The organism is Nocardia kruczakiae NBRC 101016 (assembly GCF_001612965.1).
Lineage (GTDB): Bacteria > Actinomycetota > Actinomycetes > Mycobacteriales > Mycobacteriaceae > Nocardia > Nocardia kruczakiae.
In genome coordinates this window covers 115343-172272 of the sequence record NZ_BDBL01000016.1, presented here as the reverse complement: position 1 = coordinate 172272, position 56930 = coordinate 115343, and the positions used below count along the sequence as shown (strand labels likewise).

The following is a 56930-nucleotide window of genomic DNA, read 5'->3' as shown; positions in this document are numbered from 1 at the left end:
GGTCAGCCGAATCCGGCCGGCGGCCCACCGCGACGCTCCGGAAATTCCGCGAACCCGGCACCGCGTCCCGGTGAGCAGAAACCTCAGGCCACCCAGAAGATCGCGGCCGGCACCCTCGGTGAGGCGATGGCGCAGCGCGGCCCGCGCTCGACCGCGGCCAACCGGTCGGCTCCCGGTGGCACCGGCACCCGCCCCGGATCGGGTCCGGGCACCGGCGGACGCCGCGCGGTCGGCGCGGGTGCTCCCCCGCCGGGTCCGCCGCCGCGCAAGGGCAACGGCGGCGGTGACGGGCCGGGCGGGTCGGCGGGCAGGGGCCCGAAGACGAAGAAGAAATCGCCGTGGCGCATCGTGCGGCGGGTGATCTATGTCCTGGTGGCATTGGCGATCGTCGTGCCGAGCGCGGTCTTCCTGATCGCGTACACGACCGTCTCGATACCCCAGCCGGGCGATCTCAAAACCCCTCAGGTCGCCACGATCCTGGCCTCCGACGGCACCACGCAGATCAGCAGAATCGTTCCGCCGGAAGGCAACCGGACCGACGTCACCATCGACCAGATCCCGCCGCACGTGCGCAACGCGGTGATCGCGGCCGAGGACCGGGACTTCTACTCCAACCCCGGCTTCTCCATCAGCGGTTTCGCCCGCGCCGCGCGCGACAACCTGATGGGCAAGGACACCGCCGGTGGTGGTTCGACGATCACCCAGCAGTACGTCAAGAACGCCATGGTCGGCAATCAGCATTCGCTGAGCCGCAAGATGCGCGAGCTGGTGATCTCGGCGAAGATGGCGCGGCAGTGGAGTAAGGACGACATCCTCACCGCGTATCTGAACACCATTCCGTTCGGTCGCGGCACCTTCGGTATCGACGCCGCGGCCAAGGCCTACTTCGGCAAGTCGGTCGAACAGCTGACCGTCGAAGAGGGCGCGATGCTGGCCGCCACCATCAACCAGCCGTACGGCCTGGACCCGGAGAACAACCCGAAGGGCGCCGAACAGCGCTGGAACTACGTCCTCGACGGCATGGTCAAGGCCGGTTCCGTCCCGGCGGCCGAACGCGCCAAGATGGTGTACCCGAAGGTTCTGCCGTCCAGCGCCAACAGCGACGACAGCGAGAACAAGACCGCGGGCCCCAACGGCTTGATCAAGCGGCAGGTGCTCAGCGAGCTGTCCGAGGCCGGCATCAGCGATACCCAGCTGAACACCGAGGGTCTGCAGATCACCACGACCATCGATCAGAAGGCCCAGCAGGCGGCGATCGATTCGGTGCACAAGAACATGCAGGGTGAACGCGACGAGGTGCGGACCGCGGTCGTCTCGGTCGATCCGAAAACCGGTGCGGTGCGCGCCTATTACGGCGGCGACAACGCGACCGGCTGGGACTTCGCCAATGCCGGTCTGCAGTCGGGCTCGACGTTCAAGGTCTTCGGCCTGGCCGAGAACCTCGAACTCGGTAAGCCGCTGTCGACGATGTACGACAGTTCGGATCTGACGGTCAACGGCATCAAGATCACCAACGCCGAGGGTGAGACCTGCGGTACCTGCACCATCGCCGAGGCGCTCAAGCGGTCGCTGAACACCAGCTTCTACCGCATGGAACTCGATATGCCGGACGGTCCCGCGAAGATCGCCGCGATGGCGCACCGCATGGGCATTCCCGACACGATTCCGGGCGTGGGCCAGACCCTGACCGAGCCCGACGGCTCCGGCCCCAACAACGGCATCATCCTGGGTCAGTACCAGGTGCGACCGCTGGATATGGCCTCCGCGTACGCGACCATCGCGGCCTCGGGTGTCTATCACAAGCCGCATTTCGTACAGAAGGTCGTGACGGCCGACGGTCAGGTCCTGCTCGACCGCGGACAGGTCGCGGGCGAGCAGCGGATCTCCGCCGCCGTCGCGGACAACCTGTCGGCGGCGATGCAGCCGATCGCCGCCTCGTCCCGCAACCACGGCCTGGCCGGCGGCCGGCTGTCCGGTTCCAAGACCGGTACCACCCAGCTCGGCGACACCGGTCAGAACAAGGACGCGTGGATGATCGGCTTCACCCCGTCGCTGTCGACAGCGGTCTGGGTCGGTACCGCGGACGGTGTCGCGCTGAAGACACCCGGCGGGTCGATCATGTACGGCTCCGGCCTGCCGTCGGATATCTGGAAGGACACCATGGACGGCGCGCTCGAGGGCACGCCGAAGGAGAACTTCCCGAAGCCGGCCGCGATCGGCGGCCAGGCCGGTGTGCCGTCCTATTCGGCGCCGTACACCGCGCCGAGCACCACGCAGCAGGAGTACCAGCCGCCGGTCGTGGTGAAGCCGTCGCAGGTCGAGATCCTGCCGGGCATCACCATTCCGGTACCGGGCATCCAGCCGAATCCGCGCTCGCAGCCGCAGCAGAACCAGCCGCAGTCGCAAGACACCGGACCACTGCCGGGGCAACCGGTGGCACCCGCTGACGGATCCTCACCGACCACATCGAATTCCGGTGACACCAACGGCAATTCACGGTCCCAGCGTCCGGGCGCCGGCGCCGCCAACAGTACCGACGGGACAGGAGACGGGTACTCCAACAGTCACCGGTAGCCTCGGGTGGCGTGAGTGAACAACAGCCGGTGGCGGCCTCGACGTTCGGTGACGAAGGTGTCGAGACCGCCACCGGTTTCGTTTCCGCCGCTCCCCTGGCGGCGGATCGGCGATCGGCGGCGCGCCGGGACAAACCCAGCCGCACCGATTCGATGACCGCTCAGTTGAGCAGCACGATCGGCGGCCCGGTCGGCGACCACGCCCTGATCGGCCGCGCTCGCTTCTGGACTCCGCTGCGCATTCTGCTGGCCTTCGCGGTGGTGTTCCTCGCCCTCGGCTGGGCCGGTAAAGCCGGTTGCATTCAGCAGACGACCACCTCGGAGGGCCATCTCACCCTCGACTGGAACAACGGCCGCCAATACGTGGCTATGTGCTACTCGGATACGGTGCCGCTCTACGGCGCCGAACATCTCGACGAGGGCGCGTTCCCCTACAAGAAGAAGTGGACCGAGGTCGGCCCCGACGGCAAACTGCAGACCCGGTACATGGAGTATCCGGTGCTGTCGGGCCTCTATCAGTACCTGGCGATGGAGGTCGCCAATATCTGGATGTCGCTGCCGTTGCCGAAGGCGCTGTCGGTGGTGGTGTATTTCAACGTCGTCGCCGTGGGACTGGCGCTGGCCTGGCTGGTGACGGTGTGGGCGTCGGCGATGCTGGCGGGCCGCCGGATCTGGGATGCGGCGCTGGTGGCACTCTCGCCGCTGGTGCTCGTGCACATCTTCACCAATTTCGACGCGTTGGCAACGGCTTTCGCGGCCACGGGCCTGCTGGCCTGGGCCAAGCGGCGGCCGGTCCTGGCCGGAATCCTGCTCGGTTTGGGCGGTGCGGCCAAGCTGTATCCGCTGTTGCTGCTGGGCCCCATCGTGGTGCTCTGCCTGCGTGTCGACGGCCGTGACCGATTGCCGGGCCTGCGAGAACAGCTGCGGCGCAACGGCAACAACGCGGTGCGGGCCGTGCGCGACTACCTGGCCGGCGCGCGGATCAGCCCGCTGCGGGCGGCGCTGGTGACGGTGTTGTCGGCAATGTCGGCCTGGCTGGCGGTGAACCTGCCCATCGCGGTGCCGTTCACCGAGGGCTGGTGGGAATTCTTCCGGCTCAACAGTGAACGCCATGCCGATCCGGATTCGCTCTACAACGTGATCACCTCCTTCACCGGCTGGCAGGGTTTCGACGGTCCACTCGCCTCCTCCGATACGCCGACAGCGTTGAATTCGGTGTCACTGGCGCTGTTCGCGGTCGCCTGCGCGGTGATCGCATACATCGCGCTGACCGCCGCCCGCCGACCCCGCGTGGCACAGCTCGCCTTCCTGGTGGTGGCGGCGTTCCTGCTGACCAACAAGGTGTGGAGTCCGCAGTATTCGCTGTGGCTGGTGCCGCTGGCGGTGCTGGTCCTGCCGCACCGGCGAATCCTGTTGGCGTGGATGACGATCGACGCGCTGGTGTGGTTCCCGCGCATGTACTACTATCTCGGCACCGACGACAAGGGCGTCCCCGAACAGTGGTTCACCAGCGCGGTCCTGATCCGCGACTTCGCGGTCGTGGGCCTGTGCGCGTTGGTGGTCCGCCAGATCTACCGGCCCGATCAGGACCTCGTCCGAGCCGACGGCGCGGACGACCCGGTAGGTGGAATTCTGGACCGCGCGCAGGATCCGGCGCTGCCGTGGTTGCCGTCCGCCCTGCAACCCAGGCCGCCGTATCCGGCCGCTGGCGCGAACACCCGATCATGGGCGAGGATCGACACATGACCGCATTGAGCGAGCAGGCGACCACCTTCCTCGAGCTGCACCGCCCCGGCGATCCGGCGATTCTGCCGACCGTCTGGGACGCGTGGTCGGCGAATCTGGTGCAGGCGGCCGGGTTCGCCGCGCTGACCGTCGGCAGCCATCCGCTGGCGGATTCGCTGGGCAAATCCGATCAGGAGGGGATGACCTATCCCGAATCGATGGCCCGGGTCCGCGAGATCACCGCGGCGGTCGACATTCCTGTCTCGGTCGATATCGAATCCGGCTACGGCCTGAAACCCGCCCAGCTGATCGACGGACTGCTGGAGGCCGGCGCGGTCGGCCTCAACATCGAGGATTCGGTGCACAGCGAGGGCGGCCGCCTGCGCGAGCCGAGCGAACACGCCGACTTCGTCGCCGGACTGCGGCAGGCGGCCGATGCCACCGGTGTGCACGTGGTGGTCAACGCCCGCACCGACCTGTTCCTGCGCGAGGACCAGAACACCCCGGACCGGGTCGAGCGGGTGCTCGAGCGGATGCGGCTGGCGGCCGAAGCGGGCGCCGACGTGCTGTACCCGGTGGGTCAGCGCGATCCGGAGATCCTGCGCCGGCTCTGTGCCGAACTTCCGTTGCCGGTCAACGCCATCGGGCTGCCGGACCAGGGTGATCGCGCCTGGTTCGCCGAAGTGGGCGTTGCCCGAGTCAGTTTCGGGCCGTTCCTGCAGCGCGCGCTGAGCACCGAGGCGAACCGGCTGCTGCAGCGCTGGCAGTAATTCCGGAACCCCGGCACCGAATCGGGTCGGGTTCTGTGACAATGGAAACCGCCGATGCCCGCCGCAACGCCTGCCACGAAGCCCGAGATGAGCGAGCCGACGGTAGGCAACCGGGGCGGTCATCGGCGCTGTGATTCCGGTCAGGCCACCTGCTCGTCGCGGTCGATCCACACCGGGTAGTCGGTATAGCCATGCGGTCCCCGGCCGTAGAGACCGTCCTCACGCACCGGCGCCAGCGCTCGATCGTGCCGGATCCGCGACACCAGATCGGGATTGGCGATGAAGGCCCGCCCGAAGGACACCAGATCGGCCCGGCCGTCGGCGAGCAGCCGCTCGGCCGCCGCGGGTGCGGTCGGCGCGCGGTTCTCACCGATATTGGCGATCAGCGTGCCGTTCCAGCGCGGGCGCAGATCGGCGAGTGCCGGATAGTCGTCGTTGTCGGTGAGGTGCAGGTAGGCGAGATCTCGTCCGGCGAGTTCACCGACCAGGGCGCGGTAGAGCGGCGCCGGATCGGCCTCGTACATGCCGAACTGCGGATTGCCCGGCGACAACCGGATCCCGACCCGATGCGAACCCGCCACGGCGGCCACGGCATCGGTGACCTCGAGTGCGAATCGCATGCGGTTGACGATCGTGCCGCCGTATTCGTCGGTGCGCAGATTGGTGTTGTCGGCCAGGAACTGATGGACGAGATAGCTGTTCGCACCGTGGATCTCGACACCGTCGAATCCCGCCGCGAGCGCGTTGGCGGCGGCGGCCGCGTAATGTTCGACGGCCCTCGCGATCTCGGCGCGGGTCATGGCCCGAGGTTGTGGCGCCGGGGCCTTCCCGCCGTCGATCAGGTGGACCGGATCGTCGGCCGGTACCGCCGAGGGGCCGGCCGGCAGGGTGCCGTCGATCCGGGCCAGCGGATGTCCCCACCGCCCGCCGTGCATGAGCTGGGCGAAGATCCGCCCGCCCGCGCCGTGGACGGCTTCGGTGACCCGCCGCCACCCGGAGACGTGCGCATCAGTGGCCAGGCCCGGCACCCATGCCTCGCTCTGGCCGGTGGAATGCGGCCAGATCCCCTCGGTGACAATGAGTCCCGCGTCGGCACGCTGGGCGTAGTAGGTCGCCACATCGTCGGTGGGCGAGCCGTCGGGGTGGGAGCGCAGCCGAGTCATCGGCGCCATCACGACGCGATTGGGCAGGTGCAGGTGGCTTGCGTGATAGTCGGTCAGCAACAGCATGCGCGTACCGTAGAACCTGACATCAATGTTAGGTGCAAGGGAGAAACCGGTGCGCATCGGCGAACTGGCACGACGCACGGGCGTCAGCGTGCGGTCGTTGCGGTACTACGAGAGTCAGGGCCTGCTGGCTTCGTCCAGGACCTCGGGCGGTCAGCGCGAATACCGTGAGCAGGCCGTGGACCGCGTGGTTCGCATTCAGGAGATGTTCGCCGCGGGACTGCACAGCCGCACCATCGCCGAACTGCTGCCGTGCATCAACGACACCGACGGTACGCCCGCGCGGACCGCGACCCCGTGGCTCTCGGAAACCCTTGCCGCCGAACGCAAACGCATCGACGCGTGCATCAAGGATCTGGTCCGCACCCGCGAGGTGCTCGACGGCGTGATCAGCGCGGCACACGGCGAGCCGCAGTAGCGCCGGAGGCAGGCGCAACGCGCACCTCAGGCGGCCAGTCCCGGCCGGCGCTCCAGGATGGCGCCGGGCGCCGGCGATGTCGGCTCCCCGGCCACCGCGGCATCCGGGCGCTTTCCGGATCGGAGCGAGGCCAGCACCATCCCGAGCAGCCCGACGCCCAGTCCGGCAATCGTCAAGGGCCGCAATGGTTGTGCGATCAGCAACCAGGCCAGTCCCGCCGTGACCAACGGGGTGACGAAGAACAACTTGCCGACGCGAGTGGCGTCCCAGCGGCGCAGCATCGCATTCAGGAGCAGGAAGCACGCGACGGCGTTGATCGCCACCATCCACACCAGCGAGCCGGCGAATCGCAGCGGATCGGCGATGTGCGTATCCCCGCTCCCGAGCATGAAGATTCCCGCCACGGGCGCGCTGATCAGCACGTGCACAGCGGTATTCGTGCGGGTGTCGACCTGCGGCACGAAACGCTTCTGATAGACCGTGCCGAGGCTGAGCCCCAGAAGACCGGCCACGCACAGCACCAATCCCGTTGCGGAGAAATGCGATTGGTCGACAACCGCCAGTCCGACGCCGAGCCCGCCGATACCGAATCCGATCCACTGCCGCACGGTGACCGACTCCCCGAGCACGGTCCCGGCGAACAGTGCGATCACGACCGGATTCAATCCCTGCACCAGTGAGATCACCGCCGCGGACACATGGTCGGCCATGGCGCTGTAGAAGGCGCCGAACTGCACCATCTGCATGAGCAATCCGGCGACGGCCACATGCGCCAGTTGCCGGCCGCGCGGCCACCGCGCCCCGACGACGACGGCATACCCCGCCAAGACCAGTCCGGCGCAGGCGAAGCGGGCGAACAGCACCACCATCGGCGGCGCCGCGCCGACGCCGATGATGCCGGCGATGAACGCACTGCTCCACATCACGACGAAAGCCGCGGGTGCGGCCGTCTCCATCAGTCGCTTCCGCACGACGCCTCCCGAATAACCGCTTCAACTGGTTACCAACCCTGACATCGGTGCGACTAACCTGTCAAGGGGGTTACGATGACGAGGTGTTCACCTTCGTCAGCGGCAACGTGGCCCTGGATTTCGCCGGTACGGTCCAGGAGCGCAATGGCGGTTTCGTCGATCTCCTGACGGCTCCCGCCGCCCTCGACGAATGGCTGATCGCGGCCGGGTTACTGGATTCCGCGCCGCGGTGCGACGCGGCCGACCTGGCCCGGGCGGTCGAACTGCGCGAAGCGGTGTACCGCCTGGCCCTGGCCACCACCACCGGTGCGCCGTGGCGCGATGCCGACCGGGTGCTGGTCAACCGGATCGCCGACGGTCCGAAGCCCTCGATCGCCCTGCGCGCCGATGCCGGCGTGACCCGCCGCGGCGACTGCGATCACGCCCTCGCGCGCATCGCGACCGAGGCGATCGAACTCCTCGGCGGACCCGATCGCGATCGGATCAAGCAATGCGGCCGCGATACGTGCACACGCCTCTACCTCGACACCTCCCGCGCGGGTTCGCGGCGCTGGTGCGATATGACGCTGTGCGGCAATCGCGCCAAGAGCGCGTCGTTCCGCGCTCGCCGCGGCAAGCCGTAATTCAGCGGGTGGAAACGAGTTCGCGCGCGACCGGCGACACCATCGGCCGGTATCCGCGCGGGCGGGCGCGGACGAACGCGAAGAAGAAGAACACCAGCAGGATCGCGCGTCCCCACACCCCGAACTGCACGAGCTTCTCGTAGAAGTCCGCGCCCGTTCCGCTCCCCAGGGCGTGGAAGTAGCGGAAGACCCCGATGCCGAGCGCCAGATCGGCCAGCAGGTAGGCGCCGACCGCCGCCCACGGCACGTCGAGCAGGACGAAGAACGGCAGCACCCACAGCGTGTACTGCGGTGAGTGCACCTTGTGGAACAACAGGAATCCACACAGCATCGCCGCGCTCACGCCCACCCAAGGGTAGTAGCCGAGTGCGGGAAAACGCTTCCACCCCAACCAGATTGCGAGCGCGAACGAGACGACGACCAGGACCGGCGAGGCCGTCGCCACGACGTTCTGGAACGATGCCTCCCCGCTCTGTCCCTGCCCGAACATCGGCCGCAGACCCCAGTACCAGATGGAGTTGGTGGTGATGTCGGCCTGGCGCATCTGCTGGAAGGTGAACGAGGCCCGCCAGCCGTCGTAGCCGAGCAGAGCGAAGGGCAGGTTGATCGCCACCACCGTCACGATCGCCGCACCGGCGGCCGCGAACGCACCGGCCGAGTCGTAGCCGTGACGGGAAACATCCGGACGCTCGCCGAGGTCCGGCTCGCCGAGAAATATGTAGAGCATCAGCGGCAGGACGAAGATTCCCGGATACAACTTCAGGCAGAATCCGATGCCCAGCAGCACCGCCGCGACAATTCCCCTGGTGCGCAACGAATATCGAGTCAGCGTGGTCATCACGTAGACCGCGCCGACGGCCGTGCACACCACCGGAAGTTCCCAATTGTGGAACGCGTAGAGCACCAGCGGCGGCCCCACCGACCACAGCAGCGCGACCGCACCCGACATCCGTCCCAGCATCCAGGCGGTCAGCAGGGCGAACGGCGCCAGCAGCAGTGCCGAATGCAGCAGAAAGCCGGCGTCGTCGTGCACCCCGGCCGCACCGAGCCACATCAGCAGTCCGCTGAGCACCGGATATTCCACGGCGCCACCGGTCAGCGTGCCGTCCGGGGTGATACCGCCGCCGACGTACGGAAACAGATGTTCGTCGATGCCGCGGCCGATCCAGAGGAATTGGATATCGGAATAGCAGACCTCGGCATCCTTGATGCGATCGAAGATCAGACTGCGCCCGTCGCCGTCGAACGGCGCGCCCGCGCAGCGAGCCTTGTTGAGATAGGCGAAGATCAACGTGACGGCGCAGGCCAGCACCGCGGCCGCGGCCGCGACCCGGCCGGTTGCGCGCGCCCGGACTATCGCATCGGCCACGCGGCCACCTCCGCAGCCACCCCGTCGCCACCGCCGGAGTTCCCACGATCGGCGGATCGAATCGGCATGTCCACCACGATAGGTGGGCTACCCCACCGACGGCGATATTCATCGGGAAGGAGACCCATTTCGCACCCGGTGCCCCGGATTCGGGTCCGGACCGGCCGTTCATGTAGCCTTGTCGGGTTGCTGACGCAACGACCCCTCCTGCCACGGAAAGTCCGTGGCCGTTCACAGTCCACAGGAGGTGATGGGTTCCCGTGCGTCATTACGAAGTGATGGTCATCCTCGATCCGAACCTGGACGAGCGCACTGTCGGTCCGAACTTGGACAAGATGCTCAGTGTGGTCTCGCAACAGGGCGGCAAGATCGACAAGGTCGACCTCTGGGGCCGCCGCCGGCTGGCCTACGAAATCGAGAAGCGCGCCGAGGGCATCTACGCCGTCGTCGACCTGACCGCCGAACCGGCCACGGTCAGCGAGCTCGACCGTCAGCTGGGCCTGAACGAGTCGGTGTTGCGCACCAAGGTGCTGCGGCAGGACAAGAAGTAAGACCCCTGGCATACCTGCCGGAAAGCAAACCGCACTTGTCGTTGCCTGGCCTTAGGCTCTAGCGCAACAGGCGAGTGCACAGCTGATCGCACCGGAGACCAGGAGGAACCATGGCAGGCGACACCGTAATCACCGTCATCGGCAATTTGACGGCAGATCCGGAACTTCGATTCACGCCCGCGGGCGCGGCGGTGGCCAATTTCACCGTCGCCTCGACTCCCCGGGTGTTCGACCGTAACGCCAACGAATGGAAAGACGGCGAGGCACTGTTCCTGCGCTGCAACATTTGGCGTGAGGCCGCGGAGAATGTCGCCGAAAGCCTGACCCGAGGCGCTCGCGTCATCGTGAGCGGACGGCTGAAGCAGCGCTCCTACGAAACCCGCGAGGGTGAGAAGCGCACGGTCGTCGAACTCGAGGTCGACGAGGTCGGTCCCTCCCTGCGCTACGCGACCGCGAAGGTCAACAAGACCTCGCGCGGCGGTGGCGGTGGTGGTTTCGGCGGCAATTCCGGCGGCAGTGGTGGGGGCTTCGGCGGCTCCAACGGTGGCAGTCGCGGCGGACAGAGTTCCGCCGGCGACGATCCGTGGGGCAGCGCTCCCGCGGCCGGCTCCTTCGGAGGCGGCCAGATGGACGACGAACCGCCGTTCTGAACGGCTCACATATCGGGGCCCGCGGTACGCGGCTCCCAGGCAAACGGAGTGAAGACCCATGGCCAAAGCACCGGCACGCGAAAAGGTGCTGAAGAAGAAGGCTTGCGCGTTCTGCAAGGACGACAAGAAGGCGAAGAAGGACGGCTCGGGCACCGGCGCCGTCATCGACTACAAGGACACGGCGTTGCTGCGCAAGTTCGTCAGCGACCGCGGCAAGATCCGCGCCCGCCGCGTCACCGGAAACTGCGTGCAGCACCAGCGGGACATCGCCGTCGCGGTGAAGAACTCTCGCGAGGTCGCGCTGCTGCCGTACGTGTCCACGGCTCGCTGAGAACGGGAGGCAGACGATGAAGCTGATTCTGACTGCTGATGTGGACAACCTCGGTGCGCCCGGCGACACCGTGGAGGTCAAGGACGGCTACGGCCGTAACTACCTGCTGCCCCGCGGCCTGGCGATCGTCGCCACCCGCGGCGCCGAGAAGCAGGTCGAGGGCATTCGCCGGGCGCAGGACGCCCGTCGCGTGCGCGACCTGGACCACGCCAAGGAGCTCAAGGCCGCGATCGAGGGCCTGGAGGGTGTGTCCCTGTCGGTGAAGACCGCCGGCACCGGCAAGCTGTTCGGTTCGGTCACCACCGCCGATGTCGCCGGCGCGGTCAAGGCCGCGGGTGGTCCGGTGCTCGACAAGCGCAGCATCGAGCTGCCGAAGTCGCACATCAAGAGCACCGGCAAGCACAACGTCACCGTGCACCTACACCCCGACGTGATCGCCAAGTTCGACCTGCAGGTTGCTGCCGCGGAGTGACCTCCGCCCCGCTGTCCGCAACGGCACTCATCGGTTCGCCGATATGCCCGATCCGGCCGACGGGTCACAGTTCATCGAAGACCATCCCCGTGGTTACCGCGGGGATGGTCTTCGCCTGCGCGGATTCTCCGGCCGACAGGCCCGTATACGCCTCTTGTCGCGTTTCGGACCGGAATCGGATCCGACACGATAGAGTTGCGAAAGATTTGCTAGTTGGTGACGGTGGGCATCGGATCCCGCCGGCGACAGCTTCTGCGCACTTTTTACCCAGCTCCTGGGGATTTGTGGACAAGTAGCCAAACCGACCATCTCGAATGTGATCTACGCCATAGCTTCGGAGAGCGGTGTTAACCCAACACGCCCGGCTGTTCATCTCGGGTGACACGCCGACGCTATTTCAATCCACATGTGGGAAATCGAAAAAACGCGTGTCCACCTGGTCACAGCTGCTACGCATACCGGGTTATCCCCAGTTGATGCACAAGGCCTACACAACGGTGGGTGAACTGTGCCCAGTTTATCCACAGCTGTTTCCACAGGACGGTTTGGCGATCCCCAACTCGGTCCCTTAGGTTCTTCCAGGCGCCGTCGTCACGCGCCGGTAGCACCGCGATTCTCGCTGTGGCGAATTCGTTAGCTACGGGCAGGTTCTCGATCATGTGGCGGCCGCCGCGACGGCCGGTGTGACATGTTCCGACGTGTCGGTACCCGGGCGTACAACAAGTCATCAATAGGGTCGAAGCCGGGTGGGATCAGGCCGGGTGCGATGAGAGAGGACGGTCGAGTGGCAGTCGTCGACGATCGCGGGCACTCGGATTACAACGATCAGCCCGGCGAGGATTTCGGTCGGCAGCCGCCGCACGATATGGCCGCCGAACAGTCGGTGCTCGGCGGCATGTTGCTCAGCAAGGACGCCATCGCCGACGTCGTCGAGGTCATCCGCCCCGGCGATTTCTACCGTCCCGCGCACCAGGCCGTCTACGACGCGATCCTCGACCTCTACGGCCGCGGCGAACCCGCGGACCCGGTCACCGTCGCCGCCACCCTGGACCGCCGCGGCGAACTCAAACGCATCGGCGGCCCGCCCTATCTGGTCACCCTGACCCAAACCGTGCCGACGGCGGCAAACGCCTCCTACTACGCCGAAATCGTCGCGGAAAAAGCGATTCTGCGGCGCCTGGTCGAGGCCGGCACGCGCATCGTCCAATTCGGCTACGCGGGCTCCGAGGGCCAGGACGTCGCCGAGGTCGTGGACCGCGCCCAGGCCGAGATCTACGAGGTCACCGAACGCCGGTCCACCGAGGACTTCCTGCCCCTGGAGGAACTGCTCCAGCCGACGATGGACGAGATCGACTCCATCGCCAGCCGCGGCGGCATCTCCCTCGGCGTACCGACCGGCTTCACCGAACTCGACGAGGTCACCAACGGCCTGCACCCCGGCCAGATGATCATCGTCGCGGCCCGTCCCGGCGTCGGCAAGTCGACCCTGGGAATGGATTTCATGCGGAGTTGTTCGATCAAGCACGGCTTGGCGAGCGTCATTTTTTCGCTGGAAATGAGTAAGACCGAGATCGTGATGCGTCTGCTGTCGGCGGAGGCGAAGATCAAGCTCGGGGATATGCGGGCCGGGCGGATGAGCGACGACGACTGGACCAAACTCGCGCGCCGGATGAGCGAGATCAGTGAGGCGCCGCTGTTCGTCGACGATTCGCCGAACCTGACCATGATGGAGATCCGGGCCAAGGCGCGGCGGCTCAAGCAGCGCCACGATCTGCGGCTCGTCGTGGTGGACTACCTGCAGCTGATGACATCCGGTAAGAAGGTCGAATCCCGCCAGCAGGAAGTCTCGGAATTCTCCCGAAGCCTGAAACTACTGGCCAAGGAACTGGAAGTTCCGGTGGTCGCCATCAGTCAGCTGAACCGTGGTCCCGAACAGCGAACGGACAAGCGCCCCATGGTCTCCGACCTCCGCGAGTCGGGGTGCATGCCGGCATCGACGCGCATCCTGCGAGCAGATACGGGTGGAGAGACCACGCTGGGAGAATTGCTGGCGAGCGATGAGCAACCGCTGGTCTGGTCGCTCGACGAACGCATGCGGATGGTCCCCCGGCCGATGGTGAAGGTTTTCCCCAGCGGCCGGAAAGAGGTGTTTCGACTTCGGCTCGCCTCCGGGCGCGAGGTCTCTGCCACGGGAAATCACCCGTTCCTCACCGTCGACGGATGGATTCCGCTCGAAAAGCTCAGCATCGGCGATCGGTTGGCGACACCGCGAATCGTCCCTGAACCGTTGCATACGGAGCGCCTTGCCGACGCGGAGGTTGTACTGCTCGCTCACATGATCGGTGACGGATCGTGCGTGCGGCGACAGCCGATCCGATATGCGAGCGTCGACGAGGAGAACCTCGCAGCGGTAACTACTGCGGCACAGCACTTCGGCGTGACAGCGGTTCGCGACGAGTACGCCGCTGCCAAGGTGACGACCTTGCGGCTACCCGCGCCGTACCGATTGGCACGCGGCAAGCGCAATCCGATCGCCGCATGGCTCGACGAACTCGGAATATTCGGGCTGCGCAGCTACGAAAAGTTCGTTCCCGAGCGAGTTTTCGCCCTACCGAACGATCAGATCGCACTTTTCCTGCGGCACCTCTGGGCGACCGACGGGTCCGTGCGCTGGGACGCGAGAGGGAAACAAGCGCGCGTTTACTATGCGTCGACCAGTCGGCGGCTTGTCGACGATGTCGTTCAACTGCTCCTGCGCCTCGGCGTACACGGACGCGTCAAGCGAGTGCGCAAGCCTGGCTATCGCGACTGCTGGCATCTGACCGTAGACGGCTCCGAGAATCAGACTGTCTTTCTCCGCGATATCGGTGTTCACGGTGGTCGTGGAGTTGCCGCGAAAGCAGCACTTCTCGAACTCGAGCCGATGGTCCGCAATACGAACGTGGACACCGTGCCGAAGGAGATCTGGTCTCAGGTCCGAACGCTCCTGGCTACGAAGAACATGACCCACCGCGAGTTTTCGGCAGCGATGGGCTCACGCTTCTGTGGATCCACCATGTGGAAACACTCACCCAGCCGGTCTCGGCTGGCTCGCGTGGCGGAGGTACTCGAGGACGTCGATATCGAGATGTTCGCGACCAATGACGTGTTCTGGGATCGAGTTGTCGAAATCACCAGCCTGGGCGAGCAGGACGTCTACGACGGCACCGTGCCCGGCACACACAACTTCGTGGCGCAGGGTATTTCGGCTCACAACAGTCTGGAACAGGACGCCGATATGGTGATCCTGCTGCACCGCCCCGACGCGTTCGAACGCGACGACCCGCGCGGCGGCGAAGCCGACCTGATCCTCGGCAAACACCGAAACGGCCCCACCGCGACGATCACCGTCGCCCACCAACTCCACCTCAGCCGCTTCGTGGATATGGCGCGCGGGTAGCGGGGAGCCGTCGCGGCCAGGCGATGTGGTCGACCGAGAGCCATGGGGCGGTGGCGACGGCCGAGGTGGTCATTCCCGCGAAGTCGGCGATGTCGCGATGGAGATGGGACTGGTCGACGAAACCGGTTTCGGCGGCGACCCGGGCGGGGCGGTGGCCGGCGGCGAGTCGATGGGCCACGTGGTCGAACCGCACCAGCCGGGCGCTCTGTTTGGGCGTGATCCCGATCTGGGCGCGGAAGCGCGACCACAGCCGCTGACGGCTCCAGCCGACCTCGGCCGCCAGTGGTTCGATCCGGGCGCGGCCGCGGCTGTGCGTCAGTCGGCGCCAGACGAATTCGACCTCCGGATCCACCTCCGGGCCGGTGGCCAGGCGCCGAGCGAGTGCGGCGTGCGCGATCGCGAAGCGCGAATCCCACGACCGCGCGGCACGCAGTTGCTCCTGGACGCGCGCAGCATCGCCACCCCAGAGTTCGCCGAGCCCGACCACCATCCCGTTCAGTTCCGCACCCGCACCGAGCACCGTGTGGGCGACCACGGGAGAGAGCCGGATCTGCAGGAGGTCGACGGCGCGACCCGAGCCCCGCAGCGCGCCCCGGGGCAGGCCGACCACGAGGGGGCCGCCCGTGCGCGCACCGCTCACACCGTCGACGACCAGCGCGTCACCGAAATCGACGAAAACCGTCAGCGCCGGATACGGGATCATCTGCAAGGCGACCGTTTCGCCGGCCCTTCCCCGGAACCCGGCCATGCTCACGCCCGGCATGCCGCGCCCGGCCGGGACCGCGAGGTCCATCACGGCACCGGCCAGCACCACCGGCTGCACAGGCATGCCGCCATGGTACGAGCGATTCGCACGAGCGGCCCGGTGTGGCGAATTCAGTTCGGGCGGTACCGCGCTCGCAAGTGGAAACGTTCGCCCTGGGGGCCGAGGATGCTGAGGAATTCGACCGCGCGGGCGTCGGCGTTGCCGAACCAGTGCGGGAGGTGGGTGTCGAATTCGGCGACCTCACCGGTACCGAGAACCAGGTCCTGATCACCGAGCAGCACGCGCAGCCGGCCGTCGAGCACATACAACCAGTGGTAGCCCTCGTGCGAGCGCGGCGCCGGCTCACGGTGGCTGCCGCCGGCGGGCAGGATCTGGCGGAATACCTGCAGACCACCGGGATTGCGGGTCAGCGGGATGACGGTCATGCCGTCGCGTGGGAACGGTTGTGGATACACCCGGGGGTCACCGCTCGCCGGGGCGCCGACCAGTTCGTCCAGCGGAATCCGGTAGGCCCGGGCCAGTGCCAGCAGTTGTTCGAGGCCGGGTTTGCGCTGCCCCGACTCGAGCCGCGAGAGGGTGCTGACCGGAATCGCTGTCCCGGCGGAGAGCTCGGTCAACGTCCGGCCGCTGCGGCGGCGCAACTCGCGCAGCCGTGGTCCCAGCGCCGCCATTACCGGTTCGAACCCGTCGTCCACGCGTTCACCGTGCCCAGAGCACAACCCTCGGCGCAAAGAAATTTGCCGGATCGTCAAAGCGGCGGTTCTCGCGATGGGGCGGAAAACCGCCTTATCGCCGCGGCCGGCCTCCGCGTTTACATGCCGCGGTTCAGATCACAGAACTGTTCCGGCTGGTAACGCTCGCCATGCGGTTCCCGACACCTCTCGTGACACACACGGCCCGTCGGGGGGCCTGTCCCGCTTTCTTGTCGGACCGAATTGGGGATCAGGACATGGCTCTTCGCGAGTTCATCAAACGGCACCGCATAGCCTCCGCGGCCGCCGGACCAGCAGTTTTGGGGGTGGCGGCCATCGTCGCGGCCTCGTGGGGGCTGATGGCGACGCCCGAGACCCGCGATACGCGGCTCACCTCGTCGGTCACCGAATGTCATGACATGGTGACCATCTCGGTGGCCGGTCGCAACGACAGCCCGGACCCGAACAAGACGGCCATGCTGGTCGACGCGAACGGCAACGCGCTGCCGGCGGCGCTGTCGGGTGACTACAGCAGCCACTGGGTCGATCCGGTGGTGAACGCACCCGCCGACAAGGTGGATCCGGGTTCCTACGCCGCGGTGTACATCGCGTATCCGGCCAACATGAGCACCTACGAGCAGGCCGTCGACACCGGTGTGGCCAATGCCGAGAAGGTCATGCACGACATCGCGCAGGCCTGCCCCGACACCAAGTTCTCCATCGTCGGTTACAGCGAAGGCGCCGACGTCGCGCGCCGCGTGGCCATGGGAATCGGCCACGACGAGCCCGGCGCCGACGGCAAATACGATGTCGTCGACCCGAAAAACGTTCTGGGCGTGGTGATTCTGGCCGATGCCGGCCGCACCGCGGGTGACGGCCCATTCCCCGGCGCCCAGGACCCGAACCATCCCGACGGCTTCGGTCAGAACTACCAGAACGGCAACAAGCCGATCTCCGGACAGGGCGCTCTGCCGGACCAGGCCGGCGACTTCGGCGCGCTGAACGGCAAGGTTGCCTCGTTCTGCTCCGAGGGCGACCTCACTTGCGCTGCGCCGCAGAACATTTCGCTGCTGCAGCTGGCCGCCAACGTGGGCCGGCAATTGAACGTCGACAACTTGCAGAACGAGGGACTGACGCCCGCGACGGGTCAGGATGTGGCGGTCACACTCGGCCGGATCGCGATGAACGCCTTCTCCTACATCGCGTCGCAGCCGAATTGGATGGCCAGTAACGAGACCTTCCTGCAGGTGCTGCTGAAGGTCTCGGAACCGGGCTACAAGCCGGGCGACAATCCGCCCGCACCCGCTCCGGCACAGTCGATTTCGACCGAGCAGATGGCGCCGCTGGCGTATCTGCCGCAGAAGGTTCTCAACGAGATCATCGGCCTGATCGTGACCAACCAGAACACCATCCCGGTGATCATGAGTGATCCGTACCAGCTGACCCTGGGGCCCAACGGCACCGGCCACCACTTCGACTACTGGCGCGACTCCGATGCCGCGAACGGCAAGCCGATGACCTCGGCCGAATACGCGGCGGCGTGGCTCACCCACCTGGCGCAGCAGGCGCAGGCGGGCCAGCAGGTCGACACCAAGTCGCAGCCGACCCAGGCCGACGTCCAGGCGGCGTACAAGACCGTCCAGGACAGCAAGGCGGCCGACGCCAAGGCGGCCACCACGACGAGCCCCGCGGCCACCACCACCCCGCCGGCCACCACCACCCCGCCGGCGACGACGACCGAGACACCGACGACCACCGGCACGGCGCCGACCACCACGACGCCGGCCCCGGCCACCACGACCACGACCGTCGCACCGGCAGAACCGCCGGCTCGCACCCAGGTCGCGGCCCCGGTCGAGACCACGGCACCGACGACCACCCAGCCGACGACCACCCAGCCGACGACGACGCAGCCGACCACCACGTCGGCGGCACCGACCACGACGGCCACGAAGTAGGCGAGCGCGGCGGTAGTCACCGCAGGTGAGCCGGCAGCGGCCGGGCCCGTAGCGACGGGCCCGGCCGTTTCAGTTGGCCGCTCGCTCGGCGCGCATCGCGGCCGCGGTCAGTTCGACGGATCGGACCCGGTCGGCGATATCGGTGGCGTGGTGGACGAGGATCAGCTCGTCGGCGCCGATCGAGGTGGCGAATTCGTCGAGGTGGTCGCGTACTTCGTCCGGAGTGCCGGCGGCGGTGTAGCGCGTCATCGAGGCCAGCTGGGCACCGTTGGGCGAGGCGAGGAAGGCGTCGATCTCCTCGTCGGTGAAGGTCGCCGTGCCGGCGCCGCGGGAGATCATCATGCGGGCGCGGGCACGGTAGGAGACGGTCTTCTGCTCGATCGCCTCGTCGTGCGTCTCGGCGGCGAAGACGTTGATGCCGGCCATCACATACGGTTCGGCGAGCTGCTCGGAGGCCTGGAACTTCTCGCGGTAGACCTCGACCGCCTGGTGGAACGCATCCGGCGCGAAGTGCGAGGCGAAGGCGTACGGCAGGCCGAGATGCGCCGCGAGCTGTGCGCCGAACAGCGAGGAACCCAGAATGTAGAGCGGCACAACGCCTTCCGCGCGCGGCACCGCCTGTACACCGGGGATGCGCGACTGCCCGCTCAGATATCCCTGTAGTTCGAGGACGTCCTGCGGGAACGAGTCGGCCGAGTGCGGATCGCGGCGCAGGGCGAGCATCGTCTTCTGATCGCTGCCGGGCGCGCGGCCGAGGCCGAGATCGATGCGGCCGGGGAACAGCGTTTCCAGGGTGCCGAACTGTTCGGCGATGACCAGCGGGGAATGGTTGGGCAGCATGATGCCGCCCGCGCCGAGCCGGATGGTCTCGGTGTGTTCGGCGACGTGGCCGATGAGCACACTGGTGGCGCTCGACGCGATGGAGCGCATGTTGTGGTGTTCGGCGTACCAGACACGCCGATATCCGCTGCGCTCGGCGGCCTGGGCGAGGGCGACGCTGTTGGCGAAGCTCTCGCGGGCGGTCGCGCCGGGGGCCACCGACGCCAGGTCGAGGATGGACAGGGCGGTGGGCACAGTCGCGGTAGGCATGGTCGCTGCCTTTCGTATTCGGAGTGCGCGGATCAGAGCACGCGGTGTAGTCGGTCGGTGAAGTGCCGGATGCGGGCCTCGTCGCGGCGGTAGTAGGTCCACTGCCCGCGCCGGGTGGCGATGAGGAATCCCGCGCGCTGCAGTACCGCCAGATGGGCCGAGATGGTCGAGGCCGACGTTCCGGCCCGCCGCTGGATCAGTCCGACACAGACGCCGAGTTCGGCCGAATCCGGTTCCAGCTCAGCGAAATTCGCGTGCGGCTCCTTGAGCCAGTGCAGGATCTGCAGCCTGGTCCGGTTGGCCAGGGCCTTGCATTCCTCGAGCATCTCGCATTCGGCCTCGTTCAGCTCGGCGAGGTCTTCCACGCGAACCGATCCGCTGTCGCGCACATCCACCATCCTTCGGCATTTCGCTAATTAACGAATTTAGGCGCCGACGGGCGGCACGGCACTGTGTCGCTGGTCACTCGGGTCGCTGATCACCCCTGTCGCAGTGGCTCCGGTGCCGCCGGCGACTGCGACGGTTCCGCCGCCCTGTCCACGTCGGTGTATCCGCCTCGGAACAGCAACAGAGGCGTGGCCAGCAACAACACGCCCGCCACGGCGAGTGCGGTGCGCGGGCCCGCGAGTTGGGCCAGCACACCCCAGAGCGCGGTGAGTATCGCGGTGGTGGCCTTACCGGTGATCGACCACGCGGTCAGCACGCGTGCGACCGATCCGGATTCGGTGTGCCGCAGGCGGGAGGTGGCCATCACCGGATTGAAGATCCCGATGCTCGCGATGAGGCCGGCCTCGACGACGATCACCAGTATCAGGCCCCCGAGACCCGCGGTGATACCCGCCAATCCGATCGGCCAGCAGGCCCGCAGACTGCCCGCGACCAGGATGATCCGGCGTTGCCCGTACCGCCGCACCAGCCGGGACGACAGCCGGGAGCCCAGCAGGCCCGCCAGGCAGGGGATTCCGAACGCCAACCCGTACTGCCAGGCTGGAAAGCCGAGGCGGCCGAGCATCAGCACGGCCACGACCGGCGCGGTCGCCATGATCAACCCGTTCACCGCGACCGAGTTGAGAAACAGCGGTCGCAGCACCGGATGTGTGAGCAGACAGCGCCAGCCCGCGAACAGATCGGCGGCGCGGGTGCGCGCGACCCTCCCGCGATCCGGCTGTGGTTCGCCGGCGCGGATCGAGCCGAGCGCCGCGGCGGACAGCAGATAACTGCACGCATCCGCGAGGACGGTCGTGACCGGGCCGAACAGACCGATCGCGGTGCCGCCCAGCGGCGGTCCCAATGCGGTCGCGGTCCAGGTGGTCGATTCGAATCTGCCGTTGGCGACGAGCAGATCCTTCTGCGGGACAATACTTTTCAGGTAGGCGCCACTCGCCGCGCGGAAGGCGATATCGGCCGCGGCCATCACGACCGAGACGATCAGCAGTTGCGCGTAGCCGAGCACACCGCAGGCGAAGGCGAGCGGAATACTCAGCATGGCAGCGAACCGCAGCAGATCCGTCGCGACCATCACCGGACGCTTCGGGCGGTACTCGACCCAGGGACCGAGCGGGACGGCGAGCACGACGCCGACCGCCAATCCGGCGGCGGCCAAGGCGGAGACCGCACCCGGTTCGGCGTGCAGCACGCGGATCGCGATCAGCGGTAAGGCATCCAGGGCCAGGCAGGTGCCGAAGGTGCTCACCGCGTAGGCGGTCCAGAGCCGGGTGAACGAGGTGCCCAGCGAACGATTCGTCATCGAGGTGATCGAAGCAATCGGTGCGGGCGCCGCGCAAACAACCGACACGCACTCCGCCACAACCGCCGGTTGTATCGCGGTGGCACGGATCGGCGGCTGTGACCACGACGTTCCTGCCCATCGGGATCTTCGGTGACGCGTGGGCGCCGAACGCTTACCGTGAGCACAGACGAGTGCTGGGAGTGTGCGGTGACGGACTGGAACGAAGAAGTCGATGTACTGGTCGCGGGTTCGGGTGGCGGCTTGGCCGGCGCCTATACCGCGGCGCGGGAGGGACTTTCGGTGGCCGTGGTGGAGGCGACCGAGAAATTCGGCGGCACCACCTCGTATTCCGGCGGCGGCGGAGTGTGGTTTCCGTGCAATCCGGTGCTGCAACGGGCCGGGGTGGACGACACCTTCGAGGACGCGCTCACCTATTTCCGCGCGGTCGTAGGCGATCGGACGCCCGCCGACCTGCAGGAGACCTATATCCACAACGGCGCCCGGGTGATCGAATACCTGGAGAGCGACGACAGTTTCGAATTCCAGATGTTCCCGTGGCCGGATTATTTCGGGGCGGCGCCCAAGGCTCGCACCGACGGTAAGCGGCATATCGTTCCCGCACCGTTGCCCGCCGCGACTCTCGGGGACCTGGCCACCGCCGTACGCGGACCGCTGGGCACCGACCGGCTGGGCGAGCCGCAGCCGAAATATCTGATCGGCGGCCGCGCCCTGGTCGGGCGGTTCCTGCTCGCGCTGTCGAAATTTCCCGACGTCTCGTTGCAGCTGAACACCCCGCTCGTCGAACTGGTCACCGAGGACGGCGCGGTGGTCGGCGCGATCGTGGAACGTGCGGGCACGCGGGTCGCGATCCGGGCCCGCAAGGGAGTTCTGCTGGCGGCCGGCGGTTTCGAAGGCAACGACGAGCTGCGCCGGCGCTTCGGCGTGCCCGGCGAGGCTCGCGACACCATGGGGCCGTGGGGGAATCAGGGCAAGGCGCACGAGGCCGGGATGGCGGTCGGCGCCGATACCGATCTGATGGATCAGGCGTGGTGGTCGCCGGGAATGATCCATCCCGACGGCCGTGCGGCCTTCGCGCTGTGGTTCACCGGAGGCATCTTCGTCGACCGGGCGGGGCAGCGTTTCGTCAACGAATCCGCCCCCTACGACCGGCTGGGCCGCGACATCATCACGCGCCTGGACGAGGGGGCGATGACACTGCCGTTCTGGATGATCTACGACGACAGTGCCGGCCCGGTGCCACCGGTGCAGGCCAGCAACGTCCCGATGGTCGACCACGAGGAGTACGTGTGCGCGGGGCTGCGGCACAGTGCGGCGACGCTGGACGAACTCGCCGAGAAGATCGGTATTCCGGCGCAGGCGCTGGTGGAGACCGTGGGCCGGTTCAACAACTTCGCCGACCGCGGCGTCGACGAGGATTTCGGCCGTGGCGACGAGGCCTACGACCGCGCCTTCTCCGAGGGCAAGTCGCCGCTGGTGCCGCTTCGGAAGGGACCTTTCCACGCCGCGGCCTTCGGCATCTCCGATCTGGGCACCAAGGGCGGGTTGCGCACCGATACGGCCGCGCGGGTGCTGAACGAATCCGGCACACCGATTCCCGGGTTGTACGCCGCGGGCAACACCATGGCCGCGGTGAGCGGGACCGTCTATCCCGGCGGCGGCAATCCGATCGGAGCGTCGGTGCTGTTCAGCCATCTGGCCGCGCTGGATATGGCCGGACGCTGACCGTCAGTTCCCGCTGGTTCCGGGGCGGGCCCGCACATGGGCGCGCTCGCCCTGTTTGCCGAACAGACTGAGGAATTCGACGGACCGTTCGTCGGCCGGGCCGAACCAGTGCGGGACCCGGGTATCGAATTCGGCCGCCTCACCGGGAGACAGCACCAGGTCGTGTTCACCGAGGATCAGGCGGAGGCGGCCGTTGAGGACGTACAGCCACTCGTAGCCCTCGTGGGTCTGCGGATCGGGTTCACCGCGGCGGTTCTCGGGGTGGATCACCATCTTGTAGGCCTGAATGCCGCCCGCGCGCCGGGTCAGCGGCAGCATGGTCATACCGTGGCGGGTGATCGGCCGCAGATGGATACGCGGATCGCCGGTGGGCGGGGCGTCGACGAGTTCGTCGAGGGTGACGCCGTGCGCTCGGGCCAGGGGTAGCAGCAGTTCGAGGGTCGGTTTGCGGGCGCCCGATTCCAGCCGGGACAGGGTGCTCACCGAGATACCGGTCGTCGCGGACAGGTCGGCGAGCGTGGTCCGGCGTTGTTGTCGCAGCGCGCGCAGCCGTGGGCCCACGGCGTCGAGCGCGCGGTCCAGGTGGTCGTCCATGACCCCAGTTTGCCATTTCAGCAAAGATGTTTGCCAGTTTTGAGGTCTGTCGGGCACGGTGGTCGCCAGGAGGTGGTCATGATGACCGATGAGCTGAACAGCAATTACGACGTGGTGATCGTCGGCGGTGGGGCGGCCGGGTTGAACGGCGCGTTGATGCTGGCGCGGGCCCGCCGATCGGTGGCGGTGGTCGACGCCGGCGCGCCCCGCAACGCCCCGGCCGACGGGGTGCACGGACTGCTCGGCCGGGAGGGGATGCCACCGGCGGAACTGCTCGCCCGCGGCCGCACCGAGGTGCGCGGCTACGGCGGGCACATCGTGTCGGGTGAGATCACCGGCGCGATCCGCGAGAACGGCGAATTCCAGCTCGAACTCGCCGACGGGCGGAGCGTGCGAGCGCGCCGGCTACTGGTGACCACCGGATTGATCGACGAGCTCCCGGATGTCGCGGGCCTGCGGGAACGCTGGGGTCGCGATGTCGTGCACTGCCCCTACTGCCACGGCTGGGAGGTGCGCGACCGCAGGATCGGCGTGATCGCCAACGGTCCGATGTCCGTTCACGGTGCGTTGCTGTTCCGGCAGTGGACCGACGATCTCGTCCTGTTCACCCACACCACGGACGCACCCGGCGCCGAAGCGGCGGAGAAACTGGCCGCGCGCGGCATCGCGGTCGTCACGGGGGAGGTGGCGGCATTGGAGATCGCCGGCGGCCACATCACCGGCGTGCGGCTCGCCGATGGGACGGTGGTGGCGCGCGAGGTGATCACCGTCGGCCCGCGCATGGTCGCGCGGAGCGAAACCCTTCGCAAACTCGGACTCGAACCCGTCGAACATCCTTCGGGCGCAGGCGAATACATTCCGACGGACGCGATGGGCCGCACCGACGTTCCGGGCGTATGGGCAGCGGGCAATGTCACCGACCTGAGCGCGCAGGTGGGTGCGGCGGCCGCCGCGGGCGCCTTCGCGGCCGCACAGATCAATGCCGACCTGGTGGAGGAGGAGACCCGCCGGGCCGTGGAGCGCCACCGGCGCGGATTCTCCGCCGACGATGAGAGCGCCCTGACCGAGCGCGTCCTCGGCGATCGGCGGCACGGCCTGTGAACTCGCACCCCGGCGAAGGAGTCGACATGAACGGCAGTGATACGACGGGCGGGCACGCACATCACGAGCACAGCTCCGGCGGACGTGAATTCGACCGGCACTATTGGGAACAGCGCTATCACGGTGCCGGTTCGGCCTCCGCGAGCGAACCCAATCCCCACCTCACCGGCGAACTCGCCGGCCTGCCGCCCGGCACGGCCCTGGACGCCGGCTGCGGCGAGGGGGCGGAGGCGATCTGGCTGGCCGAACGCGGCTGGCACGTCACCGCCGTCGACATCGCGGCGGCGGCCGTCGCGCGCGGGCGGGAGAAGGCCGATCGGGCCGGTCACGACGTCGCCGACCGGATCGTCTGGCACGCAGCGGATCTGACGGAGTGGGACGCGGGCGTCGACCGTTTCGACCTGGTCTGCGCCTGCTACGTGCATCCGGTCGATTCGAACGACGCCCTGTTCGAGCGCCTGGCCGCCGCAGTGGCACCGGGCGGCACGCTGTTCATCGTCGGCCACGCCCCCGGCGACCACGAGTCGGCCGCGCACACCTCCGCTGCCCATGTGCACGTCACGGCCGAACAGATCGCCGCCGGATTGGCGCCGGATCGCTGGGATATCCGGTTGGCCGAGAGCCGGACGCGGTCCGTCGTTCGTCCGAGCGGCGAATCGATCACCATGCAGGACAGTGTGTTCCGCGCCCGGAGACGTTGAGTGCTGCCGAATCAGCGGCGCTCGTGGAGCAGGAGCAGGCCGTAGGCGGCGATGGTCTGCGAGTCGGTGATTTCGCCGGTGCGGATCATCCGTTCGACGGTGCCGCGGTCGAACCACCGCGAGCGCATGTCCTGTTCCTCGGGTTCACGGTCGGGTTCGCCCGCGGTGAGGCCGGTCGCCAGATAGGCGTGGCCGCGCTGGGCGAGTGTGGCCGGGGCGGCGTCGAGGATGCCGAGGTGGGTCAGGTCGGCGGCGCGCAGGCCGGTCTCCTCGCGCAGTTCCCGGCGGGCGATCTCCACCGGGTCGCCGGACTCGCCGCCCGGCAGCGCACCCGCCGGGAACTCCCAACACCGTTGTCCCAGTGGATATCTGAACTGTTCCACCAAATGCAGCCGATCGCCCTCCAGCGGCACCACCACGGCGAATTCGGCGCGGTGCACCACGCCGTAGATGCCGGTGGAGCCGTCGGCGCGGCGAATACTGTCCTCGCGGACCTCGATCCAGGGATTGCGATACACGATGCGGGAGGTGAGCGTCCTCATCCGTCCGCCTCCCGGTGCTGCGTCGAGGTGGCCATGCCGCGACCCTACGCGCCGAAACCGTGCGGCGGCCGGGGATCGGCGTCGGTAGGCTGCCGGAGTGAGTGCGAATTCCGAGGCGGTGGCGGCGGCGTACGACGAGGTGGCGGAGCTCTATACCGGCCTCTTCCGGGATGCGATGGTGAACGCACCGGTCGATCGGGCGATGCTGGGATTGTTCGCGGAGTTGGTGCTGGCCGAGGACCGCGGGCCGGTGGCGGATCTGGGATGCGGACCGGGCCGGATCACCGGACATCTGAATGCGTTGGGACTGAACACCTTCGGCCTCGACGCGTCGGCGGAAATGATCCGGATGGCCCGCGAGGTTCATCCGAACCTGCGATTCGAGCATCGGTCGATGGAGCAGCTGGATGTCGCCGACGGCGGTCTCGGCGCAATCGTGGCCTGGTACAGCATCATTCATATGGCGCCGGAGCAATTGCCGGATCTGTTCGCGGAATTCGCGCGGGCATTGGCAGCGGACGGCTATCTGATGCTGGCGTTTCAGGCCGCCGACGACGGCGCGGACCGGCAACCCTACGACCACAAGGTGGCGCCGGTGGTGCGGTGGTCACCCGAGGGGCTGGCGGAGATGCTGTGCCCGCACGGGTTCGTCCCGGTGGTCCGGATGGTGCGCGCGCCGGAGCCCGACGAGCGGTGTCCGCACGGATATCTGCTGGTTCGCAAGTCCGCGACACCTGCCGGATCGGACGCGGGTCGCGCGGATTCGTGATATCCAGGGCTGATGCGCGACTCCTATGACGTCGTCATCGTCGGCGGCGGGCACAACGGGCTGGTGGCCGCGGCGTATCTGGCGCGCACCGGACTGTCGGTGCTGGTGCTCGAGCGGCAGGACCACACCGGCGGCGCGGCGGTTTCGGAACGGGTGTTCGCCGGGATCGATGCGCGCCTGTCGCGCTATTCGTATCTGGTGAGCCTGCTTCCCGACCGGATCGTCCGGGATCTGGAACTGCGGTTCCGGACCCGCGAGCGGCGGATCTCGTCGTACACGCCGGTCGGCGACACCGGACTGCTCGTCGATACCGCCGATGCCGGACGAACTCGCGAGAGCTTCCGCCGGGTCACCGGATCCGATGCGGATTTCCGAGCGTGGCAACAGTTCTACGCGACGACCACGCGGGCCGCGCAGCGGATCTTCCCCACGATGCTGCGGCCGCTGCCCACCCGTGCCGGACTGCAGCGGGCGCTCGATGATCCGGATACCTGGGAGATGCTGTTCGAGCGGCCGCTGGGTGAAACCGTCGAGGCGCGATTCCGTGACGACACGGTGCGCGGGGTGGTCTTCACCGATGCGCTGATCGGCACGTTCACGCACGCGCACGATCCGGAGCTGCGGCAGAATCGCTGCTTCCTCTACCACGTGATCGGCAACGGGACCGGCGAGTGGAACGTTCCGGTCGGCGGGATGGGAGCGCTTACCGATGCCCTCGCCGATGCGGCCCGGCGGGCAGGCGCGCACCTGCGCACCTCGTGCACGGTGACCGGTATCGACACCGACGGCGACACAGCACAGGTGCGGTTCGAGACGCCGGACGAATCCGGTCTGGCCGACGCCCGCCACGTCCTGGTCAACGCGGCGCCGGCAACCCTCGCACGGCTGATGGGTGAGCCGGGCGACGCGATGCCCGAGGGCAGTCAGTTCAAGGTGAATATGCTGCTGCGCCGGCTTCCCCGCCTGCGCACCGATATCGATCCGCGCGAGGCGTTTGCAGGCACATTCCATATCGCGGAGGGATACGGCCATCTCGAACAGGCATATCGCGAGGCGGCCGCCGGGCGCTTCCCGAGCGCCCCGCCGTCGGAAATCTACTGCCATACGTTGACGGACCCGTCGATTCTGAGTTCCGACGCCGCCGAACGCGGCATGCATACGCTGACCCTGTTCGGCTTGCACACTCCGGCAACGCTTTTCGAGCACGGCTCCCGCGACGAGCTGCTCGAGTCGACACTGCGTGAGCTGGATTCCGTACTGGCCGAGCCGATTTCCGGCTGTCTCGCCGCGGATGCGAACGGCGAGCCGTGTATCGAAGCCCGAACGCCGCTGGAGCTGGAAGCCGAACTGGGCCTGCCGCGCGGCCATATCTTCCACGGCGACTTGGATTTCCCGTATCGCACCGACGACGATGCCTCACCCGCGGCTCGCTGGGGCGTCCGCACGGGCCATCGCAACATTTTCCTGTGCGGCGCCGGCGCGGTCCGCGGCGGTGGAGTGAGCGGAATCGGCGGCCACAACGCGGCCATGGCGGTCCTGGAGATCACGGGCCGCGCCACCCCGACATCGGACTAGCATCACCACCCGGCGGACAGGAGGACCGCATGCGCACCCATCGCGTCATCACCAATCTTCGAGTGGCCGATATCGAGGCCGCCCGCGGCTTCTACACCGATTTCCTCGGTCTGAGCACCGAGGAGTTCAACATGGGCTGGGTCGCCCGATACACCTCGCCGGACAGCGGCGCCGACATCCAGCTCGTCACCCAGGACGCGGCCGCGCCCGCCGACTCCGTCGCATCGGTGCTGGTGGACGACGTCGACGCCGCCTATGCGGAGGCGCGGCGGCTCGGCTACGAGATCGTCCATCCGCTGACCACCGAACCGTGGGGAGTTCGCCGGTTCCTGGTTCGCGCTCCGGACGGCAACGTGCTGAATATCGTCCGCCACCGCGAGTGAATCGCGGACCGGTCAGCCGAAGCTCGGTCGCACCACCGAAGCGGTGGTGACCCGGTAGGTGCTCAGGACGACGCCGTTGTCGAGCACCTCGGAGTCGGCGAGGGCGAGAGTGGCTTCGGGCTCCACGGCCTCGAACAGTCGCAGCCCGCTGCCCAGCAGGACAGGGTAGACGACCAGGCGGTACTCATCGACCAGTTCGTGTTCGCGCAGGTACTTCACCAGCGAGGCGCTGCCGAAGACGAGCAGATTCTGCTCGGTCCGCAGCTTCGCGATGCCGGCGGCGAGATCGCCCTCGATTCGCTGAGCGTTCCACTCCAGATCGCGCAGCGAATCGGTCGCCACATACTTGGGCATGCTGTTCATCTTGTCCTTGTACGCACCCTCCTCCGGGTGGTCCGGCCAGGACGCGGCGAACATCTGATACGTGGTGCGACCCAGCAGCAAGGCGTCGGCAGCCTCCAGCTCACCGGATTTGTAGTTCGCGATGCCGTCGCACCAGAACGGCGCGGTCCACAGCGGATCCTGGATGAATCCGTCCAGCGAAACGAATTCGGCGACAACGATCTTCCCCATGATTGACCTGCTCCTCTTCCCAACCTGTCACCGGTCCGGTCGGCCGATGCGTTCGAACCATGAAGACGGAACGAACAACGCTAATTGATCGGTGCGGACAAACCGCGAATCAGCTCACCGTCGGCAGGCGAGTGCGTGGTTCGGTCAGCCATTGCAGCCAGTGCGGGCCGATCATCGCGGCCAGCTGCTCGTAGCCCGGCGCGCCGGGATGGTAGCCGTCACCGTCGCGCAGTTCGCGCATCCAGATGTCGTTGTGGCGCAGCGGTTGGTGAACGCGAAGGTACTGAACGTGTTCGCGGGCGCACATGTCGGTGAAACGATCATCCAATTCGATGGTGCGCGTGTTCTGTTCGTCGTCGATACAGGGCGGCGGCGCGACCACCAGGACAGTCCAGTCGAGTTCGGCACAGCGGCGCAGCATGCGGCGGAGATTGGCCGCGGACTCCTCGGCCGGCACCCGGATCGCCTCGTTCTCCCAGAGCGTGTCGTTGACGCCGAAGGAGAAGACGACTCGCGCGTCGACCTCGCCGGATAATCGCTGCCCGCATTCGGCTTCCCAGCGGGCGGCGATATCGGAGGAGGTCTGGCGGCGCACCCCGAGGTTGTAATAGGTCAGCGGTATTCCGGCCGCTGTCGCACGGCCGGCGAGGCGGCCGGCCCAGCCGAGGCACTGCGGATCTCCCAGTCCCGCAACCAGAGAATCCCCCACGAAACAGACCCGAACGTCACGCACCACCGGGAGATGGTTGCACAAACCGGGACGAACTCGGCGCTGTACCGGGAAGGCAATAAGATCGGCGGGGTAGTCCGGGAGGGAGCTTGTATGTTGTCCGAGGCGCCGTTGCCGCGCTGGTTCATCGATCTGCTGGCACATCGGCGATGGATTCGCCGCACCCGCCCCTTCCCCCACGTCTACGTTCGTGACGTCTTCGTCGCCGAGTTCTATCAGCGGCTCGCGACCGAATTCGACCGGGTGCGCACCGAGCGCCCGGAGCTGTTCGGTCCGGTCGCCGCGGGATACGGCGCCTCCGGCGCGAGCCTGACCCGGATGCGCAACGGCCCGCTCGAGGTCTTCCTGTCGCGCGCCTGGCACGACCTGATCGAACGGGTCGCGGGCGTCTCGGCCAGCGGAGATGTGGAGGGCTCCCTGCACCATCATCCGCCGGGGAGTTCGCGCGGCTGGCCGCACCACGACCTCACCCCGGCCTGGTTCCCGGGTGCGGAACCGGGCCCGGAGGCGGTCGGTCTGCCGGCCGACGATATCGATCTGAAGTCCGGCGCCCGGCCCGCCGGGGTGCCGGCCCGCGAGATGGTGCGCGCCGTCGCGGTGCTGTTCTACCTCGGCAACGGCCAATGGCAGCCGGGCGACGGCGGCGAGACGGGACTGTTCGCCGATATCGGCACCGCGGACCCGGCGCCGACGGTGGTGGTTCCGCCACTGGACAATTCGATGGTCGTATTCGAATGCACGCCGCGCTCCTGGCACACCTTCCTCGGCGCGAACACCGCGGCCCGCAACAGCGTGGTGATGTGGTTGCATCGGCCGAAGGAGCAGGCGGCGAGCCGCTGGGGAGGGGATCGCATTGTCCACTGGTGACGCCCGTCGAGTGTGCCTGCTCACCGGGGCGGGTGGGCGATTGGGCGATGCGTTCTGCCGCGCGTACTACCGGAACTACGACATCGTGGCGGTCTGCCGCAATCGGGTTCCGGCCGCGCCCTCGCAGGAGGAATGGTTCATCGATCCGCTGGAGCCGTGGCAGCCGGTTCCGGAGAACGACTCCCGCATCTTCGTCGTGCGCGCCGATCTGACCCGTGAGGGCGAGGCCGAACGCGTGGTGGATCTGGCACTGGCGAAGTTCGGCGCGGTCGACCTGCTGGTCAACAACGCGGCGCATCTGGACCTACAGCCGAACGGGCTGGTCGACGGCGACACCGCCCTGAACGCGCTCGCACCGCAGTTCGCGATGAACGTCGAGGTGCCGCTGCGACTGGCGACGCGGCTCGCGCAACGCTGCTGGTTGCATCGCGGGGACGAGAATCGGGCGCGTAATCGCAATATCGTCAACGTCTCGAGCTTGTCCGGTTCCCGGGTCTATTCCGGGGGACAGGCCGTCTACTCCGCGACCAAGGCCGCGCTCGACCATTTGACCAGGCATATCGCCGAGGAATTCGCCGAATTCGGGGTCCGCGCGAATGCCGTCGCCCCCAACTCCTTTCCCGCGCTGGTGCCGACCGAACTGGTCGCGGCCGCGATCACCGAACTCGATACCGGCACCATGACCGGCGGCGTCTTCAGCGTCGGCGACACCGACGCACCCGAACCCGTCACGGTCAGTCCGGGACCGCCGGGGTGACGCTGCGCCCTGCCGGTCCGCGAAGACCCGGGCGCTCGCGCGGTGGTCCCGGCGCGAGCGAGCGGAGATCCGGACGCGGAGCATTCGCCCGAGTCCGATCGGCTCGTGTGGAGTACGCGCACGCCCACCTGCGCGAACCCGGGGAACGGCGTGTTGCCGACGGGCGCTCGGAGGGCCTCCTGCATACTCACACCCGAGCCGACCCTGGGACCGACGCAGCTCCCTCGATCCGAAAGTTTCGATACGACATGCGAGTAGACGGGCGGGAGATCCCCGTCTCCGGCAGTCTGCTGCAGCCGCGGATCAGGCGGACCAGCGACATCATTCGCGTGGTGCTGTCCGCCCTGCTGGTGGCGGTGGTGGTCGCCGGATCGCTCGTCACCCGGCCGCGCTGGGAGGCCCTGGAGCGATCGGTCTCCGATATCGTCGGTTTCCTCACGCCCGAACAGTCCAATCTGGTCTATCTGCTCTACGGCATCGCGATCCTGGCGTTGCCCTTCGCGATCCTGGTCCGCCTGGTCTTCCGGATGCAGTGGAAACTGCTCAGCGGTTACGTGGCGGCGGGTCTGATCGCGGTGCTGGCGCTGTCGATCACCGAATCCGGGATCTCGGCGCCGCAGTGGCACCTTGCGGTGCCACGGCAGCTCGACACCTTCCTGTCGCAGTTTCTCGACGATCCGCGCTGGATCGCGATGCTGGCCGCCGGCTTGACCGTGGCCAGCCCGTGGCTGCCGGTCTCGTGGCGGCGCTGGTGGTGGGCGTTGCTGATCGCGTTCGTGCCGCTGCATCTGTTCGTCAGTCTGGTGGTGCCCTCGCGGGCGATGTTCGGGCTGGCCGTGGGCTGGTTCGTCGGCGCGGTGATCGTGCTGGTCGTCGGCACTCCCGCGTTGGAGGTGCCGCTCGAGGCCGCCGTGCGGGTACTGGCCGGACGCGGATACACCGTCACCGGCTTCACCGTGCTGCGTCCGGCCGGGCCGGGGCCCCTGTTGTTGAGCGCCGACACCGGGCCGCATCGCCAGCTGATCATGGAGATGTACGGACAGAATCAGCGCAGCTGGGGCATGTTGCGGCAGATGCGGCGCTGGCTGACCTTCCGCAGCAGTGAGCGCACCCCCGCCTTCGCCTCGATGCGGCGCGCGGTCGAACACCGCGCACTGATGGGTATCGCGCTCGGCGACCTGGGCCTGGCCAGCAACAAACCGCTGACGGTGGCCGCCCTGAGCCGCGGCTGGACCCTGTACGCGCACACCGCGCCCCGGGGCCGGCAGCTGGCCGCCACCGACAGCGAGGTGGTGCTGACCAATGTCTGGCGGTCGCTGCAGAACATGCATCGGGCCCAGATCACCCATGGCGATCTGCGGGTCGAGGAAATCCGCATCGCCGAGGGGCGGGTGCTGTTCGGCGGCTTCATGGCCGCGGAATTCGGCGCCTTCGACTCCCGCTTCTCCGCCGATATCGCGCAGTTGCTGCTCACCACGAGCTCGCTGTTCGGGGCGCAGACCGTGGTGGCGACCGCCATTCACGTGCTCGGGGAACAGGCGGTGCTCGACGCGTCCCGGCGGCTCACCAAGAACGGGATCGGCGCGCAGGTCCGCAAATCGGTGCCCGACAGCGGCGGACTGATGAAAACCGTCCGCGCTCAAGTACTTCAGCAGACCGGTAAGGATCGGATCGAGGCCGCGCGGATCACCCGGTACTCGCGCAACCAGATCGTGCAGCTGGTGCTGCTCATCGCGCTGGTGTACGTGGCCTACCCGTTCATCAGCCAGGTGCCGACCTTCTTCACCGAACTGCGCACCGCGAACTGGTGGTGGGCGCTGCTGGGGCTGACGATTTCGGCCGCCACCTACGTGGGCGCGGCGATGGCGCTGTGGGGGTGCGCCGGAACGTCGGTGAATTTCCGCAAGCTGCTGGGCATGCAGGTCGCCAACACCTTCGCCGCGACCACCACACCCGCCGGGGTCGGCGGGCTGGCGCTGAGTGTGCGATTCCTGCAGAAGAGCGGCCTGGGCACGGTGAAGGCGACCGCGGCGGTGGCGCTGAACCAGGCGGTGCAGGTGATCACGCACGTGGTGCTGCTGATCGTCTTCAGTGTGGCGGCCGGTGTCTCGGCGAACCTGGAACATTTCGTGCCGAGCGCCACCGTGCTGTACCTGCTGGCCGGTGGTCTGCTGGGTGCGGTCGGTGCGGCCATGTTCGTCCCGACGGTGCGGCGCTGGCTGCGCAACGAGGTGCGGCCGCAGCTGGCGGAGGTAGTCGCCGAACTGCGCACGCTCGCCCGTGAACCGAAACGGCTGCTGATGATCGTCGGCGGCTGCGCGACCACCACGCTCGGCGCGGCCGGCGCGCTGTGGGCCGCCATCGAAGCCTTCGGCGGCGCAACGACATTCGTGACCGTGACGGTCGTGACGATGATCGGCGGCACGCTGGCCTCGGCAGCACCCACGCCGGGCGGTGTGGGCGCGGTGGAGGCGGCGCTGATCGGTGGTCTGGCCGCCTTCGGTGTGCCCGCGGCGATCGGCGTGCCGGCGGTGCTGCTGTACCGCGTACTGACCTGCTGGTTGCCGGTCTTCTGCGGCTGGCCGCTGATGAATTGGCTCACCAGACACGACATGATCTGAGCCGCAGGCCGTTTCGGCGAGTGGCGGGCCGATACGGCAACGAGCCGCCGAGTACTCGACTCGGCGGCTCGTTCACGGCCGGGTATGCGGGCGGCGCATGCCCTCCTCGGCCGGTGCCGAAGGTCAGCCCGCGTAGTCCTTACGCAATTGCACCTTCACGACCTTGCCGCTGGCGTTGCGCGGCAGCTCCGGCACGATCACCAGATCCTTCGGATGCTTGTATCGCGCGAGGTTGTCGTTGAGGAACGGGGTCAGCTCCTCGAGGGTCAGCGTTTCGCCGTCGAGCAGCGCGACCACGGCCACCGGCACCTCGCCCCACTTCTCGTGGGCCCGGCCGACCACCGCGGCCTCGTGGATCTTCGGATGCGCGAACAGCACGTTCTCCACTTCGGCACAGTAGATGTTCTCGCCGCCGGAGATGATCATGTCCTTCTTGCGGTCGACCACCCAGACGAAGCCCTCCTCGTCCTGGCGAACCAGGTCGCCGGAGTGGAACCAGCCGCCGGCGAAGGCTTCCGCGGTCGCCTCCGGCTTGTTCCAGTAGCCCTGCATCATGGTCGGCCCGCGGTAGACGATCTCACCGATCTCGCCCGGCGCGACGTCGTTCATCTCGTCGTCGACGACGCGGCTCTGGATGGTCGGGATCGGCTTGCCGACCGAGCCGAGTTTGCGCAGCGCGTCCTTACCCTCGAGCACGCAGGTGATCGGCGACATCTCGGTCTGGCCGAAGACGGCGACGTTCTGCGCGTTCGGGAAGCATTCGGCCATCGCCCGCAGCACGGTTTCCGACGCCGGCGCCGCACCCCAGCTCAGCGTCTCCAACGCGAGCTTGCGCTCCTTGACCGTCGGGTCCTCACAGATCAGCTGCCACTGGGCGGGAACACAGAACGCGGTGGTGGCCTGTTCGGCCTCGATGGCGTCGAGGAATTCGGTCGCGTTGAACGCGCCGAGCGGATGCAGCACGGTCTTGGAGCCGAGCATGAACGCCGGCGCGAGAGCGCCCAGTCCGGCGATGTGGAACAGCGGCGAGGTGCAGAAACCGATGCTGTCGGGAGTCGAGTTCATCGCCCGAATACAGGTCAGCGCCTGCGCATTCAGGTTGGCGTAGGACAGGATCGCGCCCTTGGGGCTGCCGGTGGTGCCCGAGGTGTACATGATCAACGCCGGAGTGTCCTCCGGAATGTCCTGCGGCACATGGGGTTCGCCGGTTTCGGCGAGGAAGTCGTCGTAGCCGATGACGCCGTCGCCGGTGGTGCCGCCGATGACGACGCAGGTGCGCAGCGCCTCGCTCTGCGCCATCACACCGGTGGCCAGCGGCTGCAGCAGCGAGTCGGTGACGATCGCCGCGGCCCCCGAATCGGCCACGATGTAGGCGACCTCGGGCGGGGTGAGCCGGAAGTTCACCGGGACCGCGATCGCGCCCAGCGCGTTGATGCCGAACACGGCCTCCAGGTACTCGGTGTAGTTGAGCGCCAGGATCAGCACCCGGTCGCCGAAGCCGACACCGCGCCGAGCCAGGGCATCGGCGAATTTCAGTGACCGCTCGTGCAGCTGTTTCCAGGTGGTGTCCTGCCCGCGGAACCGGATCGCCACCGCGTCCGGGCGCATCAGCGCATGCGTGGCGATCTGGTTGTTCCAGTGGTTGCGACGCGACCGGATCGGTTCGTCGGTCTGGACACCGGTGGTCATGCAGGAACTCCTCTCGGCCCGTCAGAGTTCGCCACCGAATGGCCCGGCGGCGTCGACGGCTGAACCAACAGCGAGAATAGCAACTAACTTTTTGCCGTGACAAGGGTTACATACGAGAATCCCGGTTCACAGAAGGTTCGCCATACTGCGCCGTCTCATAGCGATAACCTGGGATTTTATCTGAGTGCAGGGTGACGTCAGTTCTGCGGCCTCCGAGGCCGCCAAGGCAAACTGCCGCTCACATCCTGTTGTCTCAGACGTGGTCGCCATGCCAGTATCGACCCATCCGGGCAGGCCCGGCTCGCACGCGGCCAGGCACCCGAGGGGCGGCAGTCTGTGCACACACCGGCATCGAGTCGTGCCGGAGATGCCGGGCGCGCCGCCCCGAGTCGTACCGCGGCCAGGAGGACAACCAGATGTTGCGCACCAGATTCACCGAGATGTTCGGTATCGAACACCCGATCGTGCAGGGCGGCATGATGCACGTCGGCCGCGCCGAACTCGTGGCGGCGGTCGCCAACGCCGGAGGCCTCGGCTTCATCACCGCGCTGACCCAGCCGACCCCCGACGATCTGCGGCGCGAGATCGAGCGCACCCGGCAACTCACCGACAAGCCGTTCGGCGTCAACATCACCATCCTGCCGTCGATCAATCCGCCGCCGTACCAGGAGTACGTCCAGGCGATCATCGAATCGGGCGTGAAGATCGTGGAGACCGCCGGCAGCAACCCGGAGCCGTTCCTGCCGTACTACAAGGAAGCCGGAATCAAGGTGCTGCACAAGTGCACCAGCGTCCGGCACGCGCTCAAGGCGCAGAAGATCGGCGTCGACGGCGTGAGCATCGACGGTTTCGAATGCGCCGGACACCCGGGTGAGGACGACGTGCCCGGCCTGATCCTGATCCCGGCCGCCACCAAGGCGCTCGACATCCCGGTCATCGCGTCGGGTGGTTTCGCCGATGCCCGCGGCCTGGTCGCCGCGCTGGCGCTGGGCGCCGACGGCATCAACATGGGCACCCGCTTCCTGTGCACCGAGGAGTCCCCGGTGCATCGGAAGGTCAAGGAGCAGATCGTCGCCCACACCGAGCGCGACACGCAGCTCATCTTCCGCACCATGCACAACACCGCCCGGGTGGCCGACAACGAGATCAGCCGCAAGGTGGTCGAAATCGAGGCCGCCGGAGGCAAATTCGAGGATGTGCGCGATCTGGTCGCCGGCGCGCGCGGCCGCCGCGTCTTCGACGAGGGCGACCTGGACGCCGGCATCTGGTCGGCCGGACAGGTGCAGGGCCTGATCGACGACATCCCCACCTGCGCCGAACTGATCTCGCGCATCGTGGACGAGGCCGAGGCGCTGATCAACTCCCGGCTGGGTTCGCTGGTCGTCTGATTCCGGCATACGGCGCGAGCCGCGACCGCCACGGTCGCGGCTCGTTTCCGTCACTCTCGTCCCTGCAGCCTCAGCTGTCTCGACGCTCTTCACCGGGCCCCGACTTGTCGGCATAATCGCTGGGGGAACCTGCACTATACGGGGAGGAGTGGCGGTGGGGCAGCGGGAGCGGATCGACACCCTGGCGGTCGCGGCGATCGCGCACATGCTGGGTGCCGAACCCGAATCCGTCTCGACCACAATGCCTTTCACCGATCTGGGATTGACCTCCGCGCAGCTCGCCCGCCTCACCGGTGTGCTGGAAGACGCGCTGGGCGTGGAGATCTCGCTCACCGATCTCTACGACAACCCGGATATCGAGCGGCTCGTCGACCATCTCGAGGGCCGATGACACCCGCCACACCACCGATATCGCTCATCGGTATCGGCTGCCGAGTGCCGGGCGCGTCCGGCGTGAACGATCTGTGGCGCTTGCTGATCGAGAGTCGCAGCGGCGTCGGCGACCCGCCGCCGGATCGCGACGGTGCGGGCCCCGGCGGCTATCTGGAGTCGATCGCGGAATTCGACAACGAGCGCTTCTCGATCTCCGAACGTGAAGCGGCACTGATGGATCCGCAACAGCGGCTGGCGCTGGAGGTCGCGGTCGAGGCCATCGACGACGCCGGAATCGGCTATCGGCTGGGCGGATCGAATACCGCGGTTCTGTTCGGCGCCTGCGGCTTCGACCACGGAGCGGTCGTGCTCGGCAACGGCGGGCAGGACGCGCCCTACGCGGTGACGGGATCCGCGCTCAGTATCATCGCCAATCGGATCTCCTATGCGCTGGATCTGCACGGACCGAGTGTGGTGCTCGACAGCGCGTGTTCGTCCTCGCTCGCCGCGGTGGACCTCGCGCTGCGACTGCTGGCCGACGAGACGGTACCGTACGCCATCGTCGGCGGGGTGAATCTCGCCCTGCTGCCGCATACTTCGCGGTATCTGGAACAGGGTGGCTTCCTGGCCCCGGACGGGCGGTGCAAACCGTTCGACGCGGCTGCCGACGGATACGTGCGCGGTGACGGTGCCACGGTGCTGGTGCTGCAGCGCACGGCCGACGCCCAGCGTGAGGGCAATCGCCGCTACGCCGAGATCGCCGGTGCCGCAGTGGGTTCCGACGGTCGCTCGAACGGTCTGTACGCGCCGAACGGACGCGCGCAACAACAGGTGATCCGGACGGCCTGGGCACGCGCGGGCCTGGACGTCCGCTCCGCCGGATATTTCGAATGTCACGGCACCGGAACACCGGTCGGCGATGCGGTGGAAATCGAGGCGCTGGCCGCCGTCCTGGACGCGCCGCGCGGTGCGGTGAAACCGTATGTCGGATCGATCAAATCGAATATCGGCCATCTCGAGGCGGCCGCCGGGGTGACCGGGCTGGCCAAGGTGGCGCTGTGCCTGCACCACGGAACCATCGTGCCCACCATCAACTTCCAGCTCGAGAATCCGCTGCTGCGGTTGGCCGAACGCGGCCTCCGAGTACCGGGCGAAGTGGTCGGCTGGGCCGCGGACTCCGGCGATCGGCGCTGCGCGGGAGTCAGCTCGTTCGGATTCGGCGGAACCAATGCGCATGTCGTCGTGCGGGAGGCGGAGCGGGGACCGGTACGTGAGGTGCGGCCTCCGGTGCTCATCGGCCTCACCGGTCGCGACGAGGACGAACTGCGCGAGACCGCGGCCCGGCTGGCGGGCGCCCGCGAGCTGTCACTGTCCCGCTTGGCCGCGGCGGGTCGCGCACTGCCCCAGCCGATTCGGGCCGCGATCGTCGCGGACGAGGCCGACGATGCCGCCGACGCACTGCGCGCCCTGGCGAGCGGCTCCCACTCGCCGGCCCTGCTCGGAGTCGGTGGCCGCCGGCGCGGGCGCGTGCTGTTCCTGTTCACCGGACAGGGCGGTCAGCATCCGCGAATGGGGCGCGAACTGGCGGCCCGGTATCCCGAATTCGCCCACGCCGTGGCCGAAGCGGCGGACGCCGTGGCGGATGCGGGTGGACCGCGAGTGTGGACGCCCCGGCACGGCTTCGCCGACAGCCTCGGTGCCACCGAGACGGTTCAACCCGCGCTGTTCGTCTACCAGGTGGCGCTGGCCCGGTTCCTCGCGACATGGGGGATCGAACCGGATGCGGTGGCGGGACACAGCCTGGGGGAGATCGCGGCCGCCGTGGTCGCGGGCGCGTTGTCCCTCGACGATGCCGCACATCTGGTCACCGTTCGATCGCGGGCGCTGGCCCGGCTGGCCGGGCAGGGCATGATGGCGATGCTCGAGGCAACACCGGACCAGGCGCGACGGCTGGTCGAACCACTGCGCGCGGAGGTCGCCGTCGCGGCGGTGAACGGCCCCCGGACGGTGGTGGTCTCCGGCAGCACGCGGTACATGGAGACGCTGCTGCGGCGAGCGCGGCGGCGCCGGTACTACGTGCGGCCGGTGCCGGTGGACTTCGCGGCGCACAGCCCGCAGGTTCGCGCGCTGGCAGGCGAATTCACCGCCGCGCTCCGGGCGCCGCAGCCGCGCGAGCCCCGGGTGCCGGTGTTCTCGACGGCACGGTCGGGCCGGGTCATCGATTCCGCCGCCATGGATACCGAGTACTGGGTCGACAACCTCTGTGGCACCGTCGATCTGGACGCGGCCGTCGAATCCGCCGTGGGCCGGGGATACACCTCGATCGTGGAGATATCGCCGCATCCGGTGCTGGCGCCGGCCGTTCGGGATCATCCCGAACTGGCCGACTCCGTCTTCGCGGCCGCGCAGCGCGACGGCGAGGTCGCCGCCCTGCTCCGGACCGTCGGCGCGATGTATGTGCGGGGGCGCCACGTCGACTGGTCGATCCAGGGCCCGGCTGCCGGTCCGGTGATCGAACGGCGGTGGCGGCGAAAGGCTTTCCCACTGCTCACCCGCACCGCGACCGACCCCGGGCGCGAGCGACTCGACGATCACGTGGTGGACGGTGTGCCGACCGTGCCCGCCGCGTATTGGATTCGGCGCCTGCTGGCTTCGGCACCCGCGCCGATTCGGCTGGCCGACTTCGCGGTGCACGAACGCACGGATATCGCCGATCTGGCGGCGGTCGGCTACCGCAGCGGTTCGGATCTGCGCGTGCTGCTGGGGCCGGTGTTGCTCGCCTCGGCACGTGCCGACAGCGCCGCCGCACCCGCCGACATCCTCGGCTGGATGCGCACGGTGGACGACCATCGAGCCTCCGTTGCGGCAGCGGACGAACTCGATGTCGACGAGTTCTACGCCTCCCTGCGCCACCGCGGACTCGACTACGGTCCGCGCTTTCGCCCGCTGGCGGTCGTTCGCGCCGGAAGCCGTACCGCGGTGGGCGTCTTCGATTCGATTCCGCTGTCCACCACCGCGCTCGACGGCTGTCTGCAGCTGATCGCCGCCGCCGGCCGGGAGGTAATGCCCGCGGACGGACTCGCGGTGCCCGCGGCCATCGCGTCGGTATGGCTTTCCGATGCACACCGCGTGCTGCTGACCGAGGCGCATGCGTTCGTGCGCGAGCACGGGCCGGGCGGCCTCCTGTGCGATGTCATCGCGCTGGACCAGGACGACGCCCCGGCAGTCGCGTTGATCGGTGTGCGGATCGCGTTCTCGGGCAAGGGTTTCGTCTCGGAGCGAGCGCCGGGGTTCCCGTCCGGACACACCGTCGCCTACCGCCCTTCCGGAGACGCCGAGTTCGGCGGCGACCGTCCCGGCGCTGCCGCCGACGACAGCCCCGTGCTTCGCGGGCGCACCGCAGCGCGCGGACGAGCCGAGTACGACGCGACGGTCGCCACGGCACCCGAGTGGGCGAACTCCGTACTGCGCGAGGAACAGTGGATCGCCTCGCCGTTCTCCGCCGGAGGTACGGAGGCGGTGAATCCGGCCATCGAGCGGGTTGCGGTCGTCGGAGAATCACCCCTCGCGAAGTCGATCGCCCGAGCCCTGGACCGGCATATCCCCGCCGAGCGGATCGCCCGGGAGCCCTGCGAGTCGGCGGCCTTGTCGACGGTGGCCGGAAGAGCGGCCCCCACGGCTGTCGTCCTGGTCTGGCCGGAAAGAACCGAGACGAGTCCGCTCGTCACCGGCCTCGGGCAAGCCTTGCGCGTCCTGCAGCAGGTGATCGCCGCGGAAACGACGGCGAGCCTCACCGTGGTGCTGCGTCATCCGGCATCCGTCGCACACAACGCCGTCGCCGCACTGGTACGAACCCTGCAGTTGGAATCCGGCCGGCCGGTGCGCCTGCTCTGGTCCGACGAATCGGGCGCCGATGCCGTACGCGACCTCGTGCTCCGTTCGGGTGGGCCCGCGGAAGTGCGTGTCGAAGGTGCGCGAACGCTGGTGCGGCGGTTCCGACGGCTCGACGGAACCGGCTCCGCGGTTCCGCTCTGCGCCGAGGGTACCTACGTGGTCACCGGCGGGCTCGGCGCGCTGGGGGCCGCCGCGGTTCGGTGGCTGCTCGAACGGGGAGCGCGCGATGTCGTCGTCCTGACCCGGCGTCCCAGGCCGCTGCCGCCGCTACTCGACGGCGCCGAGGACCGGGTGGTGGTCGTACGCTGTGATGCCGCCGATCGCGCGGACCTGGCCAACGCGCTCGACGACATCCGGGCATGCGGATCGACGATTCGCGGCCTGGTGCACGCGGCGGGCATGTTGCAGGACGCCGAATTCGACCGGGTGACAGGCGAATCGCTGGCATTGCACTTCGAGCCCAAAGTGACCGCCGCCATCTCCCTGATCGAACTGACAGCGAACGATCCAGTCGACTTCACGGTCCTGTTCTCCTCCGCCACCGGGCTTTTCGGCGCTCCCGGACAGGCCGCGTACGCAGCCGCCAATGCGGCTCTGGACGCGCTGGCGTCCGGCGCCACCGGCCGATCGGTGACCAGCATCGCCTGGGGTAGCTGGGACGCCGGCCTCGCCCGCTCGGCCGGGGGCGCCGCGCATCTGCGAACGGCCGGCATCACGCCCTTCGATGTCGCCCGCGGCATGTCCGTGCTCTCCGCGGTCCTCGGCCGCCCGCAAGCGGTGGTGCTCGCGCTGGACTACACGCCCACCGACGACTCCGGTCCGGTCGCAGCCCGGCTCCGTGAATTGCTGATTCCCGCTGCGCCGCATCATGTTTCTTCGTCGCAGCCGGACCGGCAGGTTCCCTCCGTGGCTCGACGACCACCGCAGAGGACCGGATCACCGCCAGTCGGTCCGGCACGTGAACCGGCCGATACCGTGACGAACGCGGAGGAGATTCGACGCATCGTTCGCGCCACAGTCGCCGGCGCGCTGTCGCGCCCGGTCGAATCCATCGATTCCGACGCCGACTTCGCGACGCTGAACCTCTCCTCGCTTCTGGCGATCGATCTGCGCCGCCGGTTGGAGGCCGGGCTGGGAATTCGTATCGCAACGGCCGAGCTGTTCGACAACCCCTCCGTCACAGCCTTGTCGGCGGCATTGGCAGCGCGGTTGCCGCGGCAGGAGTGAGCATGATATGACCGACCGATTGGCGGCGGCCGTTGCGGCGCGGGCAGCGGAAGCACCGGACGATCCGGCCTTCACCGCCCTGTCTCATCCCGGCGGCCGACAGATCGCGGACACCGTGACGACCTCGGAATTGCACCGCGCTGCGGGCGCACTGGCAGCCGCCATCCGCGAACGGACGGCGCCCGGTGATCGCGTCGCGATTCAGTGCGAACACGGCCTGGACTATGTCGTCGCCTTCCTCGGCTGTCTCTACAGCGCACGCACCGCCGTGCCCCTGTTCCCGGACACGGTGCGCCACCATGCCGGCCGGTTGGGAACGATCCTCGGCGATGCCGAGCCGAGGCTGCGTCTCGTCTCGCCCGGTTCGGCGCAGCCGATGCCCGGCGCCCGAGGTCCGGATGCCGATCGCCCGCCGCACGGCGAACTCCTCACGGTCGACGCGCACGCTCGCACCGACGATGTCCGAGTGGATTCGGTCGGCGCCCATCCCGCCTACCTCCAGTACACCTCCGGGTCCACCACTTCGCCTGCGGGAGTGTGTGTCTCCCATGCGAACCTCGCGGCGGCACTGGATCAGCTGCATGGCGCCCTGGCACCGACCGACGACGGCCCGATGGTGAACTGGCTGCCGTTCTTCCACGATATGGGCCTGGTGTTCGCCTTGGCGCTGCCGCTGTATCTCGGCGTCCATGCGATCACGCTGCCACCGGCCGACTTCGCCAAACGGCCGATCCGATGGTTGCGCGCGTGCAGCGACTATCGCGCCGTCGCGACCGCTAGCCCGAATTTCGGTCTGACGCTGGCGGTTTCGGGCACCGACGCGCGGGAACGCGACGGTCTCGACCTGTCGCCACTGGATCTGCTGCTCAACGGGGCCGAACCGATCCGCGCCACCGCGCTGGGCGCCTTCACCCGTACCTTCGCGCCGTACGGATTTCGCCACCGGGCCCACACCGCGGGATACGGCTTGGCGGAGGCGACCCTTCCGGTCACCATCTCGCGCCCGGCGGCGGAACCGGTATGCGTCGAATTCGACCGCGCCGCCCTCAGCTCGGGCCGGGCGATCGTCGCGTCCGAGCGCCATGCGCTCGGGGGCCGGGCGGATGGTCTCGCCCTGGTCGACTGTGGCCGTCCCGCCGGTCAAACCGTGCGCATCGTCGACCCGATCACTCTCACCCCCCGCGACGACGGTGCCGTCGGCGAGATCTGGGTGCAGGGACCGAATGTCGGCGCGGGATATGCGGGACTGCGCGACCGCACCGCAGCCACCTTCGGCGCGGTCCTGCCCGGCCGGCCCGGAACATGGCTGCGCACCGGCGATCTCGGCTTCGTCCACAACGGGGGTCTCTACATCGCGGGCCGCTTGCGCGACACGATCATCATCGACGGCCGCAACCATTTCCCCGCCGATATCGAAGCCACCGCCGCCGACTCCGCACCCGAACTGCGCCCCGGACATATCGTCGCGTTCGGACTCGAGACCGGTGCACGCGAGGACCTGGTGATCGTCGCGGAAGTGGGAAAACAACCGGCGGACGCGACCGAGATCGCCCGGCGGGTCCGGATCGCGGTGACGACCGTGCACGGCATTTCGCCGACGGAGGTGGTGCTGGTGCCACGCGGCGCTATTCCGAAGACCTCGAGCGGAAAGGTCCGCCGCGTCGAATGCCGCACTCGCTATCGGGCAGGAGAGTTCGGCGGGGGTTTCGGCACCGAAGCGGTCACCCTCCGCGCGACCTCAGGTCGAATCGCGGCCGAGTAGCCGATCGGTCTCGCGGCGTTCGCGCTTGGTGGGCCGTCCGGCACCGCGGTCGCGCTTGGGCATCGCGGCGACGATTTCGGGTGCGGGCGGGGGAGGGCTCTTGTCGATATAGCACTGCGTGGCAATCGAAGCGCCGACGCGTTTGACGACCAGCCGCACCACGACGACGATACGTTCGACTCCGGCATTACGGACCCGCACCTCATCACCGGACTTGATCTGATGAGCGGGTTTGACGGCTGTACCGTTGACACGCACATGACCGCCGCGGCAGGCGGTGGCCGCAGCGGATCGAGTTTTGAACAGCCGGACAGCCCAGATCCAGGAGTCGACCCGCGCTGTAGCTGGTTGTGCCTGTTCCAGTTTCGCTCCTCACAGTAGGCCCGGCGGATCACCGCCGGGCCGTGCTGTCGAGCGAAACGACTAGGCGACGCGACGTGCGGTGACGATCGAGTCGGGATCCAGATGCGCGTAGCTGACGGTCTCACCCGACTGCGGCGCCTGGAGAATCTTGCCATCCCCGGCGTACATGGACACGTGGCCACCACCGTTCTGGATGACCAGATCGCCCGGCTTCAGGTCCTGGAAGGCAACCGGCTTGCCGACATGCGACTGTTCGAAGCTGGTACGCGGCAGCTGAATTCCGGCCTGCTTGTACGCCCACTGCACCAAACCGGAGCAGTCGAAGTTCGAAGGACCGGAGGCACCCCACACGTAGTCGGCGCCGATCTTGCTGCGCGCAGCGTCGAGAGCGACATCGCCGACACCGTGCTGCTGCTGCGGCTGGCCGAACATGCCACTCATCGGGTTCTGCGCGGCGTTGGGGATGCTGGGCGCGATCGCCTGCGAGCTCAGCGCCTGCTGAACTCCCTTGATCTGATCCGCGTGATCGGCGAGCACCTGGTTCGCCTGGCTGACCTGCTGGTCGAAATCCGAACCCAGCGGAACGTCGAAGTTGCCGACGCCGGGAACGTTGATCGTGGCCGCCATGGCCGGAATCGCCGGAATCGCACCGGTTGTTGCCGCTACTGCGCCGCAGACCAGCGCACCCTTGACGGAATTCGGCAGCCGAGATTCCCGTTGCAGACTGTGTTTACCCACCGAGCTGAGTCTCCTGTTTCTTCCTTGCCCACGCGCCGACCGGGTTAGCTGACGGGTTCGGACCGGGAAGATTCGGCCCTACCCCATCGACCTTGCGACCGAAGAGGATTCACCCCAGTAACCTGGGTCCCCGGTTCAGCGATCGAGCTGCCCACTCGACTGCTGATTAGGCGGTGACTCAACGGGCCGCCCCTCTAATGAAGCGACATACTCCGCGAAGTCACGAAGAGATTACGACGGCTCGGTGTTGTTGTCCACCCCACACGACGGCGTGTCTGCCCGCGTGTCGCCAAATCGCCAGGACCACCCCCGATTACAGCCCGGCGAATCGATCTGCTATGGAGATCACGACACGGTATCCACGGCGCTGTGCTCGTTATCGAAACGAGTCGCCCGGGCGTTACACCGGCGACCGATTCACTCGACCTCTCCGCGCGGACCGACCGCGCGCTCCAGTTCCGCGATGCGACCCCGCGCGTCCGCCAGTTCGGTTTCCAGCCGGCCCAGAGCGATGACGAGCGGACCGACGGCGAGATCGGCCACCAGTTGCGGATCGTCGTACCCCTGCGCGATCGCGTGCAGGATGTTGTCGCGAATCTGGCGCGCCACGCTCGCTCCGGCGGGTACGTCCCAGGATCCGACGACCTCGGCCACCGTGGGGTTCGGCCGATCGCCGGACTGCTGATCTTCCGAATCGGTGGACATGACCCCTCCTGCGGACATTTCGGACCTCGATCAGCCCCCAGCGTAGAGAGCGCACCGCGCCCGGTCACCCCGCGCGGCGACGGCCATTCGATTGGATAGCGCAATCTAGGACATCCCGTATATATCCCCAGATTTCGGTGCGAACGCGCTACGGTGTCGGGGCATGGACCCCGTGCGGAATCCGTATGCCCCGGGCGCCGGCCAGCGCCCGCCCGAACTCGCCGGGCGCGACAGACAGCTCGACGCGTTCGACATCGTGCTCGAACGCATCTCGCGCGGACGTCCCGAACGCAGTGTGATGCTCACCGGCCTGCGCGGCGTGGGAAAAACGGTGCTGCTCAATCAACTTCGTTCCACGGCCCGCTCGCGCGGGTGGGGAACCGGCAAACTGGAGGCCCGCCCGGATCAGGATTTGCGGCGGCCGCTGGCCTCGGCGCTGCATATGGCGGTACGCCAGATCGCGGTCGCCCATCGCAATCCCGAGATGGTCGACGATTTCCTGGGCATCCTCAAGGCCTTCGCGCTGCGCGCGACCGCCGACAAGGGGATGCGCGAACGCTGGCAACCCGGAATCGACGTCCCGGCCGTCACCGGGCGCGCGGACTCCGGCGACATCGAGATCGATCTGGTGGAGTTGCTCCTCGAGGCGGCCCAGCTGGCCCGCGATATCGGCGTCGGTATCGCCGTGTTCATCGACGAGATGCAGGATCTGGGACCGGCCGACATCTCGGCCATCTGCGGCGCCTGCCATGAACTGAGCCAGGAGACAGCGCCGTTGATCGTGGTGGGCGCGGGCCTGCCACATCTGCCGGCCGCGCTCTCGGCTTCCAAGAGTTATTCCGAGCGACTTTTCGGCTACCACCGCATCGACCGGCTCGATCGCGATTCCGCGGATCGCGCGCTGATCGCGCCCGCCGAGCGCGAGGCGGTGGAGTTCACCGAGGAGGCACTGAAAGCCTTGTACGACAAGGCGGATGGATACCCCTATTTCGTCCAGGCCTACGGTAAGGCCACCTGGGATGTGGCCGCCCGCAGCCCGATCGGCGCCGAGGATGTGGAACTGGCTGCCCCGGCAGCCGAGGAGGAACTGGCGGTCGGCTTCTTCGGCTCCCGCTACGAGCGGGCAACTCCGGCCGAGCGCGAGTACATGCGGGCGATGGCCGATCTGGCCGGCGACGACGGGCCGGTGCCGACCGCGGCGGTCGCCAAGGAGCTGGGGCGCAAACCCGCATCGCTGTCTCCGGCCCGGGACGGACTCATCAAGAAGGGGCTGATCTATTCCGCGGAGCGGGGCACCATCGGCTTCACGGTGCCACATTTCGGGCGGTATCTGCGCGGCGTCCAGTAATTCTTCGTCTTCCGATTTCCCCGTAGGCCTACCGGCGAGTAACTAACTCTCCTACACTCTAATGTGATCCTGGTCACGTTTCGAGGGAGGATCCCATGGCGACAGCCGCGAAAGTTCACGCCACCGAAGAACAGGCCCGCGCACTGGTCGAGGAATCGCGCGAAAGCACCTGGGCCAAACCGTCGTTCGCCAAGCAGATGTTCCTCGGCCGGTTCCGGCTCGACCTGATCCATCCGTATCCACAGCCCGCTCCCGACGACGCCGCGCGGACCGAGGCCTATCTGGAACGCCTGCGGGCCTTCTGCGAGACGTTGGACGGGTCGGTCATCGAGGCCGAATCGAAGATCCCCGACGACTACGTCCGTGGCCTGGCCGAACTCGGCTGCTTCGGGCTCAAGATCCCGCCGGAATACGGTGGGCAGGGTCTGTCGCAGGTCGGCTACAACCGGGCGCTGATGATGGTCGGCTCGGTGCACGCCAGTTTGGGCGTGCTGCTGTCGGCACATCAGTCCATCGGCGTGCCGGAGCCGCTGAAACTGGCCGGCACCGAGGAACAGAAGCGCGAATTCCTGCCCCGGTGCGCGCGGGGCGCGGTCAGCGCCTTCCTGCTGACCGAACCGGATGTCGGATCGGACCCCGCTCGGATGGCGAGTACCGCGACCCCCACCGCCGACGGCGAGGCCTACGAACTCGACGGCGTGAAGTTGTGGACGACCAACGGTGTGGTCGCCGAACTGCTGGTGGTGATGGCGCGGGTGCCGAAGGGTCCGGGCCATCGCGGCGGGATATCCGCCTTCGTGGTGGAGGCCGACACCCCGGGCATCACCGTCGAGCGCCGCAACGCCTTCATGGGTTTGCACGGGATCGAGAACGGCGTCACCCGCATGCACAAGGTCCGAGTGCCGGCGCGCAATCTGATCGGACGCGAGGGCGACGGCCTGAAGATCGCGCTCACCACGCTCAACGCGGGCCGGCTGGCCATTCCCGCACTGTGCACCGCGGCGGCGAAGTGGTCGCTGAAGATCAGCCGCGGCTGGTCGGCGGCGCGCGTGCAGTGGGGCCGCCCGGTCGGTGAGCACGCGGCGGTCGCGTCGAAGATATCCTTCGTCGCCGCAACGGCTTTCGCGCTGGAGGCGGTCCTCGAACTGTCCGGGACCATGTGCGACGAGGCGCGCAACGACATCCGCATCGAAGCCGCACTGGCCAAACTGTGGGCGTCCGAGATGAGCTGTCGCATCGCCGACGAACTGGTCCAGATTCGCGGTGGACGCGGCTACGAGACCGCCGCCTCCCTGCGCGATCGGGGCGAGCGCGCGGTACCGGCCGAACAGCTGGTGCGCGATCTGCGGATCAATCGGATCTTCGAAGGTTCCAGCGAGATCATGCGGCTGCTGATCGCCCGGGAGATGGCCGATGCGCATATGGCCGCCGCGGGCGCGCTCGTGGATCGCCATGCGGCACTGAAGGACAAGGCCACCGCCGCGGTCGGGGCGAGCGGCTTCTACGCGAAATGGTTCCCGCAGTTGGCGGTCGGCCGTGGCACGCTTCCCGCCGGCTACACCGAATTCGGGCCGCTGGCAACGCATCTGCGCTTCGTCGAGCGGATGTCGCGCAAGCAGGCACGCGAACTGATGTACGCGATGGCGCGCTGGCAGGCGAAACTCGAATACCGGCAGGGGTTCCTGGGCCGCCTCGTCGATATCGGCGCGGAACTGTTCGCCATGTCGGCGGCGTGTGTCCGGGCCCAGGCCATGCGCGCCGAGGACAGCCGGGACGCGGCCGCCGCGACGGAACTGGCCGACACCTTCTGCCGCCAGTCCCGGTTGCGTGTCGAGGCCGCGTTCGACGCACTGTGGGACAACACCGACGACGCCGACACCGCGCTGACCCGGCAGGTGCTCGAGGGCCGCTACGAATGGCTGGAGTCGGGCGTGCTCGATCCGAGCGAGGGCACCGGCCCGTGGATCGCGGAGTGGGAATTCGGCCCCTCCACCGAGCACAATCTGCTCACCCCGTTCCTGCCGTCCACGCGCACGGCGGCCGACGTGTAGCGTCCATCGGGAAATCTAGGGCTGTCTAGTTTCAATGATCGAGAGTCATAGATTTCCCGACGAACGTCACTCAGGCGAGATCGCCGAAGAATCTGCGCAGGTCGGCCGCATATGCCCCCGGCTGATCCATCGCGATGAAATGGTGTCCCGCCGGATTACCCTCCGGCCAGTGCACCATCTTCGCGGTGCGCTCGGCGAGCCGGCGGATACCCGGTGCGCCGCTGTACACCCCGGTCGGGACCTGCGCCGAACCGGTCGGCCAGGCGAAGCCGGTGCTGTCGTAGTACGACCACGCCGACGTCCCGAAACTCTGGGTGAACCAGTAGATGCCGACGGTGGTCAGCAGCGCGTCGCGGTCGATCGCCGCATCGAGCGCGCCGGCGGCGCTGAAGTCGGTGTACTTCTGCACCATCCAGGCCAGCGCGGCCGCGGGTGAATCGTTCCATCCGATCGAGAAGGTCTGCGGCGCCGCACGCAGCAGCCCGCGATGATCCACGCCGTTGACCCAATCCGCCGACATCATCGCCTCGTAGCCGGCTCGTTCGGCATCGGTCAGGATCGGCACATCGGCCTCGGTGGGGAAGCCGAGGCCGGCGGTGATGTAGAGCCCGGCCACCCGGTCGGGCGCCGCCTCGGCCATCGCGGTGCCGACGTAGGTGCCCAGGTCGCCGCCCTGCACGCCGTACCGCTCGTAGCCGAGCCGGGCCATCAGTTCCACCCACATCCGGCCGACACGGTCTGCGCTCCAGCCGGTTTCGGCAGGCGCGGCCGAGAATCCGTACCCCGGCACCGACGGTACGACCACATGGAAGGCCCGCGCGGGATCGCCACCGTGCGCCCGCGGATCGACGAGAAGGTCGATGAGGCCGGCGAATTCGGCGAAGGTGTTGGGCCAGCCGTGGTTGAGAACCAGCGCCAGCGCCTCCGGCTCGGGCGAGCGCACGTGCAGGAAGTGCACATCGACACCGTCGATCTCGGTGCGGTACTGCGGGAAGCGATTGAGCCGGGCTTCCTGTTCCCGCCAGTCGTATTCGGTGCGCCAGTAGTCGGCCAGTTCCCGGAGCCGAGTCACCGGGACGCCCCGGCTGCCCTCGGCGCCGGGTAGTTGCGGCGCCCAGCGCGTCCGCTCCAGCCGATCGTGCAGATCGTCGATATCGGACTGCGGAATGTCGATGCGGAAGCCGCGGATCTCTGCGCTCATGAACACCACGCTAGGGGCGATATAGGCCAGTTTCGGCCCTAGTTCCGGGAGTCGGTGTCGAGTTCTTTCTAGCGCTTTCTATAACTCTTTCTAGAGACTGAAATAATCTGACGATTTCCCTCCGGCCGGGTCGTCGGCGAACGAGCGGCAGCAGTTGTACAACTTCTGCATAACACCAGGTTATGGCCGTTAACGCGGCGGCAATCCAATCCGACATCCGGGCAGGTACGGACTCTGCAGGAGGACGTCATGTCCACGACGATCGCCACCCGCGTCACCGTCTGCGCCGACGACGGCACCCCCCTGGCCGCCTGGACCTTCGGTCCGCCCACGGCCTCGGTCACCGTGGTCTTCGTCCACGGTCACTGCCTGCGGACCGAATCCTGGTGGTTCCTGCGAGATCAGCTGTTGCCGCAATGGGGCTCCGGCACCCGGATGGTGTTCTACGACCACCGCGGTCACGGCGATTCCGCCGGTGCCGATCCGATGACCTACACCATCGACCAGCTGGGCCACGATCTCGACGCGGTCCTGCGGGCGGTCGCGCCGACGGGCCCGGTCGTGCTGGTCGGCCATTCCATGGGCGCGATGGTGGTGCTGGCCTACGCTCGCCTGTTCCCGGCCACGATCGGCACCCGGGTGGTCGGCGTCGGGCTGATCGCCGGGGCGGCCGCCGGCATCACGGCGGTGGGACTGGGCCGATTACTGAACCGGCACACCGTGACCTCACTGCGGGTCGCGGTTCAGCGGGCGCCGCGCGCGCTCCAGGTGTCGAAGCGGTTGGGGCGCCGTGTTTTCGAGCCGATGGTGCGGGAGGCGAGTTTCGGCTCCCGGCGGGTGAATCCGCGCATGGCCGCACTCGCCACCGCGATGCTCAACGACACTCCGCTGCCGACCATGGCCTACTTCCTGGATTCACTCATCCACTTCGACGAGACGCCCACCCTGCGCCTGCTGTCGGATCTCCCGGCCCTGGTCCTCGGCGGATCGGCCGACATCATGATTCCGTTCGCGCATTCGGTGGTCCTTGCCGCGCAACTCGGTCGTGCCGAACTGGTCCGGCTCGACGGCGCCGGACACAGCGTGATCCTGGAGCGCGCCGAGGAGGTGGCGGTGGCCGTCGCGGCACTCGTGGACCGCGCGACCGGAACGCCGGCCGTCACCCCCGAGGGTCGTGGAGCCGAGAAGGCCGCGCTTCCGGTTCTCGCGACGCTCGCCGGGATGGAGTCCCCGTCGGTCGCGGCGACCCTGCCGGCCGCCGGATGAGGTTCACGCACCACACCGGGCGCGCAGGTGGCGCGATCTTTTTCCCTCTGCGACGAGCCAGAACGCGAATGATCACGTAATGTGTTGTAGATCACGATGTGCGGTCCGTCACAGATTTGATCTTGCCCTGCGGGCGGGATCCGATCCGGTGATCGGCCCGGAAGCACCAGGAGGTTTCGATGACACGCAGTGAGATCGCCGAACTGCGCTTCGCGGTCGGACAGCTCCGGCAATGCGTCGGCGCGTTGCGCTCCCACTATGGAGATGCCAACTCGGTCCGCCGGCTGGAGAACGATCTCGAACGACTCACCATCGACGCCGAGGAGTTCGAGCACACCCCGCCGCCCGAGGTGGACAGCCGCCGGCAGCAGGAGGTCATCTACGTGCCGGACAGCAAGTCCGACGAGGCGGCGTGGATGGGCGCACAGGACGAGGGCCTCGGCTTCCATTCGAGGCCGCGCACCAAGTAACCCGACGTTCACCAGCAGCACGGGTCGTCGCGGCGGCCGTCCGTCCGCCGCGACGGCGCTGCGGCCCGTCGGTTCCCCACCCCGCCGTATTCGCGAAGAAGGTCCGAAGTAGCTCGTCATTCACTCGTTGCACCGCCGCCGTCGAACGCTCAGAAAATGTGGCGCAAATCATAGGACGGGGCGGCGATAGATCTTGCCTGGACCGGCCTCGAGTCATAGCCCGGTTGTCGTATGGTGCTCAGCATCACATTCGACGCCGGAGGTAACGATGACGTTCCACGGGGTAGACCAGCGAGGCAGCTTGCAGTGAGCGCAGCACCGACACGCGCCCCCGAGGCGGGCACGGGAGTTTTCAGCAAAGGCCGCGCGGCCATTTCGACACGCACTCTGCGTACCGACCGATGGTGGGTCCCCCCACTGCTCACGGTGCTCGGACTGGCCGCATTCATCATCTACGCAACCGTGAGAGCCTTTGTGCGAACGGCATATTGGGTCTCCGACTACCACTATCTGACGCCGTTCTACTCACCCTGCGTGAGTACCTCGTGCGTCGAGGGTTCGAGCCACTTCGGGCACTGGGTCGGCAACCTGCCGATGTGGATTCCGCTCGGTTTCCTGGTGCTGCCGTTCCTACTGCTGTTCCGGTTGACCTGTTACTACTACCGCAAGGCCTACTACCGCGCGGTGTGGTTCTCGCCGCCGGCCTGCGCGGTCGCCGAACCGCACGGCAAATACACCGGTGAGACGCGGCTTCCGCTGATCATCCAGAACGTGCACCGCTACTTCTTCTATGTCGCGGTCGTCGTGTCGGTGGTCAACACCTACGACGCGATCATGGCGTTCCACGGCAAGGACGGTGGCTTCGGCTTCGGCCTGGGCAACATCGTCCTGGTGGTGAATGTCGTTCTGCTGTGGGCATATACGATCTCGTGCCACTCCTGCCGGCATATCACCGGCGGGCGTCTCAAACACTTCTCCGCCCATCCGGTGCGCTACTGGATGTGGACGCAGGTGTCGAAGTTGAACACGCGGCACATGCAGCTGGCATGGACCACGCTGGCCACCCTCGCGCTCACCGACTTCTACATCATGCTGGTCGCCAGCGGGACCATCTCCGATCCGCGTTTCATCGGTTGATTCCGGCGACAGACAACGCCATAGAGCCCCATTCCTCAGTGTCCCAGGAGTATTCGTTTCATGCCTGAAGTCGAACGGCACAAGTACGACGTCGTCGTGATCGGTGCCGGTGGCGCCGGCCTGCGTGCGGTGATCGAAGCACGCGAACGCGGCCTCTCGGTGGCGGTGGTGTGTAAATCGTTGTTCGGCAAGGCCCATACGGTCATGGCCGAAGGCGGATGCGCCGCCTCGATGGGCAATGCCAACGAGAAGGACAACTGGCAGACGCATTTCCGCGACACCATGCGCGGCGGAAAGTTCCTCAACAACTGGCGCATGGCCGAACTGCACGCCCAGGAAGCACCCGACCGGGTGTGGGAGCTGGAGACCTACGGAGCGCTGTTCGACCGGACGCCCGACGGGCGGATCAGCCAGCGCAACTTCGGCGGGCACACCTACCCCCGCCTGGCCCATGTCGGCGACCGCACCGGCCTCGAGATCATCCGCACCATGCAGCAGAAGATCGTCTCGCTGCAGCAGGAGGATTACGCCGCGACCGGCGACTACGAGGCCCGGATCAAGGTGTTCGCCGAATGCACGATCACCGATCTGCTCAAGGACGGCGACGCCATCTCCGGTGCGTTCGGGTACTGGCGGGAATCGGGGCGGTTCGTCCTCTTCGAGACTCCGGCGGTCGTGCTGGCCACCGGCGGGGTGGGCAAGTCCTACAAGGTCACCTCGAATTCGTGGGAGTACACCGGCGACGGTCACGCCCTCGCGCTGCGCGCCGGCGCCTCGCTGATCAACATGGAATTCCTGCAGTTCCATCCGACCGGTATGGTCTGGCCCCCGAGTGTGAAGGGCATTCTGGTCACCGAGGGTGTGCGCGGTGACGGTGGCGTGCTCAAGAACACCGAGGGCAAGCGCTTCATGTTCGAGTACATCCCGGCGGTGTTCAAGGGCCAGTACGCCGAGACCGAGGACGAGGCCGATCAGTGGTTGCGCGACAACGACTCCGCGCGCCGCACCCCGGACCTGCTGCCGCGCGACGAGGTGGCCCGCGCGATCAACGAAGAGGTCAAGGCCGGGCGCGGCACCGAGCACGGCGGGGTGTACCTCGACATCGCCTCCCGGCTGCCGGCCGCCGAGATCATGCGGCGGCTGCCGTCGATGCATCACCAGTTCAAGGAACTGGCCGATGTCGACATCACCAAGGAGCCGATGGAGGTCGGGCCGACCTGTCACTACGTGATGGGCGGTATCGAGGTCGATCCCGACACGGGCGCGGCCACCGTGCCCGGATTGTTCGCCGCCGGTGAATGTTCCGGCGGTATGCACGGATCCAACCGGCTCGGCGGCAACTCGCTGTCGGACCTGCTGGTCTTCGGGCGACGCGCCGGGCTGGGCGCGGCCTCCTACGTCGAACAGCTGGCTCAGCGCCCGGCCGTCGCCGACGCCGATATCGACGCGGCCGCGAAATCCGCACTGGCGCCCTTCGATCCGCCGGCCACGGGGACCGGGGAAAACCCGTACACCCTGCACACGGATCTGCAGCAGACGATGAACGACCTGGTCGGCATCATCCGCAAGGAGCACGAACTCGAACAGGCCATCGGGCGCCTGGCCGAGTTGCGTGAACGCTACGACAGTGTGACCGTCGAGGGCCACCGGCAATTCAACCCCGGCTGGCATCTCGCACTCGACCTGCGAAACATGTTGCTGGTCAGCGAATGTGTCGCGCAGGCGGCGCTGCTGCGCACCGAGAGTCGCGGCGGTCACACCCGCGACGACCATCCGCAGATGGATGCGCAGTGGCGCAATCGGCTGCTGGTGTGCCGGACCGATCCGGACGGTGTCGGCCAGACCGTGCCGCCGGTGACGGTCACCTCGGAGGAACAGAAGCCGATGCGGCCGGATCTGCTCGCCCTGTTCGAGTTGAGCGAGCTGGAGAAGTACTACACCCCGGCGGAGACCGCCGCTCATCCCGCGGCCGCCGAATCATCCGCGAAAGGGGATGAGTAGCAATGGGTTACGATGCCCACTTCCGCGTGTGGCGCGGTGACGACGACAAGGGCGAACTGCAGGACTACACCGTGGAGGTGAACGAGGGCGAGGTCGTCCTCGACATCATTCACCGGTTGCAGGCCACCCAGGCTCCGGATCTGGCGGTGCGCTGGAACTGCAAGGCCGGTAAGTGCGGTTCCTGTTCGGCGGAGGTGAACGGCCGCCCGCGCCTGCTGTGTATGACCCGAATGTCGACCTTCACCGCCGACGAGGTGGTGACGGTGACGCCGATGCGCACCTTCCCGGTGATCCGCGACCTCGTCACCGATGTCTCGTTCAACTATCAGAAGGCCAGGGAGATACCGTCTTTCACGCCGCCGGCCGATCTGAAGCCCGGGGACTACCGGATGCAGCAGCGCGATGTGGAACGCTCGCAGGAGTTCCGCAAGTGCATCGAATGTTTCCTGTGCCAGAACACCTGTCACGTCGTGCGCGACCACGAGGACAACAAGAACGCCTTCGCGGGGCCGCGGTATCTGATGCGGGTGGCCGAGTTGGAGATGCATCCACTCGATGTGGCCGACCGGCGCGAGATGGCGCAGGAGGAGTTCGGGCTCGGCTACTGCAACATCACCAAGTGCTGCACCGAGGTGTGCCCGGAACACATCAAGATCACCGACAATGCCCTCATTCCGATGAAGGAAAGGGTGGTGGATCGCAAATACGATCCCGTCGTCTGGTTGGGTAACAAATTGTTCCGGCGATAATTCGACGGCGGAATCGGCGAAGATATTTTTCGCCGATTCCTCCGTTGATTTCGTCGGTTTCGAATAAGGGAAATCAAGTAGCCGGTCGGTTCGCCGACCGGCTACAACATTGTCACGACTCCGATCGCGACCACCGCGACCAGTGCTCCTACCAGCAGTGACGAGAGCATGGCCCCGGTCAGTACGTAAACCCCGACGGCCGATACCACGAACAACATTCCGACGATCAGATGTTCGACCCAATCACCCGGAAGCAGTTTG

At 67.6% G+C, this 56930-nt stretch carries 49 protein-coding genes and 1 riboswitch (1 of these 50 cut by a window edge); of the genes, 31 read left to right on the top strand and 18 right to left on the bottom strand.

The annotated features are described in order from the left end of the window. Positions 1 to 126 precede the first annotated feature (126 nt). Genes NK1_RS13945 through NK1_RS13935 form a run of 3 tightly spaced genes read left to right on the top strand, consistent with a single transcriptional unit; the run spans position 127 to position 5068 of the window. Positions 127 to 2574: a transglycosylase domain-containing protein gene (locus NK1_RS13945; RefSeq protein ID WP_063008954.1), complete on the top strand. Its 2448-nt coding sequence runs from the start codon at positions 127 to 129 to the stop codon at positions 2572 to 2574. A gap of 29 nt (positions 2575 to 2603) precedes the next feature. Next, positions 2604 to 4319, top strand: coding sequence for a glycosyltransferase family 87 protein (locus NK1_RS13940; protein ID WP_063008953.1), 1716 nt, complete (start codon positions 2604 to 2606; stop codon positions 4317 to 4319). Next, a complete protein-coding gene (locus NK1_RS13935; protein WP_063008925.1) occupies positions 4316 to 5068 on the top strand; it encodes an isocitrate lyase/PEP mutase family protein in 753 nt (250 codons plus the stop codon). The genes NK1_RS13940 and NK1_RS13935 overlap by 4 nt, the downstream gene beginning before the upstream one ends. A 140-nt stretch (positions 5069 to 5208) precedes the next feature. Here NK1_RS13935 and NK1_RS13930 read toward each other — a convergent pair whose 3' ends face one another. Then, a complete protein-coding gene (locus tag NK1_RS13930; protein WP_063008924.1) occupies positions 5209 to 6297 on the bottom strand; it encodes an alkene reductase in 1089 nt (362 codons plus the stop codon). A 49-nt stretch (positions 6298 to 6346) separates the two neighbouring features. Between NK1_RS13930 and NK1_RS13925 the strand changes: the two genes are divergently transcribed. After that, on the top strand, positions 6347 to 6712 hold the full coding sequence (locus NK1_RS13925) for a MerR family transcriptional regulator (protein ID WP_063008923.1): 366 nt from the start codon (positions 6347 to 6349) through the stop codon (positions 6710 to 6712). A gap of 26 nt (positions 6713 to 6738) precedes the next feature. On the opposite strand, the gene NK1_RS13920 is transcribed toward NK1_RS13925, so the two are convergent. Continuing rightward, positions 6739 to 7683, bottom strand: coding sequence for a DMT family transporter (locus NK1_RS13920; RefSeq protein ID WP_245660484.1), 945 nt, complete (start codon positions 7681 to 7683; stop codon positions 6739 to 6741). 83 nt (positions 7684 to 7766) lie between these two features. Between NK1_RS13920 and NK1_RS13915 the strand changes: the two genes are divergently transcribed. Beyond that, positions 7767 to 8306, top strand: a complete 540-nt coding sequence (locus tag NK1_RS13915) for a CGNR zinc finger domain-containing protein (protein ID WP_063008922.1) — start codon at positions 7767 to 7769, stop codon at positions 8304 to 8306. A gap of 1 nt (position 8307) precedes the next feature. Here the strand turns inward: NK1_RS13915 and NK1_RS13910 are convergent, their stop codons facing one another. Next, positions 8308 to 9675: a glycosyltransferase family protein gene (locus tag NK1_RS13910; RefSeq protein WP_439955940.1), complete on the bottom strand. Its 1368-nt coding sequence runs from the start codon at positions 9673 to 9675 to the stop codon at positions 8308 to 8310. 260 nt (positions 9676 to 9935) lie between these two features. Between NK1_RS13910 and rpsF the strand changes: the two genes are divergently transcribed. The 5 genes from rpsF (at position 9936) to NK1_RS13885 (ending at position 15118) form a co-directional block, all read left to right on the top strand. Beyond that, the gene (gene rpsF / locus NK1_RS13905; RefSeq protein WP_030514152.1) at positions 9936 to 10226 is read left to right on the top strand and encodes a 30S ribosomal protein S6; all 291 of its coding nucleotides are present in this window, start codon (positions 9936 to 9938) and stop codon (positions 10224 to 10226) included. A 110-nt stretch (positions 10227 to 10336) separates the two neighbouring features. Beyond that, a complete protein-coding gene (locus tag NK1_RS13900) occupies positions 10337 to 10876 on the top strand; it encodes a single-stranded DNA-binding protein (RefSeq protein ID WP_036507149.1) in 540 nt (179 codons plus the stop codon). Positions 10877 to 10934: 58 nt separating this feature from the next. Further along, entirely contained in the window at positions 10935 to 11207 is a 273-nt protein-coding gene (gene rpsR, locus NK1_RS13895; RefSeq protein WP_025353551.1) for a 30S ribosomal protein S18, read from the top strand. A gap of 16 nt (positions 11208 to 11223) precedes the next feature. Next, the gene (gene rplI / locus NK1_RS13890) at positions 11224 to 11679 is read left to right on the top strand and encodes a 50S ribosomal protein L9 (protein WP_030514150.1); all 456 of its coding nucleotides are present in this window, start codon (positions 11224 to 11226) and stop codon (positions 11677 to 11679) included. Between the two features lie 784 nt (positions 11680 to 12463). Further along, the gene (locus tag NK1_RS13885) at positions 12464 to 15118 is read left to right on the top strand and encodes a replicative DNA helicase (RefSeq protein WP_063008921.1); all 2655 of its coding nucleotides are present in this window, start codon (positions 12464 to 12466) and stop codon (positions 15116 to 15118) included. Here the strand turns inward: NK1_RS13885 and NK1_RS13880 are convergent. Together NK1_RS13880 and NK1_RS13875 are read right to left on the bottom strand one after the other, a co-directional pair. Further along, positions 15087 to 15947, bottom strand: a complete 861-nt coding sequence (locus tag NK1_RS13880; protein WP_063008920.1) for an AraC family transcriptional regulator — start codon at positions 15945 to 15947, stop codon at positions 15087 to 15089. The two genes, NK1_RS13885 and NK1_RS13880, sit on opposite strands and share 32 nt — an antisense overlap. Before the next feature lie 47 nt (positions 15948 to 15994). Continuing rightward, on the bottom strand, positions 15995 to 16555 hold the full coding sequence (locus NK1_RS13875; RefSeq protein WP_063008919.1) for a helix-turn-helix domain-containing protein: 561 nt from the start codon (positions 16553 to 16555) through the stop codon (positions 15995 to 15997). A 278-nt stretch (positions 16556 to 16833) separates the two neighbouring features. Between NK1_RS13875 and NK1_RS13870 the strand changes: the two genes are divergently transcribed. After that, entirely contained in the window at positions 16834 to 18534 is a 1701-nt protein-coding gene (locus tag NK1_RS13870; protein ID WP_063008918.1) for a cutinase family protein, read from the top strand. A gap of 69 nt (positions 18535 to 18603) precedes the next feature. Here NK1_RS13870 and NK1_RS13865 read toward each other — a convergent pair whose 3' ends face one another. The 3 genes from NK1_RS13865 to NK1_RS13855 form a co-directional block, all read right to left on the bottom strand. Then, positions 18604 to 19608 carry an LLM class flavin-dependent oxidoreductase gene (locus NK1_RS13865; protein ID WP_174552719.1) on the bottom strand — a complete coding sequence of 335 codons (1005 nt, stop codon included), beginning with the start codon at positions 19606 to 19608 and terminating at the stop codon, positions 18604 to 18606. Between the two features lie 47 nt (positions 19609 to 19655). Beyond that, on the bottom strand, positions 19656 to 20012 hold the full coding sequence (locus NK1_RS13860) for an ArsR/SmtB family transcription factor (protein ID WP_245660483.1): 357 nt from the start codon (positions 20010 to 20012) through the stop codon (positions 19656 to 19658). 89 nt (positions 20013 to 20101) lie between these two features. Further along, positions 20102 to 21370, bottom strand: a complete 1269-nt coding sequence (locus NK1_RS13855) for an MFS transporter (RefSeq protein WP_063008916.1) — start codon at positions 21368 to 21370, stop codon at positions 20102 to 20104. A 189-nt stretch (positions 21371 to 21559) separates the two neighbouring features. Here NK1_RS13855 and NK1_RS13850 point away from each other — a divergent pair, with 189 nt between their 5' ends. Next, entirely contained in the window at positions 21560 to 23095 is a 1536-nt protein-coding gene (locus tag NK1_RS13850; RefSeq protein WP_063008950.1) for an FAD-binding protein, read from the top strand. Between the two features lie 3 nt (positions 23096 to 23098). On the opposite strand, the gene NK1_RS13845 is transcribed toward NK1_RS13850, so the two are convergent. Next, positions 23099 to 23689 carry a helix-turn-helix domain-containing protein gene (locus NK1_RS13845; protein WP_063008915.1) on the bottom strand — a complete coding sequence of 197 codons (591 nt, stop codon included), beginning with the start codon at positions 23687 to 23689 and terminating at the stop codon, positions 23099 to 23101. An 81-nt stretch (positions 23690 to 23770) separates the two neighbouring features. On the opposite strand from NK1_RS13845, the gene NK1_RS13840 reads away from it, so the two are divergent. Beyond that, positions 23771 to 24790: an NAD(P)/FAD-dependent oxidoreductase gene (locus tag NK1_RS13840; RefSeq protein WP_063008949.1), complete on the top strand. Its 1020-nt coding sequence runs from the start codon at positions 23771 to 23773 to the stop codon at positions 24788 to 24790. 26 nt (positions 24791 to 24816) lie between these two features. Continuing rightward, positions 24817 to 25491 carry a class I SAM-dependent methyltransferase gene (locus tag NK1_RS13835; RefSeq protein ID WP_063008948.1) on the top strand — a complete coding sequence of 225 codons (675 nt, stop codon included), beginning with the start codon at positions 24817 to 24819 and terminating at the stop codon, positions 25489 to 25491. A gap of 11 nt (positions 25492 to 25502) precedes the next feature. On the opposite strand, the gene NK1_RS13830 is transcribed toward NK1_RS13835, so the two are convergent. Beyond that, entirely contained in the window at positions 25503 to 26033 is a 531-nt protein-coding gene (locus tag NK1_RS13830) for an NUDIX domain-containing protein (protein ID WP_063008914.1), read from the bottom strand. 97 nt (positions 26034 to 26130) lie between these two features. Between NK1_RS13830 and NK1_RS13825 the strand changes: the two genes are divergently transcribed. The 3 genes from NK1_RS13825 to NK1_RS13815 are packed head-to-tail and all read left to right on the top strand — an operon-like array spanning position 26131 to position 28760. Continuing rightward, positions 26131 to 26802: a class I SAM-dependent DNA methyltransferase gene (locus NK1_RS13825; RefSeq protein ID WP_063008913.1), complete on the top strand. Its 672-nt coding sequence runs from the start codon at positions 26131 to 26133 to the stop codon at positions 26800 to 26802. 12 nt (positions 26803 to 26814) lie between these two features. Beyond that, complete coding sequence (locus tag NK1_RS13820; protein WP_063008912.1) at positions 26815 to 28377, top strand: phytoene desaturase family protein; 1563 nt, start codon at positions 26815 to 26817, stop codon at positions 28375 to 28377. A 29-nt stretch (positions 28378 to 28406) separates the two neighbouring features. Then, on the top strand, positions 28407 to 28760 hold the full coding sequence (locus tag NK1_RS13815) for a VOC family protein (protein ID WP_063008911.1): 354 nt from the start codon (positions 28407 to 28409) through the stop codon (positions 28758 to 28760). 12 nt (positions 28761 to 28772) lie between these two features. Here the strand turns inward: NK1_RS13815 and NK1_RS13810 are convergent, their stop codons facing one another. Continuing rightward, on the bottom strand, positions 28773 to 29333 hold the full coding sequence (locus tag NK1_RS13810; protein WP_063008910.1) for a dihydrofolate reductase family protein: 561 nt from the start codon (positions 29331 to 29333) through the stop codon (positions 28773 to 28775). A 109-nt stretch (positions 29334 to 29442) separates the two neighbouring features. Beyond that, positions 29443 to 30042, bottom strand: coding sequence for a GDSL-type esterase/lipase family protein (locus NK1_RS13805; RefSeq protein ID WP_245660482.1), 600 nt, complete (start codon positions 30040 to 30042; stop codon positions 29443 to 29445). A 114-nt stretch (positions 30043 to 30156) separates the two neighbouring features. On the opposite strand from NK1_RS13805, the gene NK1_RS13800 reads away from it, so the two are divergent. The 3 genes from NK1_RS13800 to NK1_RS13790 all read left to right on the top strand — a co-directional run bounded on the left by NK1_RS13800 (position 30157) and on the right by NK1_RS13790 (position 34308). After that, entirely contained in the window at positions 30157 to 30930 is a 774-nt protein-coding gene (locus NK1_RS13800; protein WP_063008908.1) for a 2OG-Fe(II) oxygenase family protein, read from the top strand. Beyond that, positions 30917 to 31687 (top strand): SDR family NAD(P)-dependent oxidoreductase, encoded by a 771-nt coding sequence (locus NK1_RS13795; protein ID WP_245660481.1) that lies wholly within the window; start codon positions 30917 to 30919, stop codon positions 31685 to 31687. Before NK1_RS13800 ends, NK1_RS13795 begins: the two co-directional genes overlap by 14 nt. Before the next feature lie 248 nt (positions 31688 to 31935). Beyond that, positions 31936 to 34308: a lysylphosphatidylglycerol synthase transmembrane domain-containing protein gene (locus NK1_RS13790; protein ID WP_063008906.1), complete on the top strand. Its 2373-nt coding sequence runs from the start codon at positions 31936 to 31938 to the stop codon at positions 34306 to 34308. 123 nt (positions 34309 to 34431) lie between these two features. On the opposite strand, the gene fadD5 is transcribed toward NK1_RS13790, so the two are convergent. Further along, positions 34432 to 35997 carry a fatty-acid--CoA ligase FadD5 gene (gene fadD5 / locus NK1_RS13785; protein ID WP_063008905.1) on the bottom strand — a complete coding sequence of 522 codons (1566 nt, stop codon included), beginning with the start codon at positions 35995 to 35997 and terminating at the stop codon, positions 34432 to 34434. A 416-nt stretch (positions 35998 to 36413) separates the two neighbouring features. Here fadD5 and NK1_RS13780 point away from each other — a divergent pair, with 416 nt between their 5' ends. The 4 genes from NK1_RS13780 (at position 36414) to NK1_RS13765 (ending at position 44640) form a co-directional block, all read left to right on the top strand. Beyond that, entirely contained in the window at positions 36414 to 37385 is a 972-nt protein-coding gene (locus tag NK1_RS13780; protein WP_063008904.1) for an NAD(P)H-dependent flavin oxidoreductase, read from the top strand. A 154-nt stretch (positions 37386 to 37539) separates the two neighbouring features. Beyond that, positions 37540 to 37776, top strand: a complete 237-nt coding sequence (locus tag NK1_RS13775) for an acyl carrier protein (protein ID WP_245660480.1) — start codon at positions 37540 to 37542, stop codon at positions 37774 to 37776. Next, on the top strand, positions 37773 to 42878 hold the full coding sequence (locus NK1_RS13770) for a type I polyketide synthase (RefSeq protein ID WP_063008903.1): 5106 nt from the start codon (positions 37773 to 37775) through the stop codon (positions 42876 to 42878). Before NK1_RS13775 ends, NK1_RS13770 begins: the two co-directional genes overlap by 4 nt. A 7-nt stretch (positions 42879 to 42885) precedes the next feature. Further along, complete coding sequence (locus NK1_RS13765; RefSeq protein ID WP_063905997.1) at positions 42886 to 44640, top strand: fatty acyl-AMP ligase; 1755 nt, start codon at positions 42886 to 42888, stop codon at positions 44638 to 44640. Here NK1_RS13765 and NK1_RS13760 read toward each other — a convergent pair. The 3 genes from NK1_RS13760 to NK1_RS13750 all read right to left on the bottom strand — a co-directional run bounded on the left by NK1_RS13760 (position 44617) and on the right by NK1_RS13750 (position 46446). Beyond that, on the bottom strand, positions 44617 to 45003 hold the full coding sequence (locus NK1_RS13760; RefSeq protein WP_063008902.1) for an RNA-binding S4 domain-containing protein: 387 nt from the start codon (positions 45001 to 45003) through the stop codon (positions 44617 to 44619). The two genes, NK1_RS13765 and NK1_RS13760, sit on opposite strands and share 24 nt — an antisense overlap. A 60-nt stretch (positions 45004 to 45063) precedes the next feature. Continuing rightward, positions 45064 to 45741, bottom strand: coding sequence for a C40 family peptidase (locus NK1_RS36035; RefSeq protein WP_063905996.1), 678 nt, complete (start codon positions 45739 to 45741; stop codon positions 45064 to 45066). An 18-nt stretch (positions 45742 to 45759) separates the two neighbouring features. After that, positions 45760 to 45924, bottom strand: a riboswitch (cyclic di-AMP (ydaO/yuaA leader). Positions 45925 to 46158: 234 nt separating this feature from the next. Then, positions 46159 to 46446 carry a hypothetical protein gene (locus tag NK1_RS13750; protein ID WP_063008900.1) on the bottom strand — a complete coding sequence of 96 codons (288 nt, stop codon included), beginning with the start codon at positions 46444 to 46446 and terminating at the stop codon, positions 46159 to 46161. 163 nt (positions 46447 to 46609) lie between these two features. Between NK1_RS13750 and NK1_RS13745 the strand changes: the two genes are divergently transcribed. Together NK1_RS13745 and NK1_RS13740 are read left to right on the top strand one after the other, a co-directional pair. Further along, positions 46610 to 47794 (top strand): ATP-binding protein, encoded by a 1185-nt coding sequence (locus NK1_RS13745; protein WP_063008899.1) that lies wholly within the window; start codon positions 46610 to 46612, stop codon positions 47792 to 47794. Between the two features lie 95 nt (positions 47795 to 47889). Then, positions 47890 to 49845 carry an acyl-CoA dehydrogenase family protein gene (locus NK1_RS13740; RefSeq protein WP_063008898.1) on the top strand — a complete coding sequence of 652 codons (1956 nt, stop codon included), beginning with the start codon at positions 47890 to 47892 and terminating at the stop codon, positions 49843 to 49845. Between the two features lie 70 nt (positions 49846 to 49915). Here NK1_RS13740 and NK1_RS13735 read toward each other — a convergent pair whose 3' ends face one another. Further along, positions 49916 to 51046, bottom strand: a complete 1131-nt coding sequence (locus NK1_RS13735) for an epoxide hydrolase family protein (protein WP_063008946.1) — start codon at positions 51044 to 51046, stop codon at positions 49916 to 49918. A gap of 249 nt (positions 51047 to 51295) precedes the next feature. Here NK1_RS13735 and NK1_RS13730 point away from each other — a divergent pair, with 249 nt between their 5' ends. The 5 genes from NK1_RS13730 (at position 51296) to NK1_RS13710 (ending at position 56669) form a co-directional block, all read left to right on the top strand. Then, positions 51296 to 52312 (top strand): alpha/beta fold hydrolase, encoded by a 1017-nt coding sequence (locus NK1_RS13730; RefSeq protein ID WP_063905995.1) that lies wholly within the window; start codon positions 51296 to 51298, stop codon positions 52310 to 52312. 179 nt (positions 52313 to 52491) lie between these two features. Then, positions 52492 to 52782: an Rv0250c family protein gene (locus tag NK1_RS13725; RefSeq protein ID WP_062966450.1), complete on the top strand. Its 291-nt coding sequence runs from the start codon at positions 52492 to 52494 to the stop codon at positions 52780 to 52782. A 306-nt stretch (positions 52783 to 53088) separates the two neighbouring features. Continuing rightward, entirely contained in the window at positions 53089 to 53919 is an 831-nt protein-coding gene (gene sdhC, locus NK1_RS13720) for a succinate dehydrogenase subunit SdhC (RefSeq protein WP_063008897.1), read from the top strand. Between the two features lie 60 nt (positions 53920 to 53979). Continuing rightward, positions 53980 to 55920, top strand: coding sequence for a fumarate reductase/succinate dehydrogenase flavoprotein subunit (locus NK1_RS13715; protein WP_063008896.1), 1941 nt, complete (start codon positions 53980 to 53982; stop codon positions 55918 to 55920). 2 nt (positions 55921 to 55922) lie between these two features. Continuing rightward, entirely contained in the window at positions 55923 to 56669 is a 747-nt protein-coding gene (locus NK1_RS13710) for a succinate dehydrogenase/fumarate reductase iron-sulfur subunit (protein WP_063008895.1), read from the top strand. 101 nt (positions 56670 to 56770) lie between these two features. Here NK1_RS13710 and NK1_RS13705 read toward each other — a convergent pair whose 3' ends face one another. Continuing rightward, positions 56771 to 56930, bottom strand: partial view of a hypothetical protein gene (locus NK1_RS13705; protein WP_036507263.1) — the 3' portion only. The gene runs 38 nt beyond the window's last position; only the last 160 of its 198 coding nucleotides appear in the window; its start codon lies beyond the right edge, outside the window — the gene reads right to left on this strand; the stop codon is at positions 56771 to 56773.

What these genes read in the sequence shown, in the direction of transcription:
- NK1_RS13945 (WP_063008954.1), top strand. Translation starts at nt 127, where the DNA reads ATGGCGCAGCGCGGCCCGCGCTCGACCGCGGCCAACCGGTCGGCTCCC.
- NK1_RS13935 (WP_063008925.1), top strand. Translation starts at nt 4,316, where the DNA reads ATGACCGCATTGAGCGAGCAGGCGACCACCTTCCTCGAGCTGCACCGC.
- NK1_RS13930 (WP_063008924.1), bottom strand. Translation starts at nt 6,297, where the DNA reads ATGCTGTTGCTGACCGACTATCACGCAAGCCACCTGCACCTGCCCAAT.
- NK1_RS13900 (WP_036507149.1), top strand. Translation starts at nt 10,337, where the DNA reads ATGGCAGGCGACACCGTAATCACCGTCATCGGCAATTTGACGGCAGAT.
- rpsR (WP_025353551.1), top strand. Translation starts at nt 10,935, where the DNA reads ATGGCCAAAGCACCGGCACGCGAAAAGGTGCTGAAGAAGAAGGCTTGC.
- rplI (WP_030514150.1), top strand. Translation starts at nt 11,224, where the DNA reads ATGAAGCTGATTCTGACTGCTGATGTGGACAACCTCGGTGCGCCCGGC.
- NK1_RS13880 (WP_063008920.1), bottom strand. Translation starts at nt 15,947, where the DNA reads ATGCCTGTGCAGCCGGTGGTGCTGGCCGGTGCCGTGATGGACCTCGCG.
- NK1_RS13875 (WP_063008919.1), bottom strand. Translation starts at nt 16,555, where the DNA reads ATGGCGGCGCTGGGACCACGGCTGCGCGAGTTGCGCCGCCGCAGCGGC.
- NK1_RS13870 (WP_063008918.1), top strand. Translation starts at nt 16,834, where the DNA reads ATGGCTCTTCGCGAGTTCATCAAACGGCACCGCATAGCCTCCGCGGCC.
- NK1_RS13855 (WP_063008916.1), bottom strand. Translation starts at nt 21,370, where the DNA reads ATGACGAATCGTTCGCTGGGCACCTCGTTCACCCGGCTCTGGACCGCC.
- NK1_RS13845 (WP_063008915.1), bottom strand. Translation starts at nt 23,689, where the DNA reads ATGGACGACCACCTGGACCGCGCGCTCGACGCCGTGGGCCCACGGCTG.
- NK1_RS13840 (WP_063008949.1), top strand. Translation starts at nt 23,771, where the DNA reads ATGACCGATGAGCTGAACAGCAATTACGACGTGGTGATCGTCGGCGGT.
- NK1_RS13835 (WP_063008948.1), top strand. Translation starts at nt 24,817, where the DNA reads ATGAACGGCAGTGATACGACGGGCGGGCACGCACATCACGAGCACAGC.
- NK1_RS13830 (WP_063008914.1), bottom strand. Translation starts at nt 26,033, where the DNA reads ATGAGGACGCTCACCTCCCGCATCGTGTATCGCAATCCCTGGATCGAG.
- NK1_RS13820 (WP_063008912.1), top strand. Translation starts at nt 26,815, where the DNA reads ATGCGCGACTCCTATGACGTCGTCATCGTCGGCGGCGGGCACAACGGG.
- NK1_RS13815 (WP_063008911.1), top strand. Translation starts at nt 28,407, where the DNA reads ATGCGCACCCATCGCGTCATCACCAATCTTCGAGTGGCCGATATCGAG.
- NK1_RS13810 (WP_063008910.1), bottom strand. Translation starts at nt 29,333, where the DNA reads ATGGGGAAGATCGTTGTCGCCGAATTCGTTTCGCTGGACGGATTCATC.
- NK1_RS13800 (WP_063008908.1), top strand. Translation starts at nt 30,157, where the DNA reads ATGTTGTCCGAGGCGCCGTTGCCGCGCTGGTTCATCGATCTGCTGGCA.
- NK1_RS13790 (WP_063008906.1), top strand. Translation starts at nt 31,936, where the DNA reads ATGCGAGTAGACGGGCGGGAGATCCCCGTCTCCGGCAGTCTGCTGCAG.
- fadD5 (WP_063008905.1), bottom strand. Translation starts at nt 35,997, where the DNA reads ATGACCACCGGTGTCCAGACCGACGAACCGATCCGGTCGCGTCGCAAC.
- NK1_RS13780 (WP_063008904.1), top strand. Translation starts at nt 36,414, where the DNA reads ATGTTGCGCACCAGATTCACCGAGATGTTCGGTATCGAACACCCGATC.
- NK1_RS13770 (WP_063008903.1), top strand. Translation starts at nt 37,773, where the DNA reads ATGACACCCGCCACACCACCGATATCGCTCATCGGTATCGGCTGCCGA.
- NK1_RS13765 (WP_063905997.1), top strand. Translation starts at nt 42,886, where the DNA reads ATGACCGACCGATTGGCGGCGGCCGTTGCGGCGCGGGCAGCGGAAGCA.
- NK1_RS13750 (WP_063008900.1), bottom strand. Translation starts at nt 46,446, where the DNA reads ATGTCCACCGATTCGGAAGATCAGCAGTCCGGCGATCGGCCGAACCCC.
- NK1_RS13745 (WP_063008899.1), top strand. Translation starts at nt 46,610, where the DNA reads ATGGACCCCGTGCGGAATCCGTATGCCCCGGGCGCCGGCCAGCGCCCG.
- NK1_RS13740 (WP_063008898.1), top strand. Translation starts at nt 47,890, where the DNA reads ATGGCGACAGCCGCGAAAGTTCACGCCACCGAAGAACAGGCCCGCGCA.
- NK1_RS13735 (WP_063008946.1), bottom strand. Translation starts at nt 51,046, where the DNA reads ATGAGCGCAGAGATCCGCGGCTTCCGCATCGACATTCCGCAGTCCGAT.
- NK1_RS13730 (WP_063905995.1), top strand. Translation starts at nt 51,296, where the DNA reads ATGTCCACGACGATCGCCACCCGCGTCACCGTCTGCGCCGACGACGGC.
- NK1_RS13725 (WP_062966450.1), top strand. Translation starts at nt 52,492, where the DNA reads ATGACACGCAGTGAGATCGCCGAACTGCGCTTCGCGGTCGGACAGCTC.
- NK1_RS13715 (WP_063008896.1), top strand. Translation starts at nt 53,980, where the DNA reads ATGCCTGAAGTCGAACGGCACAAGTACGACGTCGTCGTGATCGGTGCC.
- NK1_RS13710 (WP_063008895.1), top strand. Translation starts at nt 55,923, where the DNA reads ATGGGTTACGATGCCCACTTCCGCGTGTGGCGCGGTGACGACGACAAG.